Genomic DNA, 57,062 nt, shown 5'->3' on the forward strand with positions numbered 1-57,062 from the left:
GCGGCCTCGGGCACCTTCACGAGCCGACCCTTCGACCACTGCTCGGCGACGTCCGGGTCGGCGAGCACACCGTGGAGGGTCTGCTCGATCTCGTACAGCACCGTGTCGCTCACCGACTGTCCGGCTTCGCTGGCCAGGGCAGCGGCCGTGCGGGCGAGCGCGGTGATGAGTTGCTGCTGCTGCCGGCTCGCCGCCCGCAGCTGATCGGCATCGAGCGTCCGGTGGGCTTCCCGCAGCGTCTCCCCCAGCGTCAGGAACTGAGCGGCCTCCTGCCGTCGCTCATGGGCCAGAAGGTTCGCCGCCCACGCCGCGAGCACCGGCCGGCGCAGCGCGGCGATCGCCTTCGCCGCCGCAGTGTCCTTTGTCTTCCGCGCCTGCGCGGCGTATGCGTCCCGCGCAGCAACGAACTCGGACGGCTTCAGCCCGTACAGTTCCTCGGCCACCTCCTCGACATTCACGTCACCCACTGTGCGACGCGCTCGGCGATCGGTGGGGACGAACCTCCGCCGAAGACCCGCCCGTCACCTGCTCGGAGCGATACAGGCGCTCACGCTGGGCCGTTTCTCCGGTGAAAGGCACCACCCGCCCGGGTGATCCGGGCCGCGGTCGCCTCCCGGCACGGGTGCTGCGGCAGCTAGAACGCCGGGGCGCGATCACCAATCTGATGCGACACGGCCTGCCCGCGCTCCTCCTCGCGGACGTCCTTTCCCTGCTCGGCGAACGCCTTGAAGTCCTGCATGTGCTGTTGCGACTGCTTGCGGAAGGCGCCGGGCATCAGAAGTCCCACCAGCTTCATCAGAAAGCCGCTGAACCGGTATTCGTTCTCGCTCTCCCAGAGCGTCGTTTCCGGGCTGGCTTCGGTCAGCCGGTCGCGCACGGCGTTCCACATTCCCTCGCCGACGATCTCGCGGTCGAAGTGAACGACGCTCGTTTTCGGGATCTCGCGCAGGTCTGCCGGTTCCCGGCGTGTGATGGTCTCGGTGCACTCGATCTTCCGCTGGCCCATCTGCATCATGACCCGCGACTTGGTGCCGAGCTGCCCGTGCTCCCCACTCAGCGGCTCGTGCAGCACCAGGCCCCGCAGCCATTTCGGCAGATGTGCCGGGTCGGCGAGCAGCTGGACCACCTTCTCCCGCGGCAGGGCGATCTCGATGGAGACGGTGTATTTCATGGGGTGCATCATTCCTTTCCTTTGGGACAACGTGCTTTTGCGCTGCTCGTCGTGTTCCTCGGCTGAGGGCACTGCATTCTGTGTCCGTAAAGTACAGGTAGCGAGGTACGGGGCGAGTATCTCCAGCGCCTCTGCCTGTCGGCCCTGTTCGCCGAGCAGCCGTGCCCACTCCCGTCAGCCCGTGGCCGGCCAACTACCTGATCCGCGTTCCGTGCTCGAGGGCACCGACTGGGCTGCGCTGGAGCATGCCTACGGAGCAGCCCAGGACACGCCACTTCGCCTGCTCCAGCTCTCTTGGACGAGGACGCGGAGGTTCAAGCGGGAGCGCTGGGGCAGTTGGACATATCCGTCCTGCACCAGGACTCCTTGTACAGTGCGACGGCGCCGGCCACCCTGTTCGTAGCCGCGGCGTTGAACGCCCCTTCCACGCTGTCCCCCATGAGAACTACACCACCTGGGACGACCGCCTTCGGCCACTGCGCGCCGCCTTGCTCGAATGGCTGGGCCGGATCGCGGATGCGGCAGCCTACGGCGAGACGACCGACGAGGACGACGGCAACGATCCGGGCGTCACCGAGGCAGTACGCGATGTCCGCGGCCTGATCTACGACGGCGTCCTCCCGCACCTCCTGGCCCCGGACCCCACCGTCCGGGAGGCCGCCCTCAGCGCCACCGCCGCGCTCCTCCAGTCTCCCGAGCTGACTGGTCGAGTCTCCGGAACCACCCAGATCCTCCGGCAGCTGCTTGCCGAGAGCACCGACCGGCGTGAACGCGCTGCCACCATCCTGGCCATCGGCGCCTGGGCGAGGACACCACCAGATGGCTCGCCGACCCCGACCCCGCCATCCGGTCTTGCGCCGCTCTGTCACCGGGATGCGCCGGCAACACCGAGGCGACGCGGACGATCCTCCGCGCCCTGCTCGACCCCGCGGCCATCGACTCCTGGTTCCGCGAACCCACCGCTGCCGACCCTTGGGCTACAGACCCGCTGCCGCACATTGAAGGTCGCCTGCGGCATGCCCTTCCGGCTATGAGCAGGGTGCCAAGCTCACTCCGGCCCAGCACCGTTACCTGGACTCTCTCGCCGACCGCGACGTGTACTGGCGATACACCCACCTCGTCACCTCGTGGTTCGACGACGTCGGCCTCCCCGCGGACCGCAACGCCATCAGGGCACTCTTGGCCGGGCAACGGCCGCACCAGTAAGGGACACCGGCTCGGACCGCCAGCCACCATCGCCAGGGAGGAATACCGCACCGCTCGAATGACGCTCCCTGCCAGCTGGTGCGAGCGCCTGGACCCCGGCGCGGCGGGAGGCGTACGCGAACGACCAGGACGCCGCCACCTCCCTCGTCGCCGTCACCGCCCGCACGAACCGCTCGAAGGCCGACCAGAACCCGCGCGAGTGGATGCCGCCCGCTGCCGGACGCGCACTGCCGGTACGTATCCGAGTGGGTCGCCACCAAGCTCCGCTGGGGACTGACGGCCGACCAGGGCGAGGCCGACGCACTCGCGTTGTACGCCGAAGGCCCCTGCGAAACCGCCGTCGTCCACTACACCCCCGCCCCCTGACCTGCTCGCCCTACACATCAGCTCCGTACGAGCCCTCCGCCTGACAAGGAGAGAACTTGTACAGGATCACCAAGCCACTGGCCTCAGCCGCCATCAGCTGCGTGCTCGCCGCAGGAGTCGTCGTCGCGACCGGCGCGACGGCGAGCGCGGACCGGTGCCCGTCGAGCAGGTCCCCGCGAATCGACGGCGCCCAGGCTCAATGGACCACCGCCTGTGACATGGGCGACGTGAAGGTCTACGGCTGGGTCGACGCCACCCGCAAGGACGGCAAGTGCGCCGTCGTACGCATTGACCCGGCCGCGGGCAGGACCCGGGAGTTCCAGGCATGCGGGTCCGGCACCCGCGAGACGTTCAGCGTCACCTACGACGACCAGAACGTCGCCGAGGTGACACTCCGCCTGCGCTGACCTTTCCGGCGCAACCACCGTTCAGTGGCGGCTCGTAGCGTCGTCAGCGGGCGAAGGCGGTGTCGCTGACCCCTGCCGCATACGCCGGTGGCCGTCCCGCGCAACGCCTCTGACGTACCCGCCCGGCCACAGGACGATGCCCCGTCTTCCGCCGTGGACGTGGCGGAAGACGGGGCATCAACGGGAGGGGTCAGCGGCGGTGGTGGTGGCGACCCCAGGACTCGGTGTCGACGGTGCGGCCGCGGTCGTCGCGCAGGGTCGCGGTGTCGGAGTGGTTGTCCCAGACGTAGCTGTGGCGGTCCTGGAACAGGTCGGTGCGGGTGTCGCGGCCCTCACCGGTGTGGATACGGACGGTGGAGCGGCCGGCGAGACGGACGTCGTTGAAGCGGTAGCGGTGGCCGTCCTCGTCCTTCAGGGTCCAGCCGTCGAGGTTGACCGCGTGGCGGGTGTTGTTGGTGATTTCGACCCACTCGGCGTTCAGCGACCGGTTGGTGCGGTTGTCGCGTCCGGGGCTGTCGGCCTGGACACGGCTGATCTCCACCTTCGGCGTCCGGTGACGGTCGCCGTCGTGGGCGGAGGCCGGCAGGGCGACGACGGACACCATGGCGCCGGCCGCGAGGACGGTCGCGGCGATACGACGGGCGGTCGAAGAAGCAGACATGGGTGATGTCTCCTCAAAGAACGGTGCCTCACCAGCCGATACGACTGGTGAGAGCGGTGCGGGTCCCGGTCCGGTGCGGGCCGAGGACCCGAACTCTGCAGCCCCGCCGGCCCCGCCGGAATGCCAACCGGAGCCCGTTACCAGATACGGACATATCCGTAACTGTCACCTTCACAAGGCACGCATATGCAACAGACGTGGCCCTGACATTCACTGACGGCTACACCCACCCGTTCAGCGATCAACCACAAGCCCTTGCCCACACCGGCCCACAACCGATCGCACCACTCGGCCCACTCCGCCAACCGCGTGACCAAGCCGAGTAACAGCCGTTCTGCACGTTTCTTCGCACAACCATGCCGCCTCTCGCACACGAAGACGACGAGACCGCCGCAGAAGCACGCTCCGCCCACGTCAGTTGTCAGTGACGACTGGCCCTCGAGGTGACGGCGATCTCGCCCATCGCCGCTCGCTCGCCGCGTGTCCACGGGCACCGCGGCGTGCAACGACCAGCGGATTACCGGTAGGCGGTAGGGCCGCCGTTCGTCAGGCGCAACGGTTCTCCCGCTCCTGGGAACGGGGCGTTGCATGACGAAGCCCCGCCCACACGGTCGGGCCGTGTGGGCGGGGCGACGAGGTGCCGGCTACGCCTGCCGGCGGATCAACCAGACAGTGCCGGTCACCATGACAGTCCAGACCGGCCAGACGACCCACAGCGCCGGCACAAGCCAGTCGGCGTCGTCACGGCGGACGGTCGCCACGATGAGCGCCAGGGCGCAGATCGCGAGCGCGCCAACCGACGTGCGGAGCGCATTCGTCATCGGTTCCTCCTCCTTGATTGCGGTGCGGTGAGGTGTTGCGAGATCCTGGAAGGCGGGGCCCGGAGTTGTCACTACCATCTCCGGGCCCCTGTCACCAGCGCTTGCGGTGTCGTCCGTGAACAGGCGCAAGACCTGCCCGACGTCCCTGCCTCGGCCGAAAGGGAAGCAGCGCGTCGAGTACCCCTACGCCTCGACGACGGAGGGCGGAGGGATCATCGGGAAGACCCAGAGCCGAAAGATGATCGACGCCGGCCACAACCGGCAGGGCGGAACGCAGCTCGCCAAGTTCTACGACGCCCACCGGATCATCCCGGGCGACACGTTCTACGCACGCACCAACTGAGCGCGCGTGCCCGACCTCACCGGGAGTGACCGGATGCTGAAAGGCCCCTACCGATTCTCCGTCGCGGAGAACCAGTTCTATCTCCTCGACGATGACGACCTCGACTACGTGAAGAACCGCACAGTCGTGGCGGCGGGTAAGAACGGCCTGGTCGCCGGCGGGGAGAACCATGCCGTCGCCCTCGCGGGAATCAGCGCCGGAACGGCGATGATCTCCTACGACCTGTCGCCCGAGCAGCTTGCGGCGGACGACTCGCAGCAGTGGGAAGAGGCTGTCGAATTCGACTACACCTCCACCGTCGGAGTGACGCACCTTGCCGCCAGCATGGGGCCCGACGAGGAGTCCGACGACATGGAGGCCTACGAGGTCAACCTGGCTTTCACCGGTCCGGGCGGCTATCGCATGCGCCTCCACGCCCGAGGCCGGGGACTCCACCCCGACGGCGTCCAGGAGGAGGACGAGCCCATCGCCGAGCATTACCTGCTCCAGGTCTGGCCGACGACGGGCTGACCGGCGCGGCCCCTGCACCGGGCCAGCACCGTTCGCCACCCAGGCGAAGATCGGCGGAGGCACTGCAACCGCCGAAGCCCTCTCCTTCTGCCCCCGAACAGGATCGTCCGGGCAAGTCCCCATGCTGAGGTGGCGGGCGGAGAGCGACCTCCTCCCGCCACCGGGTGTCAGGCGCCGATCGCCTCCATCAGCATGGGGATGCCGCAGGACGTACGAGCCGGTCGAGCCCACCTCCCCCATCAGGAGCGGGATCTTCTCCGGCGGGTGCAACCAGATCCGCCACCCCCGCCGAGTGTGCATCTCCAAGTGGACCGTGTGACGGCCGTCGGCGGGGACCGGGACGACCGCCCGCGTTAGCGAGGAGCCGTGCGTGAGGATCTGCTGGGGCAGCTCGTCGTCGCCGCGCGGGCTGGTCAGCTCGACCCATGAGTCGGCCGCCCGCTCCAGGTGGACCACGAGCAGCGCGGGCTCGCGCGGGTCGGTACGGCTCAGCTGGACCCCCGTGTCGCCACTGTTCTCCCGGCGCTGCCGCGTTCCCGTGTTCGCGGGCCATGTCCCGTACGGGTCCGCGGAGGTGGGCGGGGAAAGAGTCGGGGCCGCCTCGGCCGATCCGTGCCCGGGGCGTCCCTTCGTACGGGACACGGGCCGTGGGTCCGGTGCCCGCTCCCGCAGGCCGCGCTCGATCGGCGGCCGTCCCTCAGCCAGGCGTACGGCATCGGCGGCGCAGACGGCGACCGCCCTCGCGGCGCCCCCGGCGGAGGTCCAGCGGACCTTCTCGGCCGACCACCCATGGCGGGAATCGAAGAAGCAGAGGGGAAGCCGATGGGGGCGCGGCAGGCCCGCGACGGCGGCGTCCACGCAGGCCAGCGCGTGGCGCCCCTCGTCGAGGGCCCGCAGCACGCCGGCGGCGTCCCGCAGGTTCCGGTCGCCGACGAAGTCCCGCTTGGCCCGCTCATACGCGTCCAGCACCCGTTGGTAGTCGGCGAGGAGCCGGGAGCTGTGCACATGGTGGTCCGGCAGGAAGGGATGCCCGGCAAGCGCCTCCCCGAACGCGGCGATCTCCGCCTCGACCCGGGCTAGTTCGTCCACGCGCTCGCCCGCGCGCCCGCGTCCCCGGAACAGACCGGTGATCGCTCCCACCATGCCGCCAGTCACGCGGGCGATCGTAATCGCCGCCGCACGTCCCGGACAGTGTGTCCGTCGGGAGCGGTGCGCGGGCCTCCGACGAGGCCCCGCCCGGCGCTGGCCCGCGGCGCCCTCAAGGCGTCCAGGGCGGGTCGAGTCGCTGAGGTTGCCGGGCGGGACGACGACGGGGGTGGGGCATCCGAGCGGTGGTCCCTGAACGGTGGACTAGAAGGCCAACAGCGTGGGCGAGGGAAGGCCGGCGGCAGGCCGCCGGCCTTCGACCGCGAGCTCTACAGGGCCCGCAACGTGGTGGATCGCTGCTTCGGCCGTCTGAAGCAGTTCCGCGCGATCGCCACCCGCTTCGACAAGCTCGCCGACCGCTACAAATCCGGAGTCCACCTTGCCGCACTCATCCTCTGGCTCCGCGAACCCACCCAAGATCATTTGCCAGACAGCGCCTAGAGGTCCCGGATCATTCGGCTCTATCACCGCCTGGACGACCTTGCCGACCGGGCCTCCGGTCTCGAAGCTGGACCGGCTGCGGCGCGGGCCGGTGCGGATCTCGGGGTCGCAGATGAAGCGGGCGTGGGAGCGGGCGGAGGAGATCGCCGTACTCGGGATGGGAGCCCTGGGCGTGTCGGGGATACCGTCGCGGCGCCGTGCGGAGCTGTCGCGGTACGGGGTGGACGGCAAGGCGTCGCTGCTGCGCCGGCACTCGGACGCGCGGCGGCCGGCCACACTGCCGGCCACCACGGCGAGTCGGACGATGCTGCGAAGCCGGCGGTCGCCCGCTTTCCGGCAGACCGAAGCCACTGAGTACCGAAGGCGCTCAGCGCAGCACGGCCGACAGCAGGTTCGTGCCCAGCGTCGTCATCGCGGACAGGTCGAGGGTGTAGTGGACGTAGCGACCGCGCCGCCGGGCCGTGAGCAGCCCGGCGTGGCGTAGGACTGCGAGGTGGCGGGATACCTCCGGGGGTGAAAGTTCCCAGGCGTGGGCCAGCTCGCCGGTGGTGTGCGGGCCGCGGGCCAAGGTACGCAGCAACCGCAGCCGTACCGGATGGGCGAGCGCCTCCAGCCGAAGCGTGACGGTTTCCAGCGACACCGGCTCTGGCGGATTCGGCTCGGCCACGGGGTACTGCACCACCGGCTGCCATCCGGGCGCGTGGACCACCACCAGGTGCGGGCGGCCGAAGACGCTGGGGATGAAGGTGACCCCGGTGCCGTGGGCGGCGGTCGCCCTGTCCTGCAGCTTGTCCACGACGATGCAGTCGCCGTCCGGCGCCAGGGTGACCGCGCCGGAGACCGAGGCGAGTGCCGCCCCGATGCCCTGGCGCTTCAGCAGGTCGTTCTTCAGACGCAGATCGGTGGCCAGTTGCACGGCGACGCTCGTCCAGGCGGCGTCGAAGAAGGCGTCGGCGCATTGTTCGAGGGTGCGGCGCACCCGTGCCCGTACGGCGGCCGGGTCCGCGAGCAGCCGTTCCGCGAAGGCCTCTTGCAGCGGGCCGCGGGCCTGGGCCAGGTCCAGGGCCCGTTCGCGCGCCGTCGCGTCGGTGAGCGGCGACGGCGCGGCGAAGTGGACCCGGTTGCTGCCGCACGTGGTAACGAGCGCGGAACTCACATATGTTTCGTCGTCGATCCGGTCCACGTCGTCCAACTCATCGGCGAGGGTGGGCCGGGGACGAGCGGGGACCAGGAAGTCGGCTCGTGAGGAACGCCAGAGGAACTCCGCCTCCCGCAACCGCTCGGCCAGCTCCGGCCGCAGCCCCGCCCGGACGTCCCCGGCCCAGTCGGCGAGTCGCGGATGGTGCCCGGGTTCGGCCAGTACGTGCAGCATCGCGGTCAGCTCGGCCAGGGGGGAGGCGGCGAACCGCAATCGCTCGGACGGCAGGCCGCTGATGTCGATCCTCAACGTCACCCCCTCATCATCACCGACCGGATGGCCGGCGACGGCGTCGGTTGACGATGTCAGTCAACCGACGTGGCCGGCCCGGCGGTTGAACGCACCGTTGGCGCCATGCCCACCACCAGAATCCAGCCCCGCGCCCTCGTCCGTGCCTCCGGAGGCCCCCGCTATGCCGTCGCCCTGACCGTGGACGCGCTCGGCACCGGTCTGCTCCGGCCCTTTCTGCTGCTCTACGGGGTGACGGTGCTGGGTCTGTCCGCGCCCGCCACCGGCATCGCCATGACGGTCGGCGTCGTCGTCGGTCTGGTGTGCATGCCCGCGGTCGGCCGATGGCTGGACCGGGGCGCACGCAGCACGGTCGTGGCAGCGTCGATGCTGGTGCGGGTGCTGGGCGTGGCGCTGCTGCTGGCCGCCCCGGCGGGACACGTCTGGCTGTTCGCGACGGCGGCGCTCTTCCTCGGCATCGGCAACCAGGCATGGCCGGCCGCCCACGCAGCTCTCGTGGCCACGGTCGCCCACGGCCGGGAACGCGACACCGCTCTCGCGGCAGGCCGCGCCCTGCGCAACGCCGGCATGGGCGCGGGCGCGCTCCTCGCCACCGCATGCCTGGCGGGCGGCACCACCGCATTGCAGGCGCTGGCAGCCGTCACCGGGCTCGCCTACCTCACTGCGGCGGCCTTGGCGTGGTCGGTCCACCTGCGTGCCCGTCCGGCCGCTGCCCCGGCCAAGGACAGAAACGACGGGCCGCCACCCCGGATGCGCGCGCTGCTCGCCGCCAACGTGGTCTACGCCTTCTGCCTCAACGTCCCCGAAATCGCTCTCCCTCTGGTCCTGGTGACCCAGTTGCACGCATCCCCGGTGTGGTCGGCGGCCATCTTCGTGGCCAACACGGTGCTGGTGGTCACCCTGCAGGTTCCACTCACCGTCCTGATGTCCCGCTTCTCCCGGCGGACCGTGCTGGCTCTCGCCGGCGTGGTACTCACCACGTCCTACCTCGGCTTCCTGGTGGCCACCTCACTGGGACACGGCTGGGGCGCCCCGGCCGTCGCCACGGTGTCCGTCGTCTGCACCCTCGGCGAAATCCTCTACGCCGGCAGCGCCACCGCTCTCATCACCGCCCTCGCCCCGGCCCATGTCCTGGGACGCACCCTCGCGCGCTTCCAGCTCTCCACGGGCTTCGGCCTCGCCGTCTCCCCGGCCGTCATCACCGCTCTCGCACCCCACGGCCCGGCCGCCCTCTGGGGCGGCCTCGCCGCTACGACGCTCCTCTCCGCCTCCGCCGTCGCCACCGAGAAGGATCAAGACGCGGCCCAGCGGTTGATTCCGCCGGGCGCGAGGAGGCTCGTAAGGTCGGCAATCGCCTCCGGCGACGGTGTGAAGTAGCAGCGGACGTTCTCCGGCTTCTTTTGCCGGGACTTCGCCATCAGCATCAACAGGGACGCGCCTGCTCGCCGAGGTGGGTCAGCGAGGAGTGGCGGTACTCGTGCAGATCCCAGCCTGTGCCCGGCCCCCGAAGGACCGTGTGCTCACCCGGCAGAGCGCGTGCCTGGCCGGAGGAGCCGGGCCGGCCCGGTGTCCGGGCATACGTCGCGCGGGCTGACCACCTTGCCGGGCCCCGGCGGCGGTGAGTGACGAACACCGGGCCGCAGGTGCGGCCCTTGAGCAGCCGCGGCAGCAGCCGGGCAGTACCGCCGTCCTCGAGTGCGCAGGGGACTCGGAGTCCGGCACCGCCAGCCGCTTCGCCCAGGCCGGGACCGCCGGGCCCTCGCAGCCGCGGTCCCGGCACCAGCCGAGCCAGGACAGCACTGCCGCCCGGCGGGAGTTCCGGGTGTTCACTGCCGCGGTGCCCCACAGCAGTTCCAGAGCCTCACCGATCTCGTCGTCCGTCACCGTCCCCGGCGGCCGGGCCTCACCGAGCCGCTCGGCGGTCCTGCCCACTATCGAGGGTGGTGGCCACGATGGCGCCGGATGCTGCCGGTCTGACCAAAGGCGTCCAGCCGGGCGTAGCTAGGGCATCCGCCCGGCGCCCACGTGACCGCCACCACTCGCACCAGACCGCGCACCGATCTACGTTGAGGCCTCCGTGGGGCCCGGCTGCACCTGGATGTCACGGTCTGGTACTCGAACGCTCCGAGAAGCACCCGCTCCTGCAGAACGCTCATAACCACGGACCAGGCCGTGTCTCCCCGATCATGAGCTGCTCCAGATGGTGCCGACTGCGAGGGTGACTGCTGCCCAGGAGGGGCGAGCGAGGTGTGGGCAGCCGTTAGCTGCTTTGATTGCTGGTGGCGAGTTCGGGTTGTGGGCTGTGCCGCTGGAGGCGGTCGCCGATGGCGTGGGCGACGGCGAGGCCGATGACGAGGATGGCGATGCCTGCGAGGATTTCGAAGCCGCGGTGTTCGGCTTCGACGGCGACCTGGCCGGGGGAGGCGAGGGCGAGGACGACGGCGAAGGTGTAGAGGCCGTACATGAGCCAGTACCTGTTGGCCTGGGTGAGAGCGGCGATGAACGCGACGGTGGCGATGGCCGAGGTGACCCAGACGGACGGGGCGAGGATCGCCACGGGCAGGGCGGCGGCGGCGCCGGCGGCGGTGCCGATGGCCTTGCCCCGGATGCGGTCGCGTTTTCCTGTGACGATGTACAGCGCGAGGATGATGATCGGCTCCGGTACCCAGTAGGGCTCGGTCCACCCGAGCGCCACCCCGAGTGCGGCCGCGGCACCGAGGGCGGCGCCGAACACGAGCGCCACCACGGCGGCCACCTTGACGGGCAGGCGGTCGCCTTCGGTGACAGGGGCGGTGCCGAAGCGGTGGGCGATCACGATGCCGTAGCCCACACCGAGGGCCGCCATGATCCCGGAGATCAGCGCGTCGGTGCCGGACTGCGTCGGTGCCGCGAACGTGGCGGCGAAGGCGAGCGTCAGCAGCGGCGGGAGCCAGCCGAAGCCGATCCCGGCCCCCACGACGGCGCCGGTCACCGCGAGGAGCGCCACCCACCACCAGTCGTAGGCGGTGAGGGCGCCCAGGCCGACCGCAACCCCCGCCGCGGGGGCGAGGTACAGCATGCGGCGGGTTCCGCCGAGCTTCGCCCCGAGGACGCCGAGGAGCAGGCCGAGGAACACGGCGTGGGCACCCAGCTGCCCGGCGACGATCCCGGCCACCGCGACCGGCAGCACGATTGCCACCACGACAGCGCCGAGAATGTGCAGCCACCGATGGGCGCCCGACTGCTTGGCCGGAACCGCTGCCGCGTCCGGCTTCCCGCCGTTCGGAACGTCCCCGTGCTCAGCCTCGCCCACCGCACGACCCTTCCCACGTCCGGGGCCAGGGGCTGGCTCACTCGCCTGCCCGGCTCTGCGGTCACCCTACGCAACCGGGCATCCCAGGCCGGCGAACGCCACTGACGCATTCGGGTGCTGGCAGGTCGCGCACGGCGTGGTCGCCGCGGGCGCAGATTTTTTATCAAGAACTCCTTTTCTGCGCAGCCCCTGTCGTTTTGGGGTGCCACTGACCCTGCCCCGAACCATGCCTCTCCGATCATCTGACTCGTTGGCTCGATATGACTGGCCGCGGGGATCTGACCGACAGTGAGTGGGAGCGGCTGGCGCCGCTCCTGCCGGTGAGCAACGGACGCTGTGGCAGATGGCGGGACCACCGGCAGGTGATCAACGGGGTCCTGCATCAGGTGCGGACCGGCGTGCAGTGGCGTGATCTGCCTGAGCGGTTCGGTCCGTGGAAGACCGTGCACAAGAGGCATGTGCAGTGGTCGGCCGACGGGACCTGGGAGCGGCTTCTCCAGCAGGTTCAGGCTGTCGCGGACGCCGAGGGCGCCATCGACTGGGACATCTCGGTCGATTCCACGGTGATGCGCGCCCATCAGCACGCCGCCGGGGCTCGCACAGCGCCTCCGCCCGTGTCCTTAAAGGGGGGCAGCGGTGGTGGAACACCAGATCGATCCGGCGTGGAAGGGCCTGGCCGGCCGCCTGGCGGAGGTGGTGCGGCAGGTGAGGGCCTGGGCCGCTCACGGGGCGGGTTCACCACCAAAGTCCACCTGAGTGCCGATGGCCGGTGTCGGCCGCTGTCCCTGCTGGTCACGTCCGGGCAGCGGGCGGACTGCACGCAGTTCGAGCCGGTCATGGAGAAGATCCGCGTTCCGAGGACCGGCTCCGGGCGGCCCCGCAGGCGACCGGACAGCGTCAGTGCCGATAAGGCGTACAGCAACCGCCGGTCCCGGGCCTACCTGCGCAAGCGGGGTATCCGGCACGTGATCCCGGAGAAGGCCGACCAGGCGGCGAACCGCGTCAAGCGCGGCTCGCACGGCGGTCGGCCTCCCGGCTTCGACAAGGAGCGGTACAAGAAGCGCAACGTCGTGGAGCGAGCGATCAACAAGCTCAAGGGCTTTCGAGGTGTGGCAACGCGATACGACAAGCGCGGCCATGTCTTCCTCGGCACCGTCACGTTCGCAGCCATCACCATCTGGCTCCGCTCATGATCGAAGAGACAGACCCTAGGTGAGTATGTGGGCTCAGGCGGAGCCGCGTACGGAGGGAGCACGAGGCCCGCCCCCTGCCGACGGGCAGTAGAAGGCCGTCAGGAGGGGGCGTTCCTCGAGCACCCGGCCCGCCCCGGACCTCTTCGGGGGAGAGGGCGTGAAAAGCGCGGGCGTTGTCGGCGGTTTCTGACAGAGTCGAGGCGTTCGTCCCGTGGTGGTCGACAACCACGGCCCGTGTGCGACCGACAGGAGCCGAGTCCGCGCAGGTACTGGAGCGGCTGCGGAGCGCGCTGTGACAGACGTCGACCGCACCCGCTACGTCCTGTCCGAGGAGGAGAACGAGCAGATCTTCCGCGCGCGGATCGTGCCGCAGCAGCTGGCCGGTACGTGACAGGCGCAGCCGATCGCCGTCATCGTGTCGGGGCAGATCGGGGCGGGCAAGACTTCGATCACCTCACTGGTGACCCGGGCCCCGGCGGTGCGGGGCGAGTCCGTCAACATCAGCCTGGACCCGTCGGCTCCATGTGGCTCGCCTCGCACTCGGAGGCCAACGCCACCTGGGTGATGAAGGAACTCCGCGCGGCCGTCACCGACTGCCCCAAGGGCTTCAAGACCCTCGGCCTTCCTACGGCAAGGTCGAGGGCCTCCCGGCGCCGAAGCTCGGCGACGAGGCCGTGGGGTACCGGATCACCGGCGACATCGGCAAGCAGAAGGTGTCGATGACGTACACGGTGGTGCGCGGCGGGGGCGTGATCGCGGCGTTCTACGGCGTGACCATGCTGGACGCGAAGAAGGCGGCGATCCCGGAGCCGGTCGTCAAGGCCCAGCTGGAGCGGATCGCGAGCGCGAAGGGCTGACAGTCGAAGGGCTGACGCCGCTTCCGTGCGTACGAGAAGGGGGCCTCCCCGGTGCTCGGTGCACCGGGGGCGCCCCCTTCCTCTTCCTCGCGCCTCCCGTTAGGAGCCGTTGAGATACCCCTCAAGGGCCGGGCCGGTCATGGCGACGACGATGGCTCCCTCCCCCGCTTCCGCAGGAAAGTGCGCCCGGTCCTCCTCCTCGCGGAGAATCAGCGGCCGGTCGGTTGGGGTCACACTCGCCCCGAGCCGGTCCACCAACTCGGCCAGGACATCGAAGAACTGGCCGGGCGGGAAACGGTTGACGGCCACGCAGACCTCGTTGACGTCCACGTCGACCTTGTGGCCGTCGGAGGTCCGGATCCGCACGCCGTTCATGAGGTCCTCGTCAGCGGCGACGATGTACGGCGCCAGGACTTCCCGTACGAGCTCCGGGTCGAGGGGCTCCGGGTCGAGGGGCTCCGGTTCATCGTTCCGATAACGAGCACGAACAGCATGCGACTCATTGTTGGATCCTCACCGGAAGTCTTTCTGAAGGGGACCCCAGGGGCACTCCCGTGGAGGACGCCCTCGGTATCGCCACTGCCCGCGCCTTCCCCCGCACGTGTCGATGCTCGCCGCAGCGGACCCGTCTCGCATGGCGTGATGTCCCTGCGGAGACGGTGGGCTGCTCCGGGGTGACGGCCTGGCGCCGCTGCGGGACGACCGCACCCCCACGGCCCACAGAACCTCTGACGGGGATTCTTGAAATCGGTTCTGGCCGGACTTCCATGAAGTCCCGGTTCGCCAAGGCCCTGGCCACAGCTGATGCCCGGTTTGGCTCACTGGGTGCGCCTATCCAGGTCACCTCAGGCCGTTCCCCGAGCAAGAGACTCTCGGTGGGGGTATGTCGTTTCGCGCAAGGCGACCTTGGGATCCATGAGGAGATCAGCTATGTACGCAGTAATCCGGCGCTACGAAGGAGTGACCGACTCCGCCGAGGCCGGACGCCGAGTGGACGAGGGATTTGTGCCCCTCCTCCGCCGAGTCCCCGGTTTCGTGGCTTACTACTGGGTGGATGCTGGAGACGGAGTGATGATCTCCACCAGCGTCTTCGAAGACCAATCCGGGGCCGAAGAATCGATCAAGCGCGCCGCCGAGTTCGTAAGGGACAACCTCGCGCCGCTGCTCCCCAACAGTCCTCAGGTCACAGCCGGCCCGGTTGTGGCTGCTGGGTACTGAAGCTGAACTCGTGATGTCGGTGCAGGCTGGCGGAGGTGTCCGGCTGGCAGGCTGCGGTCCCGGCTTGGTGCGCGGGCCGGGCACCTTCATTCAGGAGCCAGCCGGCCGCTGAGTAGTCTTCGGATCATGTGGAGAGAAGCGGCCCTTGAGGTCTTTCCTGGGGCAAGGTTCCGGAGTCCTGCGCAGGTGGCGGCCCTCGCTGACGCAGAGCGCCGTCTCGGATGCGGGCTGCCTGACAAGCTGAGGCAGCTGCTCCTGGACAGTGACGGGATCATCGGGCATACCGCAGTGGACACCGTGTGGCCCATCGAACGGATTGTCGACCAGAACCTCTTCTTCCGATCCGACAGGTCCTTCGCCCAGCTGTATATGCCCTTCGACGCTCTTCTCTTTTTCGGGGACAACGGGGGCGGCGACCAGTTCGCGTTCGTTCAGACACCCCAGCGCCCGGACATCTTCGTCTGGGAGCACGAGACCGACAGCCGCCGATGGGTGGCAGGAGACCTGAGGGACTACCTGGACCGTTCACTCTCCGAGGGAGGCGACGACTGGTACCAGTAAGTCGTCGGTGTCGTCCCGAGACGCTGACCGGACGGCTCGCGATCCGGACCTCGCAGACGAGAAGGATTACGACGAAGGCGTTCGGGGATCGGATTGAGCTGTCACGTTCACTCCGCCGGGGCGTTTCGATCACCTTCGCGGCCCACGTTGTCCATGATCAGGCCGGTGCCGGTGTGGCACCCGTCGACGAGGTGGGGGCGGTACTGGATCTGTTTGAGCTTGCGCTTGACAGCTCGGGCCAGTTGGCCGAGGTCAGCGGCGGCGAGGTTGCCGATGTCGCGCTTGACCAGCGACCAAACGCCCTCCTGGGGGTTAAGGTCGGGCGCGTAGGTGGGCAGTTGGAAGACCGTCAACCAGTGGGCATTGGCCTCGAAGAACGCCTTCAGCGGCGGCACGAGGTGGATCCGGGCGTTGTCGCAGACGAGCACGATCGGGCCGCCGAGCTGGATGCGGGCGCGGACGACCAGGTCCCGGAAGTCGCGCCAGGAGAAACCCTTTGGCTCGTCCTTGCGGCCCCGGTACTCGCGGATGGCGTGTATCAGCCGGGACCGTTCGCCCGGTCTGTAGCAGGCCATGCCGGCCATCGAGACCCGTCCGGAGCCCCGGCCGCGCACACGGACAACCGGCGTGCGCCCGATGCGGCCCCAGGTTCTGGCACGCGGCGGCGTCATCGGCTGTCCGGCCTCGCCCTCGAAGACGATCCAGGCACCTCGAACCGCCGCGGTGCTTTTACCTGCGGCGGCCACACCTCCTTCTTCCACAGCTCGACGGCCGTGTCGTCGCGTTCGATCGCGCGGCGGGCCGGCTGCTGCCACGACCAGCCGGTGCCGCTTGAGCAGCCGCCACGTCCCCTCAGCTGTGTAGCTCACGTGGAACAGCCGACCGATCAGCGGCTTCACCCGCGCCAGCGTCCACCGCTGGTCCGCCCAGCCATGGGCCAGCGGACCGCGCTCTAACTCCCGCTCCAGCCTGGCGATCTGCCTCTCGCTGAGCCTCGGACGCCGGCAGCGATCTCCCGGTTTCCCCCGCCCTCGAAGCGTTCCACGGCCTGCAGCCGGATCCGCTCCCGCACGGCACTCCCGGCGTCGGTCAACCCGCCGCCCTGTGCGTATCTCACGGCCCAGGACTACCGAAGCCGAGTGCCCGCCGTCAGGCGAAGGGCTCCGACATCACCCAATCAAGTTCAGTAGCGTCGTTGGCAGGAAGGCTGGGAACCCGCCCCGGCCCAAGCGACGCACGCAGCGGTCATGAGTGAGATCACGGTCAGCGCGCGGCACATCGACACCTCCTGCCGGACCCCAACAGCTCGTACGGCGTCCCATACCAGCGGGCCTACGCCGGGCTCGCCGTCTCGCACCGCGGTCGGTCGGTCGGTCGGTCGGTCGGTCGGTCGGTCGGTCGGTCGGTCGGTCGACGAGATCGTGCCCCGTGCTCCGTGCGGCCGCCGACGCCGCACTCCTCGGCTTCACCGGCACCGACCTCGTCGAGCAGGCGCAGGCGATCAACAGCGGTGCCCCGTACGAGCTTCGGTCCGGGGCACCGGGTAGCCACAAGGGCGTGCGATCACGGGTTGGGGCTACATAGGCTGGGATGTAGGGTCTCGCCGCTCGTGGCCAAGCGCGTGCCCGTGACCTGCTGGTCTTGAGGCCGTCTCACGCTGTGGCCAAGCTGATCGGTCTCAGAACGGCGGCAGATCCCTGCTTCAGGTGTCCCCTGACTCCTACCTCGGACACCAGGCGCAAAGTAGGTACGTCTTCGCTGGTCAGCGGTTCGGCCGACGGTGAGGGAAGAACACTGTCACCAGCTTCGATGAGCCGGCGCACCGCCTCGACGGCGGCCCGCTCACCCCAGTCAAGATCGGCGAGCGCCTTCTCGGCCACGTCACTGCAGAAGGCGTGGGTGCGTACTCATGACTTCGTTGCATGCCGGCCGGGCCGGGCCGAAGCCCGTGCGCGTCCGACTAGACGGGCGGTGACGGCGGAGGGTTGCCCGGAAGGGCCGAATTCTCCGGGTGACGTACGTCGCCGCTGCCGAGCATGACGCGGGCCCGGACCCGCATCGGCTCGTCGCCGCGCCGGGAGAGCAGGACCAGCTCGTCGACCCGGGCCGTCATGGGGCCGAGGAGGGCGTCCGCCTTGCGGGCGAGGGAGTGCGGGTCCGGGGTACGGCCGAGGGACAGGTGCGGGGTGAAGCCGTGCGAGTGCGATCCGCAGAGCGGGAAGCGGAGCTCCAGGGACTCCCGCAGCCGCGCCCAGGGCTCGTGGTCGGCGGCGGCCGGGTCGAGCCAGACGGTGGCGTCCTCGCGGTGTCCGAACCAGTGGACGCCCGCCAGGCGGGCGGTGAACGGCGGCGTCTCGGCGAGCGCCGCGGCGACCAGCGGCAGGGCCCGGGCGAACTCTGCCTCGGGGACGAACCCGAAGAGCACGTTGACGTGCGGCGGCCAGCGGCGGATCTGCCGGTCGTGTTCGCGGCGAATGTGCTGGATCGGCGGCCACAACTCCGCCGGCGGCAGCCAGGCGACGGCGGTGCGGTTCGTCGACGGGACGGCGAGGACGTCGCCGGGTGCCGGGGCCGGCACGGGGCCGACCTGCCCGACGAGGGTCTCGTCGAGCCGGTCGACGCCGGAGGCGCGGTCCCAGACGACCTGACCGTCCGCCTCGAAGAACACCACACGGTGCCAGGGGATCTCCCCGCCCGGCACGAAGTCGCCGAGCAGGACCCGCTTCGGCGGGGCCCCGCGCTCGGCGATCCCCATCACGAACCGCTCGGGGTCGAAGCGAGGGTCCCAGAGCACCCGGTGGTAGATCTCGTCGCTGGTGTGCACGTCAGCACCTCCCCTCGACTATCAGGGTGACTCGCGCCCGGTCGACCCTGCAAATGTCTGCCGACGACCCACGTCGCTTCCGGCGGCCCAGCACTTGATCAGTTGTTGATCACCCGCTGAAAGACCTCGGAGAACTCGCCGTTCTCGATCAGTCCGGCGATCACGTCGGTCATGTTGTCGATGCCGGGATCCCTGACGATCAGGCCGTCCGAGACCCAGAAGTACCGGCCCCCGAGGGCCTCGTCGGTCCCTACCCAGAGTTTCATCAGGCGCTCGACTTCCGCGACGGTGAACACGGTCGCGGTCCAACGAGATCCATCCTTCAGAGTCACGAAGACATCGACGTTGCAGACCTCGTCCAAGTCCTCGCCGTCGCTGGGCAGGAACGACGCGTGGAAGCCCTCCATGCGGACCCGATACCAGGGCTCGTCCCACCCTCGCTCGATCGGTTCAGACGATGTGCGGTGGCTCATCGCGCGAGTGTCCCTGGTCGGGGCATCGATCTCAACCGAGATCCTCTGCCGTGCTGCCGCTGCCCGCGGTCAGATCTGCGGACGTTCGTCCGTACGGCAGGACCGGGAAGCAGTAGACCCCCCGCGCGCTGCCCTGTCCGTGGCGGGCCGCCCGGATCCCGGACCGCCGGATGCGCGGCGCGTTCGCTGCTGAGGTCAAGTGCACGAGCATCGCCATGACACGGGATATCAGGTGACCGATTCCACGGCATCGGCTGCCCGTATGGGACGAGGGCGTCCAACGTCAGTGATCTCCGACCGTATGTTCGGCGCCCGCCGGGACCGGCCGATCATCCTCTTCATGATCATCGGTGCGGTGATGGCGATGACCATGTACACCGCTCCGCTGAGCACCACGACGGGCATCGTCGTCCTGTTCCTCACCGGCTTCTTCGTCTACGGTCCCCAGTCGTCCTTCTGGGCCCTGTGCCCCGACATCGCGGGCAAGCGGATGGCGGGCACGGCGACCGGCGCGGTCAACTGCTTCGCGTACGTGTTCGCCGGCGCGGCCGAGCCGCTGATCGGCGGCCTCATGGACAGCACCGGCAACACCGGCCTCATCTTCCCCATCGTCGCCGGAGCCTGTGCGTGCAGCGCTCTGGTCGCTCTGACGATCCGACGTTAGGCGGAGAACGACATGACAGATCCGAGCACGCTCCCCCTCGCGGCAGTCTGGTCCGGTCCCGGCAGCGGTTTCTCGCTCGTCTCCCAGCCCCGTCCCGAGCTGGCCCCCGGCGAGGTCCTGGTCCGCATCGAGCTGGCCACCATCTGCGGCAGCGACGTGCACACCATCTCCGGCGACCGGCCGACCCCGCTGCCCACGGTCCTCGGACACGAGGCGGTCGGGATCGTCGAGGACGTCGCCGGAACCGTGCACACCGTCGACGGTCGGCCCGTCGAGCCGGGGCAGCGCGTCACCTGGACGATCGGCACCTCCTGCGGCTCCTGCCGACGGTGCCTGCGCGGTGTGCCGCAGAAGTGCACCGGCGTCCGCAAGTACGGTCATGAGGCCATCACCGACCACTGGCGGCTCAACGGCGGCTTCGCCACCCACTGCCATCTCGTCGAAGGAACCGGCCTCGTGACGGTACCCGAGTCACTGCCCGCCTCGGTGGCGGCGCCCGCGAACTGCGCGACCGCCACCGTGGTCTGCGCCGCGCGGCGGGCGGAGCTCTCGGCCGGCGACTCCGTGATCGTCATCGGCTGCGGCATGCTCGGCCTCACCACCGTCGCCTACGCCCGCGAGTTCGGCGCGGAACACGTCGTCGCCTGCGACGTGGACGAGAACCGGCGAGAACTGGCCCGGGCCTTCGGAGCGACCGCCGTCTGCGGCCCCGCCGACCTCGCCGAGTACGCCGCGAAGTACGGCGCCGACGTCGTCATCGAACTCTCCGGCAACAGCCGCGCCGTGCAGTCGGCGCTGGACGTCGCCGGACTGGACGGGCGCGTCGCCCTGGTCGGCTCGGTCTCCCCCGGCCCTCAGGTGAGCTTCGAGCCCAACACCTTCGTCCGCAACCTCTCCCACGTGGTCGGCAGCCACAACTACACCGTCGACGACCTGGCCGAAGCGGTCCTGTTTCTGGCGGAGACCCCGGCGCAGAGCCTCATCGCGAACCTCGTCCCAGAGCCGCGCCCTGAACACCTCCTCAACCACATCGACGGCAGCTGGGCGCCGTCCTCGACCGGCACGGTACGCGCCGACCTGAACCCGGCCGACACCGACGACGTCATCGGCGCGTTCGCGGAGTCCGGCGCCAAGGACGCCGCCGCCGCGGTCGACGCGGCCGCGGCCGCCCAGGGCGCGGGGGACGCGCTCGGCCCGATCGAACGGGCGACGTTCCTGACCAGGGCGGCCCGGCTGATCGAGGAGCGCCGCGAGGTGTTGGCCCAGGCGATCACCCGCGAGCAGGGCAAGCGACTGGCCGAGGGCAGGGGCGAGGTGACGCGCTCGCTGGCGATCCTCGACTTCACCATCGGCGAGGCCCGCCGGATCAACGGCGTCACCACACCCGCGGAGGAGCTGCGGACCGTCGCGATGACGTTCCGCCGCCCCCTCCGAGTCGTCGGCCTCATCACGCCGTGGAACTTCCCGGTCGCGATCCCCATGTGGAAGGTCGCCCCGGCCCTCGCCGCCGGCTGCACCGCCGTACTGAAGCCCTCGCCGCTGACGCCGTGGACGTCCGCCCTGCTCGTCGAGGCGTTCGCAGACGCCGCCGGGCGTCCTCAACCTGCTCCAGGGCGACCACGAACCCGGCGAAGCCTCGTCGCCGACCCCCGCGTGGCCGGCATCTCCTTCACCGGCTCGCTGCCGGTGGGCCAGGCGATCAACAAGGCGGGCGCCGGCCGGCTCATGCGCACCCAGCTGGAACTCGGCGGCAAGAACGCCCTCGTCGTCCTCGCCGACGCGGCCCTCGACGCCGCTGTCGACGCCGTCGAGTCGGCCGTCGCCGCAGGCGCCACGATCGCCTGCGAGGGCGGGGCGGCGGAGCGGGACACCCCGGGTTACTTCGTGAACCCCACGATCCTGACGGACGTGGCCTGGGACAGCGAGATCGCCCAGGAGGAGGTCTTCGGCCCCGTCCTCTCGGTGATCGACTGCGACGGCTACGAGGACGCCATGCGCATCTCGAACTCCGTGAAGTACGGGATGTCCGGGACGATCTTCACCCAGAACCCGTCCCTGATGTTCCAGGCGCTGCAGGACTTCCAGGCCGGCATGCTGCACGTCAACCGGCCGGGCGTCGGCGCGTACTCCCACCTGCCGCACATGGGAGCCAAGGCCTCCCAGCTGGGCGCGCCCGAATGCTCGTCCGGCGTCTGGGACTTCTACACCGACCTGCGGTCCGCCTGCATCCGGTACTGAAGCACGGGTGCCCCTCGCCGTCCCACGGGACCGTTTCGCCCGGTCCCGCCGCTCAGCCCACGCCTTCGAGCTGGCGAGTCCGCTCTTCCTGTCTGCCGGTGATCGAATCGTTTTCGAAGAGGGCAGGCTTGTCGTCGTGCAGGCAAGCGGAGTGCGGCTGTCGCCAGCCAGCTCGTTTCGCTCCGAAGCCGGTGTGTCGGAGTCGGCCGACACCAGGAACCAGGCGAAATCCATCAACCACGGCGCCGGCCTGAGCATCGGCTTCAACGTCGTCCGCCGCGACTCACATCAGAAGGTCTTCAGAGTCATCCCCAACCCCTGCCCTTTTCTACCTGCTCGACGTCGAACAAGTCTCGTTCCACCTGGGTCAAGGCAAGTCTCGCCGCGCCCAAGGCGACCGCGTCAGGACCCAGGGTCGAGGCCTTGACGTCGATGGGGAACAGGCAGCGTTGAGCCAGGTGAGTGCGCAGCGGTGCGAGCAGGTGCTCGCCCGCCTCCGCGAGCGGCCCGGAGACGACCACGCAATCGGGGTCAACCGTCAGGACGATCGCGGCGATGCCGACGGACAGATCTGCGGCGAACTGATCGACGGTCGCGATCGCCGCGTCTTCGCCCGCTCCCGCTGCCGCGAACAGCGCCATCGGATCGCCCTGGGACTCGATGAGTTCGAGGGCGGCACGCCACCCGGCCTCGGGAAGGACCGCGATCTCGCCCGCCGCGCCGTGCCTGCCCAGTCGGACGGCTCCATCGAGCATGACGCCCGCGGTGAGGTGCCGGCCGGTGACGACGTTGACGACGTCGCCGATTCCGCGAGCGGCTCCGAGCCATGATTCGGCGAGTGTGCCGAGACGGGCGTCGTTGCCGACGAGCACCGGCGCCGTCCCGAACACGCGCAGCGCCTCGGACAGGTCCGTACCAGCCAGATCGGGTATCCGGAAGCTGAGGATCACCTGGCCGTTGTTGTCGATGATCCCGGTCGAGGCGACACCGACGCCGAAGACGCCGGTGTCCTCGACCCGGGCGGCCTTCGCGCAGCGGCGCATCACCGACCGGGCTTGGGTGAGTCGTTCGTCGGTGGAGCTGTTCGCGGCGATCAGAGCGGATTCGTGCGCGACCACGGTGCCTCGGAGGTCCACCGTGACGGCTCTGATCTCGCTGACCCCCACGTCCACGCCGACCACGTGGCCCGCCCGCGCGTTGAATTCGAAGCGTCTGGCCGGACGGCCGACCGGTCGCGCCGCGGTGGGCTCCGGCCGGACATCGGCGGCGAGCCCCGCTCCCGCACTGCCACGGTTCGTTCGAAAGTGATCGGCAGCGGCCCAGCGTGCGCACAACAGCGCACTTCTCATGTTCTCGGCTGCGTGCTTCCTTTCCTCACCACGCTCCTGGCGGGGCGGCCTACCCAGCCGCACCCGCAGCCGTGCGTCCCCTCCACCGAAGGAGTCACCCATGCGCTCAACGCGCCCACGGGGCAGAAGAATCGCCGCTCTCGCCGCGCTCACCCTGACTCTCGCCTCGCTCGTGCCGACAACGGCCACCGCCGCCCCGAAGCCGACCGTCAAGGCTCCCGCCCCGGCCGTCGTGCCCCAGCCCGTGTCCCAGACCAGCCTGAGCGGCAGCGGCTTCACCCTCACCGCGCAGACGCCGGTGAACGTCATCGCTTCCAGTGACCCCGACGCGGCGGGAGTGGGCACCTACCTCGCGGGGCTGCTGGCCCCCGCGACCGGCTACACCCTGCCGGTCACCACCACCTCCCAGCCCGTGAGCCAGGCCATCGTCCTCAACCCCAACGGTGCGAGCACCCTCGGTGCTGAGGGCTACTCCCTGTCGTCGACCGGCACCGGCGTGACGGTGACCGCGCACGGGGCGCAGGGCCTGTTCCGCGGGGTGCAGACCCTGCGTCAGCTGCTGCCGGCCGCGATCGAGTCCACGTCGGTCAAGCCGGGCCCTTGGACCGTCGCCCCCGTGCAGATCTCGGACAACGCCCGGTACTCCTACCGCGGCGTCATGGTGGACGTCGCCCGGCGCTTCTTCCCGATGGACCAGCTCAAGCGGTACATCGACCAGGCCGCCATGTACAAGATCAACACCCTGCACCTGCACCTCACGGACGACCAGGGCTGGCGTATCGCGATCGGCGCGATACCGAGCCTGACGACGATCGGCGCGAGTACCCAGAGCGGCTTCACCGGCGGGACGAACTGGTACTACACCGCGGCCGAGTACCAGGAGATCGTGGCCTACGCCAAGTCCCGCTTCATGACCGTCGTCCCGGAGATCGACGGCCCCGGCCACATCAACTCCGCGCTGGCCTCAGTCCCCAACCTCAACTGTGACGACCAGCCCAGCCCCCTGTACTCGGGCTTCGCTGTGGGCATCAGCCTCTACTGTCTGAGCGACCCGCAGCACGTCTCCAACGTCAGTGACTTCCTCACCACCGTGATCGACACGGTGGCGTCGATGACACCCGGACCGTACGTCCACCTCGGCGGTGACGAGACCCCGGCGGCCACCCCGTCCCAGTACGCCGCCTACGTCTCCGCCGCCAGCTCGGCCGTGACCTCGCAGGGCAAGACCGTGATGGGCTGGCACCAGCTCGGCCAGTCGACGATCCCCGCGAACAGCATCATGCAGTGGTGGGGCAGCGACGGCGACCGGTCCACGATCGGCACGAGCTACGAGAACGAGAACGTCCACTTCGTCCGCGACGCCGTCCAGCAGAACGCCAAGTTCGTCATGTCCCCCTCGGACCACGCGTACCTCGACATGCTGTACGACTCCTCGACGCCGTACGGGCAGGACTGGCAGGGCCACGTCCCGCTGAGCAGGGCCTATGACTGGGACCCCACCACCTCGACCGCCAAGCTCGACGGCACCGGCTCTCTCGTTCCGGCCGACAGGATCGCCGGCGTCGAGGCCGCCCTGTGGACCGACCGCGCCTACGCCGGCTGGCACCGCCCGGCCACGTCCACGAGCCAGTTCCCCGAGCCGTACGTGTACGCCGAGCACATGAGCTTCCCGCGTCTGCCCGCCATCGCCGAGATCGGCTGGTCGCCGCGGTCCACCCATAACTACACCGACTTCAGCCGCCGTCTGGGCACCCACGGAGCACGCTGGTCCGCCGCGGGGATCGAGTACTACGCCGCCCCCGACGTCCCCTGGTCCACTCCCCCTTCCAGCAGCAGCCTGATCGGTGTCCACACCCTCACCACCGGCGGCAAGGCCCTGGACGTGCCCGGCAGCTCCGGCGCACTGGACACACAGCTCGACACCTGGGCCCTGCACGGCGGCAACAACCAGAAGTGGACCTTCGTCAAGCAGTCGGACGGCTCCTACATCCTGGTCAACGTCGCCTCCGGACTCTGTGCCGACGTCAGCCACGGTTCCCTGTCCGCAGGCGCCCCCATCGTCCAGTGGACCTGCAGCGGAACCACCAACCAGCAGTGGCAGGTCACCCCGGCCGCCGGCGGCGGCCACACCGTGACCTCGGTCAAGAGCGGCCTCCTGCTGACTACCGCATCGACCGCCGACGGCGCCCTCGTCACCCAGGAACCCGCCAACGGCTCGGCACTGCAGCGCTGGACCATCGGATGACACACCGGGCCTGACGGCCCGACGGCATGGTGGAGCGCTGGGCCACGTGCCAGGCGTCCAGGCGTCGTGTCCCGGACGGGAGAGAGTCCGAGAAGCTGACGTGACGGCGTCAGGCGGGGGCCGCGGACTCCCTTCTCCGGCTCCCGCACACGGGCACGAACAGAGCCTTCTGGACCGTCGAGTGGGCAAGCCGTACGGCTGAGCCGCGAGGAGAGAACAGCACCACAGAGCGGAGGGTCCGGCTGCGACCGCAGCCGGACCCTCCTCGCGTCGCCACTCGGGTCAGCGGTATTCGGTTCGGACGTCTCAGAGGTAGGAAGGCTGCGGCACATGTTCAAGCAGGAGCGGTGGAGCAGGTTGCTCGAGTTGCTGGCGGTCGAGGGCAAGTTGGACGTGGATGGGGCCGCTGCCGCCGTCGATGCGTCGCCCGCCACCATTCGCCGGGACCTCGATGAGCTCGCGGAGCAGCGGCTCCTCGTCCGCACGCGCGGAGGGGCGATCGCGCACGGTGTGTCGTACGAGCTCCCCTTGCGCTACAAGTCCTCCCGCCGGGCCTCCGAGAAGCAACGGATCGCCGGGGCGGTGGCGGACCTGCTGACCGTGGGGGACGTCATCGGTCTCAACGGAGGCACGACGACCACTGAGGTGGCCCGCGCGCTGGCCTTGCGGACGGGCGGAGGCCTGGGCGAGTCGGGTGAGGGGCAGAACGGCCCCATGTGCACCGTCGTGACCAACGCGCTGAACATCGTCGGTGAGCTGGCGGTCCGTCCGCAGTTCAAGATCGTGGTGACCGGTGGTGTGGCCCGACCGCAGACCACCGAGCTGCTGGGGCCGCTGACGGCGGGAGTGCTGAACAAGGTGGTGCTGGACGTCGCCGTCCTGGGTGTCAACGGCGTGGACCCGCAGCTCGGGGTCATGACGCACCAGGAGGACGGGGCCGGTATCAGCCGGCTCTTCGCCCAGTGCGCCCGCAAGGTCATCCTGGTGACCGACTCCTCCAAGATGGGCAAGCGCGCCTTCGCCAGGATCTGCGGCCTCGACCGTATCGACTCCATCGTCACCGACTCCGACATCGCCCCGGACATGGTGGACAGGCTCACCGAGGCCGGCATCGAAGTGATCACCGTCTGAGAGCACTCACCACAGCCCGCCGCCGCGAGCGCCCTACGGCGCACGGGGCGGCAGGCACCCAACACCCGCGCGATTCGGCATCGTTCACGTAACGGCCCTTGGTGCCGAAGCACGTCATCGTGTTTACTTTCATCACGGCAATTGCTCGTTACTGAGCGAATACCTGGAGCTGTACCCAGGTTCATTCACGCTCCGAGATTGCCTTCCTTCACTCCACCAGCCGCATCGTCCCGACGGTTGGCAGAAACAAAGGCGGTACTGACGATGAACAAGCGGATGATCGTGGCGGCCTGCACCATCGGCGTGCTCACCCTCACGGCCTGTGGTGCCGGCAAGGACGGCGGCGACTCGGCGAACGGTGAGGTGACCCTGAAGCTGGTGGCGGCCGACTACGGCGACAAGGCGTCGAACAGTTCGACGGCGTACTGGAAGGACGTTGCGCAGCGCTTCACCGCCGCCAACCCGAAGATCAAGGTCGATGTCCAGGTGATCAACTGGAATGACATCGACTCCCAGGTCAAGACGATGATCCAGAGCGGTAACGTGCCGGACGTCCTGCAGACGGGTGGGTACGCCGACAAGGTCGCGGACGATCTGCTGTACAAGGCCGATGAGGTGCTGTCGGAGAAGACGCGTGCCAATCTGATCGGCAGCTTCGCCAAGGCCGGTGAGGTCGAGGGCACGCAGTACGGCATCCCGTTCGTGTCCTCGGCGCGGGCGTTCTTCTACAACAAGGCGATCTTCGCCAAGGCGGGTGTCACCGAGGCGCCGAAGAGCTGGGACGAGCTGAAGGCGGCGGCGGAGAAGGTCAAGGCGAAGGTGCCGGGCGTGACCCCGTACGCGCTGCCGCTGGGTCCGGAGGAGGCCCAGGGCGAGTCGCTGATCTGGGAGCTGGGCAACGGTGGTGGTTTCACGGATGCCAAGGGCGCGTACACGCTGAACAGCAAGGCCAACGTCGAGTCGTTCGCGTGGCTGAAGGCGAACCTCGTCGGTCCGAAGCTGACCTATGCCAACCCGGCGACGACGGACCGCAAGACCGCGTTCGCGGACTTCGCGGCCGGCAAGACCGCGATGCTCAACGGTCACCCGTCGCTGATCCAGATGTCCAAGGACGGCAAGGTCGACTACGGGGTCGCGCCGATCCCCGGGAAGAGCGGGGCGCTGGCCTCGACGCTGGGTGTGGCCGACTGGATGATGGCGTTCAAGGACAACGGGCACAAGGAAGAGGTCCGGGCGTTCCTCGACTTCGCGTACTCCAAGGAGAACACGCTGAAGTTCGACGAGATGTACAACCTGATGCCGGTCACCAAGGACACGCTGAAGGAGATGACCACCAACGGCAAGCACAAGGACCTCGAGCCCTTCTTCTCTCTGCTGCCGAACGCGGTGTTCTACCCGCTGGGTGACACCACCTGGGACGCCGTCTCGGCCGAGATCAAGAAGAGCGGCGGCACGGCCGTGAACGACCCCGCGAAGGTGCTGGGCGAGCTGCAGAAGAAGGCGGAGGCAGCGGCCGCCGACCAGTAGGCCCCACGCACCGTCGCGCATCGGGGTCCTGGCCACGGCCAACCGCAGCACTCCGCTCGGCCCACGTGCGGGCTTGGTGTACGAACAAACTCGCCACCCTTACCGAGGCCGTCTCATTCGTCGGCCTCACCGCTCCACACGCGTGGCTACCCAACGCGTCGCCAAGGCCCAGGGAAGAACCGTCGAAGGCATCGCATCGCGGTCGTCGGACTGGGCCAACCCCGCCGCGAAGGCATCGCGCGAAATCCGGGGCATCGGGCGCGCCCGCATCAGGCCCGTGGCGGACGGCGTCGTCGCCGGAGCCCCGTGACCGCCCGCCCCCGGCGCACCGTGCTCTCGGTGCGCCGGGGGCTGCACATCGTTCCCAAGCAGCTCTACGACTTGTCCGTCGACGAGATGGCCGAGTTGCCGTGGTTCACCGCCATGTCCCTGCCCGAGCATATCGACTTCGCAGAGAAGTCCCTGCAGGTCGTGCGGGCAAGCTGCCTGGACGGCGTGGCCGAGGATGTCCCCAAGTCTGGGAACTCTTCGAGTCCATGGGCACGAGACGGCTCTGTCCGAACTCGCCGCCGGTCCCACCACCGAGGCGGTACGTCGCGGCATCGACCAGTGGACGGCCGCCGTCGACTTCGACGAGGAGGACATGGTGGTCCTCCGCTGAGCTCTCGGAGCAGCGTGGTCAGTCCGTCGTGGCGTGCTCCAGGCAGGAGAGCAGGAACTCCTTGACCTCGGTGGCGTGGATGCGCTCCCGGGCGCCCGCGGGGCTGGAGCACAGCAGGACGGGGCCCTCGTCGGGGTCCTCCGGCAGACGGCCGTGGCTCCCCCGGACGCAGGACGGGTCGGTCGGCACGACGGACATGGCGGTCCGTACGCCCAGCTTGAACTTGGCCACGGTCATGGCCGCCTTCGCCATGACCAGGGGGTCGGCCGGGTCGAAGAACAGCTCGGCCGGGTCGTAGCCCGGCTTGCGGTGGATCTCCACGCCGCGGGCGAAGTCCGGGGCCCGTTCGTCGTCCAGCCAGTAGTAGTAGGTGAACCAGCTGTCGGAGGAGGCGACGGCGACGAGTTCGCCGGCCCGCGCGTGGTGCAGCCCGGCCTTCTCCTGGTCCTCGCGGTCCAGGACCTGGTCGATTCCCTCGGTCTTCAGCAGCAGCTCCCGTACGCGCGTCAGGTCCTCGGGGTCGGCCACGTACACGTGGGACAGCTGGTGGTCGGGGGTCGCGAAGGCGCGGGAGGTCCAGGGGTCGAGGTACTCCATTCCCTGCTGGGTGTAGACGTTCAGCAGGCCCTCGCGGCGCAGGGCCCGGTTGATGTCGACGGGGCGCCGTACCTCGGTGATGCCGTACTCGCTCAGCACCACGACCGTGCTCCCCCGTGCCGACAGGTCGTCCAGGAGAGGGGCCAGGACGGTGTCGAGGTCGCCGGCGGCGGACCGTGCCTGCGGGGAGTTCGGGCCGTGCCGCTGGAGGTCGTAGTCCAGGTGCGGGAGGTACACGAAGGTGAGATCCGGGTCGTGGTCGGCGAGGACGCGCCGGGTGACGTCGGTGATCCACCGGGAGGAGGCGATGCCGGCCTTCGGACCCCAGTAGTCGAACAGCGGGAACGGTCCGAGCTCGGCGGTGAGGCTGTCTCGCAGCCCGGCCGGGACCGTGTAGCAGTCGGGGGACTTGCGTCCGTCGTAGTGGTAGACGGGGCGCGGGGTGATGGTGATGTCGACGTCCGCCCCCATGGCGTACCACCAGCAGATGTTGGCGACCTTCAGGTCGGGGCGGGTGCGTCGGGCGGTCTGCCAGACCTTCTCGCCCTGTACGAGGGCGTTGTGCTGGCGCCAGAAGGCGACCTCGCCCATGTCGCGGTCGTACCAGCCGTTTCCGACGATGCCGTGTTCGGCGGGCGTCCGCCCGGTCAGGAAGGTGGACTGGACCGAGCAGGTGACCGCGGGCAGGACCGTGTCCAGCGCAGCGGTGAAACCCGGGTCTGCGACGGACCGCAGGTGGGGCATGTGGGCGAGCATGCGCGGGGTGAGCCCCACGACGTCCAGGACGACGACACTCATCGGGCACTCCTGTTCGGTTCGGGCGAGCGGTCCCGCTCGGACTCGGGTTCCGTACCGGACAGGCCGAGTGCAAGCAGTTCGCGGCGCGTCCAGTCGAGTTCGGCGGCGATCCCGTCGGCGAGACCGGCGCTGTCGCGCGGGGGCTCAGGCAGTACCGACCAGGTGTAGGTCTCGGTCTCGAAGTGCCGGGTGACGGGGTGGTCGGTGCGCAGCAGCGCGGCCAGCGCACCGCGCAGGACGTGCCGGGTCGAGGTCAGTGGGGGTACCGGGTCGGCGTGTACGGGGATGTGGAAGTGGGTGCGCCAGGGGTTTCCGTCGCCGAGTGCCGCCGGTCCTGTGAGCGCCTCGGGCAGGTCGTCCGTTCCGGTGGCGGGCCGTCCCGCTCGGCGGGTCTGGTGGAGGAACCGGGGTTCGGCGAAGGCCGCGAGCGCGGCGCGTGTGGCGGGGTCGGCCGGGTCCTCCGCGTGCAGGGCGCAGGAGACCTGCGCCTTGACCACGGGGATGCCTGCTCCGGCCAGCCGGCTCAGCGCCTCCTCCGGTGTCTCGAAGGCCACGGCGAGGTGGCAGACGTCCAGGCAGAGGCCGAAGTGGCGCGGATCGAGGTCCGACAGGTGCCGTACCGCGTCCCCGGTCGTCTCCACGAGGCATCCCGGTTCCGGCTCGAACGCGACCCTGACGGTCCGTCCGGTCCGCCGGTGGATCTCACCGAGTTCGTCGCCGAGGAGCCGGATCTGATGGCCCGCCTGGTCGGTGTGGCACGGCCGCCAGTCGGAGCGCCATCCGAACGGGAGGGTGGAGATACTGCCCTCCGCCACGTCGTCGGGCAGGAGCCGGGCGAGCACGTGGGCGAGGTTCGCGGTGTAGCGGCGCCGTTCCGGCGAGGTCCAGTCCGGCCGGTACACGGCATGCTTGACGACGGGTCGGTGGAAGCCTCCGTAGGGGAAGCCGTTGAGGGTGACGACCTCCAGGCCCCGCGCGGTGAGTTCGGCCCGCAGCCTCAGCGTCAGGCCGGCGTCGGCGGCCAGGGCGGCGGCCACCTGGTGGGCGAGCCACAGCCCGACGCCCAGGACCGGCTCGTCCAGGCGTTCGCGGACGGGCAGGGCGTAGGTGTCGAGCTGGGCGAGGATGCCGTCCAGGTCCTCGGCCGGATGCACGTTGGTGCAGTAGCCGAGGTGAACGAGCTCGCCGCCGGGGTGGCGCAGGCGCATCAGCTGCCTCCCCTGCGGATCGAGTTTCCGGCGAACAGGGCCTCGTCCGAAGGGCGTTCGGCGTCGCCCAGGACCAGCTTGCCGCTCTGGCCGTAGAACTCCACCGGGTTGCGCCACAGCACCTGGTCCACGTCGTCCTGGGTGAACCCGGCGTCGAGCATGGCGAGCGCGGTCGCGTGCGTGCGCAGCGGGTCGCTGTGGCCCCAGTCGGCGGCCGAGTTGACCAGGACGCGACGGGTGCCGTGCTCCTTCAGGATGGCCACCATCCGGTCCGGGTCCATCTTGGTGTCCGGGTAGATGGAGAAGCCCATCCAGCACCCCGATGCGGCGACGACGGGGGCGGTGACCTCGTTGAGGTGGTCGATCGCGACCAGGGTGGGGTCGATGCCGTCGGCGCGGACGATCTCCAGCGTACGGGCGGTGCCGGCGGCCTTGTCGCGGTGCGGGGTGTGCACGAGGGCGGGCAGGTTGTGTTCGCGGGCGAGGGCCAGCTGCACGGTGAAGGCGTGCTCCTCGGCATCGGTCATCGAGTCGAAGCCGATCTCGCCGACGGCGACGACGTTGTCCTTCACCAGGTACCGGGGCAGGTCGTCGAGGACCGGCAGGCACCGGGGGTCGTTGGCCTCCTTGGGGTTGAGCGCGATCGCGCAGAAGTGGCGGATGCCGTACTGGGCGGCTCGGTAGGGCTCCCAGCCCAGGAGCGTGTCGAAATAGTCGCGGAAGCTGCCGGGAGAGGTGCGCGGCTGACCCAGCCAGAACGCGGGCTCGACGAGGGCGCGGACTCCGGCGTCGTGCATGGCCCGGTAGTCGTCGGTGGTGCGCGAGGTCATGTGGATGTGGGGGTCAAAGATGCGCATGGTGCTCTCCGGTGTCGTGGAGGTCGAGCTGGGTCAGCAGGTCGTCGGGGACCGGCCGGCCGGCGGCGGTGCGCTCGGCGGCGAAGGCCGCGAACATGCGGACGAGTTCGGGGTCCGTACGCCGCGCGAGACCCGCGACCGCGTACAGCGGGATGTTCATGAAGACGCATTTCAGGACGGCCTGGCGCCAGGCGGGCTGGTCGAGGTACCGGGCCGCGTAGGGGCCGACGGCGGCCGTCACCAGGCGGGCGTCGTTGGTGCGCAGGGCGTCCGCGATCAGCGGCAGCGCCGCAGGGCCGACGGCCCCTTCCTGGTCGAGGAGCGGAAGGGCACGCAGCACCGCGAGCCGCTCGGCCGTGTCCCCGTGCCGGTACAGCTCTTCCAGGGCCGCCGCCCGCTCCGGCGCGGAACCGGGCAGGGCCCCGAGCAGCTGGGCGCGCACGGCCTCCCCGGCCTCTGCGCCCGTGTGGCGGGCCGCGACGGGGAACAGCGTGGTCAGGGATCGCGGGTCGGCGCGCACGCGCTGGACCGCGTCGGCCGTCCAGGGGTGTGCCGAGGCGGCGCGCAGGGCATCGAGCGAGCGGGCGGCGGTCCGCGGACCGCTGTGCCCGTGGCGGGGCAGCTCGACGGAGACCAGCCCCCGGTATCCGATCTCGGTGAGCGCGGCCAGGACCGGGGGGAAGTCGATCTCGCCCTGCCCGAACTCCAGGTGCTCGTGGACACCTCGGCGCATGTCCTCGATCTGTACGTTGACCAGCCAGGGTGCGGCCCGTCGTACGCACTCGGCCGGCGGGAAGGGTTCCAGGCACTGGCAGTGTCCGATGTCGAGGGTCAGGCCGAAGGCCTCCGGGTTCCCGAGGGTCTCGCGCAGGCGCTCGTAGCCGTCCAGGTCCGCCACCAGCATCCCCGGCTCCGGTTCGAACCCGAGCCGGACGCCGACGAGGCCGGCGGTCTCCACGACCGCCGCGCACCCCTCCGCCAGGTGCCGGAACGCCTCGTCGTGGCTCATCCCGGGCTCGGGGGTGCCGCTCCAGAAGGACAGCGCCTCGGCCTCCAGGTCGGCGGCGATCCCCGCGGCCCTCCGCAGGAATCCGAGCCTGCGGGCGCGTCCCTCCGGCTCGCGGTCGACGAGGGTGGGCGAGTGCTTGCGCCAGGGGTCGAGCACATAGCGGCCGCCGGTCTCCACCACGACGCCGAGCCCGAGGGCGGTGAGCCTGCGGCGGGTCCTGGCGAGCCGGCGGCTCAGGTCCGGGGTGTACGGGTCCAGGTGGCCGCGGTCCAGGGTGAGGGCCACCCCGGTGTAGCCCAGGCCGGCGATCACCTCCAGCGCCTCGTCGAGACGGTGGTCGCCGAGGCCGTTGGTTCCGTAGCCGAAACGCAGTGCGGTCATGTCGGGGACACCTTCCGTGACAGGCTCCTGGCCACGGGGTAGGCGGCCAGGAGGGAGAACGCGGCGCGGAGGGAGCCGCCGCGTGCGGTCAGTGCCGCCTGGAGCGGGATCATGGCGTGGATCCCTGCGCCCACCGCGCGCTTCAGGTGGGTGGCGTCGGGGCGGACGATCGCGGCCAGTTGAGCGGATCCTGCCGCGAGGGCGTAGCCGCCGAGGAGGGCGGTCGAGGCGGTCCTATGGGAGGGGGCGGCGGTCTGCGGGGTGAGCGCGGCGGCGACCAGGCCGACCGCTCCGGTGGCGGCGAGGGCTCCGGCCGGCAGTGAGGCGCTCGCGCCGAGGGTCTCCTTGCGGCTCACCATCGTGACCGCGTAGGTGTGGGCGGCGAGGAGGGCCGCCGGAGCGAGGGCATGTCGGGTCCGCCGGGCTCCCGCGCCCATGAGGACGTCGAGGCCCCGGGCCGCGGCCATCGCGGCGGGCCCGTACGGGGTGTTCTTCAGGGCCAGGTCGTAGGCCCAGACGGTGGCCGCGAGCGGCACGGCGACCGCCAGGGTGTCCCGGCCCGCGGCCGCCGCCGACGCCAGGCCCGCACCGGTGAGCGCGGCGGCGGTGGCGAGGGCGGCGCCGGGACTGATCCGGCCGGAAGGCACGGGGCGGCCGGGGCGTTCCTCGGCGTCCACCTCCCGGTCCGCGTAGTCGTTGAGCGCCATGCCCGCCCAGTACAGGCAGGTGGAGGCGAGCGCGAGCCGCGCCGTCCGCCCCGCCGTGACCGGCCGGCCGCTCGCGGCGGCGCCCGCGAGCGTGTCCCCCAGGACGGTGAGCGCGGCCGGGGCCCGTACGAGCTCCAGCACGGCCCGGGCGCCGGCCACGGCCCCGGTCACCGTCCGTCTCCGGCGTACCAGGCCCGCAGGGCCTCGAACTGGGTGACCAGACGGTGCTCGGCCGGTGAGCCGTCCGCGTGGAGGGGGTCCTTGAAGAAGAAGGCGAGCTGTTCCTGCGGCCCGACGGCCCCGCGCTCCCGGGCCCGGGCCAGGAAGCGGGCCAGGTCGAGGACGAGTGGCGCGGCGAGCGCCGAGTCGACGCCCTGCCAGGTGAACTGGAGGGTCATGGCGGTGCCGAGGAACCCGTCGAACGCGATGTGGTCCCACGCCGTCTTCAGCTCGCCCATGCTCGGCACGTAGTCGATGTGGGTGAGGCCCTCGACCTGGTCACCGAGCATGGCGGTCAGTCCGCTGCGCTTGGAGGTGTTCTTGCTGAGGGCGGCCTCGGGGTCGGCGAGGGTCGCGCCGTCTCCTCCGCCGAGCAGGTTCGTGCCCGACCAGGAGCGCACCCGCAGCCCGCGGTGGGCGAACATCGGCCCCAGCGCGGTGCGGACCAGGGTCTCGCCGGTCTTCCCGTCGCTGCCCGCGTACGGCAGTCCTCGCAGCTCGGCGAGTTCCCGCAGCGCGGGGAGGCGGATGCTCGGGGAGGGCGTGAACTCCACGAATCCGCAGTCGGCCCGCAGGGCCGCGTACGCGTACAGCGAGCTGGCGGGCAGGACGTCGGGGGCGTGGTCCAGGGCCTCCTCCAGGGCGGAGAGGCTGTCGTGGGCGGGGTGCGGGACGACCGGGGGTTCGGTGGAGGAGACGCCGACGACCACGACCTGGTCGAGACCGTGACGGTCGCGGAACGAGACGATGTCCGCGGTGAGGGCCTCGGCCGCCTCCCGCTGGGGTCGGTCCGAGTCCGTACGGGCTCCCGGCCGGATCTCCCGGTCGGCCGCCCGGAGCGCCGGCCCGACGGCGGGGAGGAGCGAGGCCGGGAACACTCCGCCGGCGGCCAGCTGCTCGGCGCGCTTGGGCAGCGGGGTGTCGGTCACGTCGTGGCCACCGAAGACCAGCCCGTCGACGGCGGGCAGCCCGGTGTCCGTGAAGTCGTCCAGCTCGGACACCATGCCGACGGGCGGGACGAGTGCGGCTCCGACGGCGGCGGCGCCGACGACGGCCGTGGTCGCCACCGAGCCTCGGGCGCCGACGAACCAGACGCCGGTCCGACCGGCTTCACGCGCGGGATTGTCATTCATGGTCGGTCCCTTCCTTCGGGGCGGGGGTGGAGAACGCGGCGTCGAAGGACGCGGCGGGGGGTCTCGTCTCGGCGAGGCGGCGGATGAACCCGACCGCTTCGGCGGCACCGTCCAGGCGGTCCATCCCGGCGTCCTCCCACTCGATGGACACCGGGCCCTCGTAGCCGATGGAGTTCAGCGCCCGGAAACAGTCCTCCCAGGGCACGTCACCACGGCCGGTGGAGACGAAGTCCCAGCCGCGACGGAGGTCGCCCCAGGGCAGGTGGGAGGAGAGCCGGCCGCGTCGGCCGTCGCCGACCCGCACGCGAGTGTCCTTGCAGTCGACGTGGTAGATCCGGTCCGCGAACTCCAGGATGAAGTTCGCGGGGTCGATGTCCTGCCAGACCATGTGGGACGGGTCCCAGTTCAGGCCGAAGGAGGGCCGGTTTCCGATGGCGTCGAGGGTCCGCCGGGTGGTCCAGTAGTCGTAGGCGATCTCGCTCGGGTGGACCTCCAGCGCGAAGCGGACGCCCTGCTCCTCGAAGACGTCGAGGACGGGGTTCCAGCGGTCGGCGAAGTCGCGGTAGCCGGCGTCGATCATCCCGGGAGTGGCGGGCGGGAACATCGCGACGGTGTGCCAGATCGCGGAGCCGGTGAAGCCGACGACGGTGTCGGCGCCGAGCAGCGCCGCGGCCCTGGCGGTGTCCGCCATCTCGCGCGCCGCGTTGCGGCGCACCGTCTCCGGGTCGTCGGACCACAGGCGCGCCGGCAGGATGGCGCGGTGCCGCTCGTCGATCGGGTTGTCGCAGACGGCCTGGCCGACGAGGTGGTTGGAGATCGCCCACACCGACAGTCCGTGCCGGTCGAGGACTTCTCGTTTCCGGCGTACGTAGTCGGGATCGGAGAGCGCGCGGTCGACTTCGAAGTGGTCGCCCCAGCAGGCGATCTCCAGGCCGTCGTAGCCCCATCGGGCGGCCAGTCTGCAGACCTCGTCGAACGGCAGGTCGGCCCACTGACCGGTGAAGAGGGTGATCGGACGTGTCATGGCGTATCCACCTCTGACGTCGAGAGCGGGTGCGGGGACAAAGGGTTCAAGGAGTATGAAATATAAGGAATATGAGAAAAATAAGAAATAACGGGAATGCAACGGATGCAGGGATGTTGTGGGGCCCGGTGCCCGCCCGCGGTCAGGGGCGGGCGGGCACCGGGTGTCAGAGGGGCTAGACCTGGCCGAACCTCCACTTCTGGTTGGCCGCGTTGGTGTTGCAGGTCGCGTGGGTCAGCTGGATGTCGTCAGCGGTGGAGGCCTGGGGAATGGTCAGGCACTTGTTGCTGAGGACCGAGACGATCCGGTAGGCGCCGAGCCCGGCCGACTGGAGCTTCCACTTCTGGTCCGACGCACCCGCCACGCACGTCCACTGCTGGACGTTGGCGTTGTTCTTGGAGAGCAGGTCCAGGCACTTGGAGCTGTGCTGCGCGGTGAGGGTGAAGTTGCCGCTGCCCGCATCGGTCAGTCGCCACTTCTGGTTGCTGCCGCCGGTGTCCCCGTACTGGATGACGGCCGCTCCGTCGGCGGTCGAGGCGTACCGCACGTCCATCCGCTTGCCGCTGTGCTCGCTGGTCACGGTGTAGGTGTTGCCGCTCGTCGGGGCGGGCGTTCCGGTCCCGGGCGCGTTGAAGGTGATCGCGTCCAGGTCGAAGGAGTCTGCCGACGGTGCCCGGAAGACCGCGTACACGGTCTGGGTGGTGGCGGTGTCGGTGACCGGGACGGGGGTGAGGTTGACGTAGTTGTCCCAGCCGCCGGTGGACGGGACGGGACTGGTGGCGATGAGCGCGCCGGTCGGCGAGCCGGACCGGAGTTCGATCGAGGCGCCGGTGCTGGAGGGGGCCGAGACCCGGAAGGTGGCCGACTCGACTCCGGTCAGGTTCAGAGGCTTGAAGGAGATCCAGTCGCCGTCCGAGATGTCACCGATGCGCTTGCCGTTCTGGGCACCGCTCTGGTCGATGATCCGGATGCCGGACTGGCCGGTGAAGTACTCGGCCTGCTTGAGGCGCGGCTGGAGGGTCGCGCTCGTGGTGCCCTTCAGGCCGCCGTTGTCGGTGTAGTCGGCCGACAGCACGAGGTAGGTGTTGGCGGTGGCGTCGTGGCCGGAGGCGCCGGTGGTGATGGACCCGCTGCACCCGGTGTACTGGCCGGTGTCGTGGCTGTGGGTGTCGTGGCCGAGCGCGGCGGTCACCACGACCTTGGAGCAGTCGATGGCGCCGTCTTCCGGATCGGTCACGCTGATCTGGTAGTTGACGGTGTCGCCGTAGGAGAAGACGCGGCCGTTGCCCGGGGTGGTGAAGGTGACCTTGGGCCGGGTGTTGCCGACGACGATGGGCATGTTGGTGGTGCCCGTCTTGCCGGCGGCGTCGGTGACCGTCAGGCGGGCGGTGTAGTTGCCGTTGGCGGTGTAGGTGTGTGCCGGGTTCGGGCCCGTGCCGGTGGATCCGTCACCGAAGTCCCACGTGTAGGTGAGCACGTCGCCGGCGTCCGGGTCGGCCGAGCCGGTGGAGGAGAAGGTGACCTCCAGCGGAGCCTGTCCGCTGTCGGGAGTGGCGCTCGCCTTGGCCAGCGGAGCGCGGTTGCCTGCGACGTAGTCGATCCGGTAGATGCCGTCGTCGGTGTTGGCGTGACCGTAGCCGTTGCCCCATTCGGCGATGTACATCGCGCCGTCAGGGCCGAACTTCATGTCGATCGGCGCGCGCAGGCCGAGCTCGGCGACGAGGGGGTTGATCTTCAGGAGGTCGCCCGCGGAGTCGAGGCGGAACTCCTTCACGAAGTTGCGGCTCCACTCGTAGAAGAAGGGAGTCTTGTCGTAGTACGCGGGGAACTTGCGCTCGGAGGTGCTGGCCGCGTCGTAGTGGTAGAACGGGCCGCCCATCGGGGCCGCGCCGCCGGCGAGGTCGATCTCGGGGAACTCGGCGGAGGCGTGGTAGTCGTACCAGACCTGCGCGGGCTTGGCCGCGGGCAGGTTGAGCAGACCGGTGTTGTTCGGCGAGTTGTTGACCGGTGCCGCGCAGTTGAACTTGGCGCCGGAGGCCCCGGTGGCGAAGTTGTAGTCGTTGAAGGGGGTGTTGTTACCGACGCAGTAGGGCCAGCCGTAGAAGCCGGGCTGCTTGATCAGGTTCCACTCGACGGTGCCCTCGGGACCGCGGTTCGCGTTCTCCTCCCCCGCGTCGGGCCCGTAGTCGGCGGCGGAGATCCAGCCGGTCTCCGGGTCGACCGCGAAGCGGAAGGAGTTGCGGAAGCCCATCGCGTAGATCTCGGGCCGCGTCTTGACGGTGCCCGGTGCGAACAGGTTGCCCGCGGGGATCGTGTAGCCGCCGGCCGCCTCGGGGTGCACGCGCAGGATCTTGCCGCGCAGGTCGTTGGTGTTGGCGGACGAGCGCTGGGCGTCGAACTTCTCGCGGCCCGCCCGCTCGTCGATCGGCGCGTAGCCGTCGGACTCGAACGGGTTGGTGTCGTCGCCGACACCGATGTAGAGGTTGCCGCCGGGGCCGAAGGCCAGGCTGCCGCCGGTGTGACCGGGCTCGTCCGACCCCCGGTAGGCCGGGACCTCGATCACGGTCTTGGCGCTGGCCATGTCGAGCGTGTCGTCGGCGTTGACGGTGAACCGGGTGACCCGGTTGATCTCGGCGGTGCCGGTGGGCGAGTGGTTGATGTAGATCCACCGGTTGGTGGCGAAGTCCGGGTCGAGGGCCAGGCCGATGCCGCCGTCCTCACCACCGTCGTAGACGCTGAGCTGACCCGCCACGTGCGTCTCGGACGCGCCGTCATGCGTGTGGATGACGTTGACCTTGCCCGAGCGGGAGATGTAGAAGACCTTGCCGTCCGCGGCCACGTCGAGCTGCATGGGCTGGTCGGGGGCGCCGTCCAGGGTCACCTTCTGGTAGCGGTCGGCGACCGTGCCGCCGCAGTCGCCCGGGGCCGCGCCCGCGGCCCACTTGAGACCGCCGAGCAGGTGCTTCAGGAAATTCGGCTCCGAGTAGGCGGCCGTCTCGTGGCCCATCGCGGTGGCCCACACCTTGCCGCCCTCGGCGTTGCGGCACCAGGAGATCGGGTGGTCGGCACCCATCCTGGAGCCGCCGGCGTCATAGGTGGTCTCGTCCGCCGTGACCAGCACGTGCACGTCACCGCGGGCGTTCTTGTCGAAGTTGTACCACTCCTCGGACCGCACCCAGCGGTCCGGCAGCCCGGCGGTGGACGGGTGCACCTTGTCCGCCACCTTGGCCGTGCCCTGCACGATGCTGGAGTGCGCCGTCATGTGAGCGCCGGCCATGACGACGTCGTCCCACCAGGGGAACTGGCCCTCGATGTTCATGTCCGTGGCGTTGTGGACCGCCACGATCCCGTGACCGCTGCGCACGTACGCCTGGGCGGCGGCGCGCTGGGCGTCGTTGTCCCAGACCATGCCCGAGGACTGGAGCATGACCACGGCGTCGTACGTGTTCAGGGTGGTGGTGTTGAAGACGTTCGCGTCCTCACTTTGGTCCACCTGGATGCCGTTGTCGGCACCCATCTGGTTGAAGGCCGCGATCGCCGCGTCCATGGAGGAGTGCCGGTAGGCGCCGGCCGCCGTCTTCGTGAACAGAAGGACCTTGTGCTCGGGTTCCTCGGCCGCCTGGGCGAAGGCCCCGGGAACGAGGAACGCGGTGAGCGCGCTGACGGTGAGAGCCGCCAACGCGCGGCTCGCTCTGGATATGTGCACTGGAATCTCCGTGATGAGGAGGGAAAGGTGCGGTACTTCAGAGGGTGCGGAGGAACGCGAGACCGTTCGTGGCGAGTTCGTCCTGACTCGCCGCGAGCGGGCGCCAGATGGAGGCCGCCGTCGCGATGGTGGTGTTGTCCGGTGTGAAGGACTCGATGACCAGCGGACCGGTGTAGTCCGCGTCCTTGACCGCCGCGGCGAACGCGGTCCAGTCGAAGTGGTCGGATCCGGGGGCGCCGCGGTCCGTGCCGCACACCTGGATGAGCGCGATCCGGGATCCCGCGTCCCGGATCGCCTGGGCGGGACTCCTCTCTTCGATGTTCAGGTGGTAGGTGTCGAGTGCGAGGCCGCACTCGACAGGGAGGGCATCGAGGGCCTGCTCAACGGTGTTGATCAGGCTGGTCTCGTACCGGTTGAGGGGTTCGACGCCGACACGTACGCCGCGCTCCCCCGCGTAGGCGAGGACGGGTCGCAGGTTCTCCCGCAGCTCGGCGAGGACGGAGCGCCGCTCGTCCGCGTCGAGCTTCCAGGTGCGTCCCACGGAGGCGTAGGCGGGGCCGCTGATCGTCGGCGAGCCGACGGCTACCGCGACGTCCACGCAGTGCCGCAGGTAGTCCTGGGTGTCCCGGACGGTCTCGGGCGATGCCGCCACCAGTTCCCGGCCGGGGGCCATGACGAGGACCACCGAGGCGCCCAGTCCGTGCTGGTGCAGGAGTTCGGCCGTGCGTTCGGGGGACCAGTCGCCCGGCTGCTCGACCGGGAGCTCGACCGTGTCGAAGCCCCATCCGGCGATCCTCGGGACGAGCCGGGCGAGCGAGCTGTCGGTCGACGGCGAGTCCCAGACCCAGGTGTTGACGCCGATCGAGGCCATCTACTTACCGCCCCAGTTCTGCGGGTAGCCCGTCATCTTCTCGCAGCCGCAGAGCGCGTAGTGCAGCGGCGGCATACCGGGCTTGAGGTAGGAGTCCAGGTTGTCCTGGGTGATGACCGGCTGCGGCAGGTTCCAGACCTTCGGCACGCTCTCGCCCTTGAGGATCTTCAGCGCGGCGATGACCGGGGTGCGCCACTGGTAGGTGGGGTAGGTCGGGGCGATCGCCGTGAGCTTCGAGTCCTTCCACTTCTGCAGGAAGTCCTGCTGGTCCTCGCCGTTGAGGGGCGGCACGGGCAGGCCGGCGTCCTCGAACGCCTCGACGGCGGCGACGGAGGTGGCGCCGGCGTCCAGCCAGAGGCCATCGAGCTTGCCGTGGCGCTGGATGTAGTTGGTGACGATGCTCTTGGTCTTGGCGGCGTCACCGTCGGTGAACTCCACGCCGACGACGTCGAGTTCGCTCTTGTCGAACTCCTGCTTCGCGGCGGACCACCGCGTCTCCAGGACGTCGACGCCGGGCAGGATGCGCAGCGCGAGGATCTTTCCGCCGGGCTTGACCTTCTGGGTGAGGAACTCCGCGCCGTCCGCGCCGAAGGCGTAGCCGCCGATCGGCTTGATGAAGGTGACCGGGCAGTCCGTCCCGACACCGCGGTCGAAGACGATGACCGGGACCTTCGGGCAGGCGCCCTTGACGGCCGGGGTGAGGGTGGCGGTGGTGTTGGGCGAGACGATGAGCGCGTCGCAGCCCTTGGCCGTGAGCTCGGCGATGTCGGATATCTGCTTGTCGTCCTTGCCCTCGGCGTCCAGGACGGTGAAGTCGGAGATCTCCTTGTGTGCGGCGACCTCGGCCTGCATGGTCTTCCAGCCCACCTGGCGCCAGGGGTTGTTGGTGGCGGCGTTGGAGAAGCAGAGGTGGTACGGGCCGGCCTTCTTGTACTTGGCCGTGTCGACCGGCTTGGGGTCGATGGCCTGCTCCCACGGCTTGTCGGCGGGACCGGTCGGCTGCTTGGTCCGCATGGCGAGCTGGGCCTCGTAGTCGGCCTGGTTGAAGAAGGACGACTGGTCGCCCGTCTTCTTCTTCCCGTCGGCGCTCTGGCCGGCGGACGCGGTGCCGGAAGGTGCGTCTCCGGGCAGGTCGCTGGAACAGCCGGTCAGCGCGACGAGGGCGGCCACTGCTGCGGTGGCGAGAAGGCGTCTCTGAATGTGCGGCATGATGCTTCCTCTATGCGGTGGTGGAGGCGGACTTGGCGCGCCGGGGGAACTGGACGGACCCGAGGGCCACGGCGACGATGAGGATGACTCCCTGCACGGTGAATTCGAGGGCGCCGGAGATCCCGTACAGGTTGAGCAGGGTGAAGAGGGCTTGCAGGGTGAACGCCCCGGCGATGGCGGCCACGGCGGATCCGCGGCCTCCGCCGAGGACGACACCGCCCAGCACGACCGCGGTGATCGCCTGGAACTCCAGGCCCTCACCGACCTTGGCGGACACGCCGGCGAATCCGCCGAGCAGGATGGCGCAGACCGCGGCCGACAGTCCGGACAGGACGAAGGCCATGGTCTTCACGCGCCGCACGCGCACCCCGGACAGTCCGGCGGCGACCGGGTTGTCGCCCGCGGCCATCAGGGTGCGGCCGAAGTCGGAGCGCATGAGCGCGATGACGCCGGCGACGGCGGCGGCGAGGACGAGCACCGACCACGGCACGGGCCCCAGGGTGCCGCGGCCGAACTGGCGGAACTCCTCGGACAGCGCGCCGCGCGGGGAGCCGCCGGTCCACAGGAAGACGGCTCCGGACAGGATCAGGAGCGAGCCCAGGGTCACGATGAAGGACGGCACCTTCAGCAGGGTGGTCACCAGCCCGTTGACGGCCCCGATGAGGGCTCCGAAGGCGAGCAGAAGCAGGATGACCGGCCAGGTGGCGCCGGAGTCCCCGTCGATCAGCCGGGCGGCGATCACCACTTCGGCGGTGACGAGCGAGCCGACGGAGAGGTCGAACTCGCCGGACACGATGACGAAGTACTGGCCGGCCGCGAGGATGGCCAGCGGGGCGGCCCGCTTGACGAAGGCCAGGAAGCCTTCGGGTTCGAGGAAGAAGGGGTTGGCGATCGCGATCGCCACGAGGAGGACGGCCAGCACACCGAAGATGGGAAGATTTCGTTTCATCGTGCTCGCCTCCGGCGGGCGTAGATCGCCAGGGCGGCGACGAGGACGAGACCCCGCACCACGTCCTTGGCGAAGGAATCGATCTCCAGCTGGTTGAAGACGCTGTCCAGGACGGCGAGGAGGAGCACACCGCCGACCGTGCCGGCGACGCCGCCCTTGCCGCCGGCGAGGGCGGTGCCGCCGAGGACGACGGCCGCGATGGACTCCAGGTCGTAGCCGCCGTCGGTGCCGACGGTGGGTGCGCCTGCGCCGAGCCTGGCCGCCAGCAGCAGACCGGCGATGCCCGCGGTCAGGGAGCAGAGGACGTGTGTGGCGACGATGACGCGGTTGGTCCGCACGCCGGAGAGGCGGGCCACCTCGGGGCCGCCGCCGACGGCGTAGATGCGGTAGCCGAGCGAGGTGCGGCGCAGCAGGAACCATGCCGCCGCCGCGATCGCCAGCCAGAGCAGGGCCGCGACGGGCACGGGTCCGACGCGGTCGTAGCCGAGGTGCTGGAAGGACTCGGGCACGCGGCCGGCGGGTCCGTCGTAGCGGTACTCGAGGATGCCCTTGATGATGAGCGACACGCCGAGTGTGGCGATGAAAGCGTGCACCTTCAGCGCGGTGATGGCAACCCCGTTGACGAGCCCCGTCAGCGCGCTGACGACGAGAACGGCGCCGACTGCCGGCAGCACGCCGTACTCGGCCATGGTCTCGGCGGCGACGAGTGAGCTCAGGCTCATCAGGAAGGCCACGGACAGGTCCAGCGAGCCGGCGAGGATCGCGAGCGTCTGGCCGATGGCGACGATGCCGAGAGCGGCGGACCGCTGCTGGATCCCGACGATGTTGCTCTGGCTGAAGAACTGTCCTCCGTCGAAGGAGAACAGGGCCCATGCCACGATGAGGATGACGCCCAGGGCCACGAAGACGGGCCTGGCAGGGCTGTCCGCGGCGAAGCCCCGCGAGGAGAACGCCTTCGCAGGAAGGGTCTGGAGCTGCTGGGTCATGATCCGGCCGCCAGGTGCATCACGGCTTCCTCCGAGGAGTCTGCGGGCAGGTGACCGGCGATGCGCCCGTCTCTCAGGACGACGACGCGGTCACTCATACCGATGAGTTCGGGGAGCTCGGAGGAGATCATCAGGACGGCCATGCCGTCCTCGGCGAGTTCCCGTACGAGCTCGTGGATGGCGGCCTTCGCCCCGACGTCGACGCCACGGGTGGGCTCGTCGAACAGGAGCACCTTCGGAGCCACTGTCAGCCACTTGGCGAGGACGACCTTCTGCTGATTGCCGCCGGAGAGGTACCGGACCTCCTTCTCGGGACTGGGCGGGGCCAGCCGTACCCGCTTGAGGAGGTCCAGGACCGAGGCCCCGGCACGTCCCCGGCGGGTCCGGGCCACGAGGAGCGCGTTGTCGCGGACCGACTGGTGCAGGGCGAGCCCCTCGGCCTTGCGGTCCTCGGTGACGAGTCCGATGCCCGCGGCGATCCCGTCCCGGACGGAGCCGGGGCGACGGGGTGTCATCTCGCCGCGGGTGAAGGGTTCGGCCCCGAAGAGGGCCTTGGCGAGTTCGGTACGGCCGGCTCCCTGGAGTCCGGCCAGGCCGACGATCTCCCCCGCACGCAGTTCCAGGTCGATCCCGTCGAGGGCGGCGTTGCCGCCGCCCCGCACCGACAGGAGGACGTCCCCGGGGGGACGCGTCGCGCGCGCCGGGTAGTACTCGGTGAGCTCGCGGCCGACCATCAGCCGGACGAGTCCGGCGGTGGTGAGCTCCTGGATCGGCAGCGTGGTGACCTTGGCCCCGTCCTTGAGGACGGTGACGCGGTCGGCGAGTTCGAAGATCTCCCGCAACCGGTGCGAGATGTAGAGGACGGCGACACCGCGCTCGCTCAGCCGACGGACCAGCCGGTAGAGGAGTTCGACCTCGCTCTCGGCCAGGGCGGCCGTCGGCTCGTCCATGACGACGATGCGGGCGTCCACCGAGAGCGCCTTGACGATCTCGACCACCTGCTGCTGGGCCACGGAGAGACGGCGCACCAGATCGCGGGGGCCGAAGTTGCTCTCGCCGAGCTCTTCCAGGAGTTCGGCGGTGGCCGTCTCCATCGCCGCCCTGTCGACCAGACCGAGACGCTTCGGCTCGCGGCCGAGGAAGACGTTCTCGGCGACGGTCCGCTCGGGGAGGAGGGTGAGCTCCTGGTAGATGATCGCCACGCCCGCGCGCTGGGCGTCCGTCGGGTGCTTGAAGGAGACGGTCCGGCCGTCGAGTGCGATCGTTCCCTCGTCCGGCGTGTGCACGCCGGCGAGGATCTTCATCAGCGTCGACTTTCCGGCGCCGTTCTCGCCGATGAGGGCGTGCACCTCGCCGCGCTCCACGTCGAGATCGACGTCCGTCAGTACGCGCGCACCGGGGAAACTCTTGCCGATGCCTTTCATGGTCAACATTCGACCCACCTCCCTTCCTGTGCCGACCGGAGGGCGGCGTCCGTGAGCTGAGCGGCGCGGGCGCCGTCCTCGAAGGTCGGCAGCCCTTCGCGGGCGTCCCCGCCGATCGCGGCGTAGGCGTCCGCCACGAAGGCGTTGAAGCAGTCGTGGAAGCCCTGCGGATGCCCGGCCGGCAGCGGCGAGTACCGTCTGGCGGCCTCCGACAGGCTCAGCGGGTCGCGTACGAGCGCCTGGGAGCCGCTCCGGCCGCCGAGCCACAGCTGCTCGGGGTTCTCCTGGTCGAAGGCGAGGCTTCCGGTGGCGGCGGACACCTCCAGGAAGAGGCGGTTCTTGCGACCGGGGGCGACCTGGCTGACGGCGACCGAGCCGAGGGCCCCGGAGGCGGTGGCGAACTGCACGGTGGCGAGGTCCTCGGTGAGGACCGGCCCGCCGCCCGCGCGCTCGGGAACGACCACCGAGGTCTGGGCGCAGAGCTTGGTGATCCGGTCCCCGGTCACGAACTCGACGAGGTCGAACCAGTGGGAGCCGATGTCGCCGATCGTGCGTCCGGGGCCGCCCTGCCGGGGATCCACCCGCCAGTTGTCGTCGGTCGATTCAAGGAGCCAGTCCTGGAGGTAACTGCCCTGGATCAGGCTGACGCGACCGAGTGCGGTCAGGCGCTCCCTGGCCTCCCTGACCATCGGATGGAAGCGGTATACGAAGGGGACGGCGGCCACCACCCCCGCGTCCTTGGCCTTTTCGGCCATCCGCTGTGCCGTCGGGGCCTCGGTCGCCAGCGGCTTCTCGCAGATCACGGCCAGACCGGCGTCCATCGCCTCGAGCGCGATGGGGGCGTGCAGATGGTTGGGGGTGCAGACGTGGAGGACGTCGATCAGGCCGGACGTGATCAGTTCCGTGACCGTCTCGAAGGCCTTCTCGGCGCCGAGCGCCTCGGCGCCCTCCGTGGCATTGGCAAGGTCCGCGCCCGCGATGCCCACCAAGCGGGCGCCGGCCTGTCGGGCGGCTCGGGCGTGGATCCGGCCAATGAAGCCAGTTCCTACGATACCTACCCGGACTTCCGTCGACTGTCGTCGTATATCGAGCATGTTTCGGATCCTAGAGATGACTTATTCCGAACGTCAACCATAAGTGCGACGATAGTTATGATTAGTTTTTGGTATCGACCAGCTGCAGCACCGACATAGATGGAGGCAGCACTTGACCACCGAACCGGCAGGCGCAGGCGCCCTTCTGGCGATCCTGCGCGACGGCCGCGCACGCACCCGCACCGAGCTGGTGCAGCTCACCGGCCTCGCCAGATCAACCGTGACCCAACGGCTCGACGTACTGGCGGACCAGCAGTGGATCCAGCCGACGGAGGACGCGATCTTCTCCGGCGGCAGGCCCGCCACGGCCTTCTCCTTCAACTCCGGGGCACGGACGGTCCTCGCCGCCGACCTCGGCGCCACGCACGCGCGGATCGCCGTCACCGACCTGTCCACCCACGTGCTCGCCGAACGCAGCCGCGACCTGCGCATCACCGAGGGCCCCGAGCGCGTCCTGGGCTGGCTCGTCGACGAGTTCACGGAGCTGCTGGCCGAGGCCGGGCGCACCCTCGCGGATGTGTGCGGCGTCGGTATCGGTCTCCCCGGCCCCGTCGAGCACACGTCGGGCCGGCCCGTGAATCCACCGATCATGCCGGGCTGGGACGGCTTCGACGTGCCCGGCTGGCTCGCACCCCGCCTCGGCGCCCCCGTCCTGGTCGACAATGACGTCAACATCATGGCCCTCGGCGAACACTGGGCAGCCAGCCCCGAGGTCGAGCACCTCCTCTTCGTGAAGGTCGGCACCGGTATCGGTTGCGGCATCATCACGGAGCACCGACTCCACCGCGGTGCCCAGGGCTCGGCCGGCGACATCGGCCACATCCGCGTGGCGGAAGCCGAGGACGAACCCTGCCGCTGTGGAAACACCGGCTGCCTCGAAGCGGTGGCCGGGGGCGGCGCCCTCGCCGCACGCCTCCGGGACTCGGGACTGGACGCTGCGGACGGCCGGGACGTGGTGGCCCTGGTCCGGGCCGGCAACCCGACCGCGATCCAGTTGATCCGTCAGGCGGGCCGGGACATCGGCGACGTCCTGGCCGCGCTCGTGAACTTCTTCAACCCGGGGGTGATCGTCATCGGCGGCGACATCTCGGAGGCCGGAGAGCACCTGCTCGCCGGGGTGCGCGAGGTCGTCTACAGCCGCTCCCTCCCGCTGGCCACCCAGCACCTCTCCATCCGAGGACGACAACTCGACGACCGCGCCGGCGTCATCGGAGCCGCCGTCATGGTCATCGAGCACACCCTCAGCCCCGCGGCGGTCGACCGGGCCATCGCGACCTCGGACCTGCGGGAGCCCGTGTCTCCGTGAGCCGGTCCCGAACGGGCTCGTCCACGATCCCACCCGGTCAGCGCGGCCTCCGTGCGGGACGGGACGAGCCTTCCCGAGGGCCGCGGTGGCGACCGGGCCGACGGCGGCCGCCACCACGGCGAAACCCACGGGTGTGCCCATGGCGGGTGTTCCATACCGATTCAGCATGGCTGTTCCTCGGTGAAGGAGCGGGAGGGAGGCGTGCGGCGGCTACGGCCCGGTCAGAGGCTGACGATCGTCCATTCCTGACCGGCCGAGCCGTCGGCAGACAGCTGGAGGATCCTGGCGCCGTCGTCCGCCGAGGCGTTCTCCACGCCCGCGTACAGGCCGCTGGCGACGTTGACCAGGTGGTAGTGGCCGCTGGTCCCGGAAGGCACCAGCTTCCACCACTGGTTGGGACTGTCGGTGTCCGTCCACTGGTCCAGCGCATGGCCGGAGGTCATGGACGTGCCGGGGTTGTCGAGGACCTTGCCGCTGTGGACGTTTGCCAGACGGAAGCTTCCGTCGTAGTCCGGCCGCAGCCGCCACTGCTGGTTGGCCCCGCCCGTCCAGGGCCACTGGATGACCGCAGCGCCGTTGCCCGTCGACTCGTTCGCCACGTCGAGCACCTTGCCGCTGGCTCGGTTCACCACGCGATAGGAACCGCTGAGCATGCCGACGGTGATCTGGGTGCGGGTACCCGCGGTGAGCGTCAGTTTCCGGGCGTGGTCGCCGAGCGGGGAGGCAGCCACCGGCGCCGCGGTGGACAGCGAGGCGATGCCACGGCGACAGACGAAGTCGAGGCTCTGGCTGATGTCGGAGACGAGGGTGACGGTGGCGGTGCGGGCCACGGAGTCCCAGGTGACGGGCTCGGTGGCGAGTGTCTGCAAGGCGTCGACCTCGATCTGGGCGGCGCCAAGGCTCCAGCGGAGCTTGGTCGCGGTCCAGTCCGTGGCATATCGACAGCGGGCTACCTCCCTCCCAGAACGTCGGCGCAATCGCGCGCGCGGTGCCGTCGGAAGCGATGAGGACGACCAGGGCTTCACCGAGATCACCGTCGACGACGTTGTTCCGGGGGCGCTCCAGGTCCTCCACGTCGAAGGCTCCGCGACGACCCGCAGGTGCTCCGCCAGCGCGGCCCCGACCAGCTCCCGCTGGGCCTGACGGTTGGTGAACGCCTCGGCCGTCGCCACCGAGCGGCCGTTCGTACTGAACAGCGTCCTGGGATCCCTGCCTGCCACGCCAACCCCCCCCCGATGTCGTTGATCCCGAACCATGTGCGGCTCGCACGCTTTGGGGCAGCATCCCGTCGATTGGGTCGACCCTCGGGCGGGGGTGGAACGTCGGGGTCTTCTTCGGCAGGCAAGATCATCTGCTGCAGTTATCGGGAGAGGTCAGTCGCATCGACACCCGAGTGCAGCATGGCTGATGACCGCAGCCCCCGCGCCGCGTCCCGTCAAAGAAGCATGCGCAGGGGCTACCGACGTCGCCTTGGGAGGCCCGTCATGTCCAACCGTACGCACAACCCGCTGGTTCCGTCACGACGCTCGTTCCGCAAGCCCTCTCGCTTCCGCTCCGTAGCTCGGACGGCTGCCCACAGCCTAGTCCGAGGGGTGTTCACTGCGGCCGGTGGTGCACTGTTCGCCGGAGCTCTCTGGTGGATCCAATACCGGTAGGGACCAACGGCGGAGGGAGGAGTCACACCGCCTCCTCCCTCCGCACCGTCACAAGCTGACCGAGGGGGAGTCGACATGCGTGTCATCGGTTTGACGGTCACGGGCGCTCGGGTCGAGGCCCACCTGGGCAAGCCAGCCGAGGAAGAGGATCAAGCCCACGTCATCCGTCGTTGGGCGCGGGCACAGGGACATGTGGTCCAGGCCGTTCTTGACCTCAGGAGTTCCGAATGGCCAGTCTTCAACGCCTTCACGACGGGTGCCATCCAGGCTGTCGTCCTCTACACCGACGCGCTCGCGGACCATGCCGAACCGCCACCTCTTTGGGTCACGTGGCTGTCGCGCGGCTTCAGATACAGCATTGACGGCCACATCCCAACCTGGGGCATGCCCACCGTCATTGCTGCTGATACCGGCAAGACCATCGACCGCATCAGAGGGCGGCAGCTGGAGGCACTTGCAGCCTTCGAGGCGCCACCGGCACTTTCCGGCGAGCAGCTCCAGAGGATGCGACAAGCCCGTCAGAAGAAGCACGAGGAGGGTGGCTATGCCTATGGGGCGCCGCCCTTCGGCTGGGCTGCGGTGGGAGGTCGGCTGGCTCCGGAGAGCGGAGAACAGCGAACGCTGCTCCGCGCTCTTGAGCTGCGAGCCGCAGGCATGACGTTGAGAGCCATCTGCCAGGTCCTGGACGACGAAGGTCGTTCCTCGCGTGGTGGTACTCCATGGAGTTCCGGAGCGCTCAGCCGGATCCTGGAGCGACCTGCGCCGCCTGCAGAGCACATCTGGCATGAGGTGGGGACGATCGTTCGGCTGCCTCATTGCAACGGGCATCGCCCGGCCTTCTGTTCCTTCAGCAAACGCTGTGACGTGATGCCCGTCGTGGGATGCGCGAAGGAGAGGTGATCACTCGGGCTTGATCTGCCGGTACTCATCGCGGTGATGACCGGCTCGGTACGCGAAAGGGCAACGCCTTCCAAAGCTTCGATGTCGCGACTTCTCCGCACTGAACCTGGGCGGCAACACACGGGGACCGAGCGGCGACTTCGGGACACACCTCGGGCCCGAACTTTCGACCGGGGCGTAGAGGCACGGCTGCGCTTGACGGCAGGATGTGGCACCTGGACCCGGGACCCCCGCCAGTACCTGGTTCGTCCTGCCCAACGATCAGTGTCCCGGCTTGCTGCTTGGACGTTGAGCCAGCAGCCAGCCGGGAGTCACATCCGACGGCCGCACGCCGCTCATGTGCGGCATGGTGGCCCGGCCCGATAGCGAGCCCGCCGTCCTCCTGCAGGCGGGGCTTTCCCAAGTAGAGCCGGCATCCGGCGAGCATCGCCAGGGCGCCACCGAGGCTGTGCCCCGTGAACCACACGTTCTGGTCGTGGCCGCGGAGCTCGGCGAGGGGTTCGCGGACGGAGAGGAAGACGGAGTCCAGGGCTTCCCCGAAGCCGTAGTGGATGTAGCCAGTCTTGGCGGGGCCCGGCCAGGGCAGGGTGGTGGCGCCGGAGAGCAAGGCGCGGATCTGGGCCGGTTCCGTGCCCCGGAAGCCGGTGATGATCAAGCGGTCGCCGGCGATGGTGTACGCCTGGGTGTCCTGGAGCGGAAAGGGCGGCGTGAACCCGGGTGTGATGGTGGCGCACCCGGTCGAACCCCACTCTCGGGCCTTCCGCTCGATGACGACCTCGTCCTTGTAGGCCAACTCGGCGGCCTGGACCATCCCATAGGCAAGCCGCAGTTCGACAGAGTCGCGGACGGCATTCGACGGCCATCAGCCCGCTGTGTCGTCTTCGCCGCCTTGCAGCCCGGACAGAACCTCAAGAAGCTCATCGATCAGGTCTTGGAATCGGGGACGAGTGAGGCCCAGCTGCCGGTAGGTGTGGAGGCTCATCTTGATCGCAGCCAAGGCCTCTTCCCCCCGCCCCAACTCGACCAGCAGGTTCCCGAGGTCGTACAGGCTCTCCGCCAAACGGGGCCGATAGGTGGCGGGATCGGAGACCGACAACTCCCGGCATGCAGTGGACTGTTCCCTCAGGGTGTCGACAAGAGGGTCGAGAAAGATGTCGGGCGCCTCCGAGGCGAAGTCCTCCCAGATGGCGACCGCTTCGGAAATGGCGGCCAGTGCCGCATCTTGCCGCCCAAGGCGCGTACCTCGGCCCCCAGTGCCATGAGTGCCCGGGCAAGCCGAGGACGATGGGAGTCGGGATCCACACGGGCGAGCTGACGGAATTTGATGACGTCGTCGACGGCGGCGTCGAGCACGCTCGACGGCTGTCCGGGATCGGTCCGTCAGGTGAGCCCTTGCGGTGGGTCGATCAACGCGCGTCCCAGAGCGCTCGGATTCCCCGAGTACACCAAGGCTCCCGTCTGCGACAGGACCGGATCACCACCAGCGATCGGCCTGAAGTCCCCGGTCAACTCGGCCCCGACCCGGCTGATGAGGCTGTCGAGAACCGGCTGGGAGACGACAAGCACCACTTCCCGGCTGCGGCTCTTGGAGCTGACTCCGTCCTGCACACGTCTTCGGATGGTGCGCGTCGTGAGCATCCGAACGGCTTCATCCAGGGCGCTCCCGCGCAGGTCGCCATCCCATTCCGGACCGGTCCTCGAGGTGATGGCCACCCCCAGGTGAATGCGCACACGCCCGGTTCGGCTGCTGTTGAGGACCGCGAGCCCGTCGGACAGGCCCAGGACGATCTGCCCCACGGCTTCGGCAAGGGCAGGGGTGGTGAGACCTGCCAAGAGATCAGCACCGCCCCCGTCCGTCCCCTGGGCCACTGCGGCGTCGATGCCGGCAGCGCTCAGGATGTCTTCGAGCATGTGCCGGACCCGGAGTTCCGCGTCGAGTACGGCGTCCTGGGGAAGGTGACGGCTTGAACCCTTCGGCCCCGTCGACCGCACATCGATGGCCAGACACAGCCAGTCACGGTCGGTCCCGGCCTCTGGCCCACCGAGGATCGCATCCTGGTGAGCCGGGACTGGCAAGCCGGTGAGTACGGGTTCCAGTTCGGGCGGCGAGCCGAGGTGTCGCGTGACGATCCGTACGAAGTCCGGATCCCGGAGAAGCACGCTGACGGGAAGCACCTCCAGCTGGTCGGCTTCCCTCAACGAGGAAGACACCACCACGCCCACGAGTTCGCCCTGAGCGGTCACGGGCGAACCCGACATCCCAGCCCAGTGTCCGGCAGCCGGGGCATGTGACGGCTCAGGTTCTCTCGAAGGGACCACGACGTACCTCTCTCGGATGCCGTCGCCACCCAGACGCAAGCTGCCAGCCACCCGGCTCCGGCCTCCACTTCGCCCAAGGAACCCGAGAACGCTGCATGGGACGGGGAGATCGGTGCTGCTCACGATCTCACCCCACCGGAGGGGCGCGAACGCATCGGCGTCGGCGGCATCGCCGATGTCCTCCTCCGCCAGCAGGAGCGCGGTCGTGTGGGGGGCGTCGTGCCCCGGCCACTCGGTGCGGCAGCTGATCCGCCTGCCCCCGCTCACCAGGGTGAGGGTGGCGGGTGCCCCGACGCCGTTCACGAGATGTGCCGGGACGAGGATCAGCCGACGCGTCAGCAGGAGACCGATCCCTGCTGCTCTCTGCTGTCCGGTCGAAGCCTCGACCATCACGACGCGATCGCCTACCGGCTCCGCCGCGTACGAATCGCGTGGCTCCTTGACACTCGCCGGTTGAGGCGCGCTCGCGGCTTGAGCAAACGCAAAGGCATCGGGGGCAACGGTGCGGTCGCCGAAATCGCCTGACGTGACTTCGGTTGCCGGGAAGTCGCTCGCCGGCCCTGTGTGCTGGTTGAGGTAGCGCCAGACGCTGCGTGTGACGATTTCTCTTACGGCAGTGATCTCCTCGCGCAGCTGTGAACCGATGAGGGCTTCACGAACGCCGGGCAGGAACTGGAACTCCAACTGGGAGGAGTCCCTGTCGCCAGGACCTGTATGCCACGGCTGGAACAGGCCCCCAAGCACTACTTCCGCCAGGTGCGCGTTCTTCGAGTGGGGCATCATCGCCCGTCGCACCAGGGTCATCACGGGCAAGGTGAGGGGAACGGCGGACAGATAGCCGGCCAGCTCCTGGGCCGTGGGAGACGCCCCTTCCCTGAAACGTGCCAGTACGTGCTTGGCGTCGGCCGGGGCGGCGTGGTTCGTTGAGGTGTCGGCTTCAGCCACCGGGGTGGTGAGGACGCCCGGCTCTCCGTAGGTGTCGAGCCCCAGGCACGACATTCGGGTCCATCGGCTGTTGCCCACCACGAGATGCGCCAGGGAAGAGAGTGATTCCGGAGTCGCCTCGACCACGGGTACGGCGATACGGGAACGTAGAAGTCCGCAACGACGCAGAGACCGGCGTCCGCTGATGGGCGCGAGTTGCCAGGAGGCGTTGGGCGCGGCAGCCGGGGGAACACGAAGCAGTAGGGGTGAGGGTCGCACCGCCCCCCGCGTCCAAAGCCGTTCTGGCAGGACGTTCAGGATCGCGAGCAAGTTGTGGCTGGACCAGTGCCGGAGAATGTCTTCCAGGGCGGAAGTGCCCCAGCCGTGTCCGACGGTGTCGGTCACCACAAGGATCACGCGGCGTCCCGACGGGTCGGAGATTTCCTGAGGACTACGCGGTGGCCCGTCCACCGAATGGGCCACCGCGGGCGTACCGTCGGAATCGGTACCGCGCAGGAACCACACCCTGACATCGCGGAACACTCCGGTCTGAGAGATGACTCGGCACAGCTCGTCCACCAAGTCCTGCCAGAGCAGCATCGAGCGGTGCGTGTCCACGACGAGGGCAAGGTCGAGCCAGTGGCCTCGGGATGGTCGCAGCACCGGGAGCAACATGTGCTCCTCGATGCTGCGAACGACGGTCAGCTCTTCGTCCACTTCGGTGTGGCTGCCGCCGACCCTGCGGCGACCCACCGGCCGTAGGGCTCTCATCATGGCCGGCGCGTCGTCCAACGCCGCCGCACGGCGGACTTTCACCAAGCTGCCCCGTCGGCCTTCAGCCCCGCCCTCATGGCTCGCGGTGAACAGCCGCGTCCCGGTCGATGGGGTGGATCCGCCTCCCTGCAGCGGCTCTTCGGCGGATGGTGCCTGCGGCTCGGGCTCATCCGCGTCTCCGGCTGCCGTGTCTCCTGTCATCGTTTCAGCAGGCCGAGGGGAGGATGTGAGGTGCGCGCTCAACCACAGGATGTCCGCCAGTTCGTCCGTGCCGGCGTCCACGCGCGCGTCGGCGATGGCTCGCAGCAATTCCTCGATCACGCTGGGCACCTCATCAGGTGGACGGTCCGGTCAGCGGTTGCATGACGGTCTTCAGGAACTGATCGCAGTCGCCGGGATGTGACCAGGCATTGCTCAGCCGGAGCTGAACCGCGTTGAGGAGCTGGTCGGTGGCGAGATCACCGGCGGAGCCCCGGTCGAGGAAGGCGTCGATGAGGTCCTCGTACGCGTCGCCTCCGTCGGGTGTCAAGGCGAGCCGCTGCCGGATGATCTCTTCCAGCGTCGCTTTGTCCGGCTGTTCGACATGCAGCCGGATGCAGCGACGCAGGAAGGGCGGCGGGAAGTCGCGCTCTCCGTTGCTGGTGAGGATCACGACAGGGAAGGCCCGGCAGCTGACCCGGCCACGTTCGATGAGTGCGTCGTGCTCCGGGCCGTCCTCGGTGCCGAGGCGGACACGAGGTTGCCGGGCAGCGATCCTCGCCAGCTCCGTGATCTCGAAGCTGCCTTCCTCGAAGATGGTGAGCAGGTCACCGGGTAGGTCGATGTCGCTCTTGTCGATCTCGTCCACGAGCAGGACCCTGGGCCTGTCCTGGGGAAGCAGTGCTGTGCCGAGCGGGCCGAGTCGCAGGTAGGGGGCGATGGAAAGTTCAGGGGTCACGGATCGGCGGCTGCGATGGCGCCCTCCGCGTGTCCCGACCGCATGACGGTTCTGGAAGAGGTTGGCGTCCTGGAGTCTGCTGATGGCGTCGTAGTGGTAGAGGCCGTCGCGGAGTGTGGTCCGGCTGGTGACCGGCCAGTGCAGCACCGGCCCCAGTGCCAGGTCGGCCGCGATGCTGTGGGCCAGCGTCGACTTCCCGACTCCGGGTTTACCGGTGACCAGAAGCGGGCGCCGCAGGTACAGGGCGGTGTTGACCGCGTCCTTCTCGGCCTCGCCTGGCACGTAGCCCGAACCCCGGCTCTTGCTCTTCGCCCAGGCGGTGCCTTCCGTACCTGGAGGCTTGTAGGCCGGGTCGGGGGTTCCGGTGAATTCTCGCCACGGTGGCGGCTCAATTTCCGCCAGCCGGCCGAGCTTTTCCTCAGGGCTACCTTTGCCGTAGTAGATCCACCAATCTTTCACCACATTGCCCGTTCTGTTCGTTGGCTCTCTTCACATACCACCGACCATGACCACATTCTTCAGGACAATGACTGCGGCCCGGGCCTGCGATTCGGATCGTCCCATAGCAGGGCCAGTGGATGCCGCCAACTCGGCGGCTCTTCAGAGGTCGAGCGGGAGTTGCGCATCCTCTTCAATTTCTCAGGCAGGCTACCGACATCGATCCCGGCTTCCTCTGTCAACGCGTGGGCCAGTCCCCCACCGGGTCCATCGGGCACGGGCGGCCCGCCTCGACGCCAGACCGCGATGGGGACACCCGCGTCCAGCACACCGTCCAGGAATTCCCCGAGCCACGGATCGGATACTTCTCCCAGTACGCAGACCGGAGGGGCATCGTCTTGCAACATGTATCCCAGGTCTTTCGTGACGTCGGCGTCGGTCAGCTTACGCACGGCGTGCGGATGCAGTCCGCCGTGAGCCATGAACCATCGCCACTTCTGGAGCCATGCCTCATGGCTCACGCCCGTGCGCTCCCCGGAGCAGCGCACGACCACCTCGTAGAGGCGTCCCAGTTCACGGTGCTTGCTCATTCGGCCGATCGGCAGTGTCCAGCTCTCGAACTCCGTATCGATCAGTTCGAGGGGGACGTCGAACTCGATGCGATCCACGCCCCGGAAGGGCCGGCTTTCAGCATTGCCTCCGGGAATGGTGTCGCCGCCGGCGAGATCGAGAAGTTGCACCGTGAGCTCACGCCGAACGGCGTCCAGGTCCAGCGGATCCTCTGGCTCGAAGAGGTTCCTGAAGTCCTCATGGTGAAGCAGCATTCTCGTCAGGTAGGTACCTTCGGACGCTCCGTCCTTCAGGCGCACATACAGCTCCGGACGG

Annotated in this window: 51 protein-coding genes and 5 pseudogenes (2 of these 56 running past the window's edge); 22 read left to right on the forward strand and 34 right to left on the reverse strand. The window is 69.5% G+C overall.

All coding sequences use genetic code 11. The annotated features are described in order from the left end of the window. Both OG361_RS04070 and OG361_RS04075 read right to left on the reverse strand, forming a co-directional pair. On the reverse strand, positions 1–458 hold the 5' portion of the coding sequence (locus tag OG361_RS04070) for a hypothetical protein (protein WP_405851882.1). The gene continues 415 nt to the left of window position 1, outside the view; the window shows 458 of its 873 coding nt (coding positions 1–458); the start codon lies at positions 456–458; its stop codon lies beyond the left edge, outside the window. 176 nt (positions 459–634) lie between these two features. Then, positions 635–1,171, reverse strand: coding sequence for an SRPBCC family protein (locus OG361_RS04075; RefSeq protein ID WP_405851884.1), 537 nt, complete (start codon positions 1,169–1,171; stop codon positions 635–637). Between the two features lie 488 nt (positions 1,172–1,659). Between OG361_RS04075 and OG361_RS04080 the strand changes: the two genes are divergently transcribed. The 3 genes and pseudogenes from OG361_RS04080 to OG361_RS04090 all read left to right on the forward strand — a co-directional run bounded on the left by OG361_RS04080 (position 1,660) and on the right by OG361_RS04090 (position 3,150). Beyond that, a complete protein-coding gene (locus OG361_RS04080) occupies positions 1,660–2,205 on the forward strand; it encodes a hypothetical protein (protein WP_405851885.1) in 546 nt (181 codons plus the stop codon). A 246-nt stretch (positions 2,206–2,451) separates the two neighbouring features. After that, positions 2,452–2,743: pseudogene (locus OG361_RS04085) on the forward strand (HNH endonuclease); the annotation flags it as partial. Between the two features lie 56 nt (positions 2,744–2,799). Continuing rightward, on the forward strand, positions 2,800–3,150 hold the full coding sequence (locus OG361_RS04090; RefSeq protein ID WP_405851886.1) for a hypothetical protein: 351 nt from the start codon (positions 2,800–2,802) through the stop codon (positions 3,148–3,150). A gap of 190 nt (positions 3,151–3,340) precedes the next feature. Here the strand turns inward: OG361_RS04090 and OG361_RS04095 are convergent, their stop codons facing one another. Together OG361_RS04095 and OG361_RS04100 are read right to left on the reverse strand one after the other, a co-directional pair. After that, complete coding sequence (locus OG361_RS04095; RefSeq protein WP_405851887.1) at positions 3,341–3,811, reverse strand: lamin tail domain-containing protein; 471 nt, start codon at positions 3,809–3,811, stop codon at positions 3,341–3,343. A 644-nt stretch (positions 3,812–4,455) separates the two neighbouring features. Further along, positions 4,456–4,632, reverse strand: coding sequence for a hypothetical protein (locus OG361_RS04100; RefSeq protein ID WP_405851888.1), 177 nt, complete (start codon positions 4,630–4,632; stop codon positions 4,456–4,458). A 115-nt stretch (positions 4,633–4,747) separates the two neighbouring features. On the opposite strand from OG361_RS04100, the gene OG361_RS04105 reads away from it, so the two are divergent. From OG361_RS04105 to OG361_RS04125, 5 genes and pseudogenes are all read left to right on the forward strand, one after another. Continuing rightward, positions 4,748–4,975 (forward strand): NucA/NucB deoxyribonuclease domain-containing protein, encoded by a 228-nt coding sequence (locus tag OG361_RS04105; protein WP_405851889.1) that lies wholly within the window; start codon positions 4,748–4,750, stop codon positions 4,973–4,975. A 33-nt stretch (positions 4,976–5,008) separates the two neighbouring features. After that, entirely contained in the window at positions 5,009–5,485 is a 477-nt protein-coding gene (locus OG361_RS04110) for a hypothetical protein (protein ID WP_405851890.1), read from the forward strand. Between the two features lie 822 nt (positions 5,486–6,307). Then, positions 6,308–6,565: a hypothetical protein gene (locus tag OG361_RS04115; protein ID WP_405851891.1), complete on the forward strand. Its 258-nt coding sequence runs from the start codon at positions 6,308–6,310 to the stop codon at positions 6,563–6,565. A gap of 215 nt (positions 6,566–6,780) precedes the next feature. Beyond that, positions 6,781–7,072: pseudogene (locus OG361_RS04120) on the forward strand (transposase); the annotation flags it as partial. Between the two features lie 37 nt (positions 7,073–7,109). Then, a pseudogene (locus OG361_RS04125) lies at positions 7,110–7,376 on the forward strand (hypothetical protein); the annotation flags it as partial. Between the two features lie 63 nt (positions 7,377–7,439). On the opposite strand, the gene OG361_RS04130 reads toward OG361_RS04125, so the two are convergent. After that, the gene (locus tag OG361_RS04130; protein WP_405851892.1) at positions 7,440–8,525 is read right to left on the reverse strand and encodes a DUF5937 family protein; all 1,086 of its coding nucleotides are present in this window, start codon (positions 8,523–8,525) and stop codon (positions 7,440–7,442) included. A gap of 99 nt (positions 8,526–8,624) precedes the next feature. On the opposite strand from OG361_RS04130, the gene OG361_RS04135 reads away from it, so the two are divergent. After that, positions 8,625–9,896, forward strand: coding sequence for an MFS transporter (locus OG361_RS04135; RefSeq protein ID WP_405851893.1), 1,272 nt, complete (start codon positions 8,625–8,627; stop codon positions 9,894–9,896). On the opposite strand, the pseudogene OG361_RS04140 reads toward OG361_RS04135, so the two are convergent. Both OG361_RS04140 and OG361_RS04145 read right to left on the reverse strand, forming a co-directional pair. Next, a pseudogene (locus OG361_RS04140) lies at positions 9,812–10,454 on the reverse strand (hypothetical protein). The gene OG361_RS04135 and the pseudogene OG361_RS04140 overlap by 85 nt on opposite strands. A gap of 325 nt (positions 10,455–10,779) precedes the next feature. Beyond that, complete coding sequence (locus OG361_RS04145; RefSeq protein WP_405851894.1) at positions 10,780–11,811, reverse strand: FUSC family protein; 1,032 nt, start codon at positions 11,809–11,811, stop codon at positions 10,780–10,782. Between the two features lie 260 nt (positions 11,812–12,071). On the opposite strand from OG361_RS04145, the gene OG361_RS04150 reads away from it, so the two are divergent. The 3 genes from OG361_RS04150 (at position 12,072) to OG361_RS04160 (ending at position 13,861) form a co-directional block, all read left to right on the forward strand. Further along, positions 12,072–13,004 carry an IS5 family transposase gene (locus tag OG361_RS04150; protein ID WP_405851895.1) on the forward strand — a complete coding sequence of 311 codons (933 nt, stop codon included), beginning with the start codon at positions 12,072–12,074 and terminating at the stop codon, positions 13,002–13,004. 415 nt (positions 13,005–13,419) lie between these two features. Further along, positions 13,420–13,569, forward strand: a complete 150-nt coding sequence (locus OG361_RS04155; RefSeq protein ID WP_405851896.1) for a hypothetical protein — start codon at positions 13,420–13,422, stop codon at positions 13,567–13,569. 109 nt (positions 13,570–13,678) lie between these two features. Beyond that, a complete protein-coding gene (locus OG361_RS04160) occupies positions 13,679–13,861 on the forward strand; it encodes a hypothetical protein (RefSeq protein WP_405851897.1) in 183 nt (60 codons plus the stop codon). 99 nt (positions 13,862–13,960) lie between these two features. Here the strand turns inward: OG361_RS04160 and OG361_RS04165 are convergent, their stop codons facing one another. Then, positions 13,961–14,236, reverse strand: coding sequence for a hypothetical protein (locus tag OG361_RS04165; RefSeq protein ID WP_405851899.1), 276 nt, complete (start codon positions 14,234–14,236; stop codon positions 13,961–13,963). Positions 14,237–14,791: 555 nt separating this feature from the next. Between OG361_RS04165 and OG361_RS04170 the strand changes: the two genes are divergently transcribed. Then, positions 14,792–15,079: a hypothetical protein gene (locus OG361_RS04170; protein ID WP_405851900.1), complete on the forward strand. Its 288-nt coding sequence runs from the start codon at positions 14,792–14,794 to the stop codon at positions 15,077–15,079. 126 nt (positions 15,080–15,205) lie between these two features. Next, entirely contained in the window at positions 15,206–15,640 is a 435-nt protein-coding gene (locus OG361_RS04175; protein WP_405851901.1) for an SMI1/KNR4 family protein, read from the forward strand. Positions 15,641–15,747: 107 nt separating this feature from the next. Here the strand turns inward: OG361_RS04175 and OG361_RS04180 are convergent, their stop codons facing one another. The 5 genes and pseudogenes from OG361_RS04180 to OG361_RS04200 all read right to left on the reverse strand — a co-directional run. Continuing rightward, a complete protein-coding gene (locus tag OG361_RS04180; RefSeq protein ID WP_405862059.1) occupies positions 15,748–16,311 on the reverse strand; it encodes a transposase in 564 nt (187 codons plus the stop codon). Then, positions 16,308–16,496, reverse strand: a complete 189-nt coding sequence (locus OG361_RS04185; RefSeq protein ID WP_405862061.1) for a winged helix-turn-helix domain-containing protein — start codon at positions 16,494–16,496, stop codon at positions 16,308–16,310. Before OG361_RS04185 ends, OG361_RS04180 begins: the two co-directional genes overlap by 4 nt. Before the next feature lie 1,104 nt (positions 16,497–17,600). Then, on the reverse strand, positions 17,601–18,464 hold the full coding sequence (locus OG361_RS04190) for an RNA repair domain-containing protein (RefSeq protein WP_405851902.1): 864 nt from the start codon (positions 18,462–18,464) through the stop codon (positions 17,601–17,603). Positions 18,465–18,562: 98 nt separating this feature from the next. Beyond that, positions 18,563–18,937 (reverse strand): hypothetical protein, encoded by a 375-nt coding sequence (locus OG361_RS04195; RefSeq protein ID WP_405851903.1) that lies wholly within the window; start codon positions 18,935–18,937, stop codon positions 18,563–18,565. Positions 18,938–19,031: 94 nt separating this feature from the next. Then, positions 19,032–19,154 (reverse strand): annotated as a pseudogene (locus tag OG361_RS04200) (HEAT repeat domain-containing protein); the annotation flags it as partial. A gap of 69 nt (positions 19,155–19,223) precedes the next feature. On the opposite strand from OG361_RS04200, the gene OG361_RS04205 reads away from it, so the two are divergent. Both OG361_RS04205 and OG361_RS04210 read left to right on the forward strand, forming a co-directional pair. Further along, positions 19,224–19,601 (forward strand): hypothetical protein, encoded by a 378-nt coding sequence (locus OG361_RS04205; RefSeq protein WP_405851904.1) that lies wholly within the window; start codon positions 19,224–19,226, stop codon positions 19,599–19,601. 12 nt (positions 19,602–19,613) lie between these two features. Then, the gene (locus OG361_RS04210) at positions 19,614–21,839 is read left to right on the forward strand and encodes an aldehyde dehydrogenase family protein (RefSeq protein WP_405851905.1); all 2,226 of its coding nucleotides are present in this window, start codon (positions 19,614–19,616) and stop codon (positions 21,837–21,839) included. Positions 21,840–22,144: 305 nt separating this feature from the next. On the opposite strand, the gene OG361_RS04215 is transcribed toward OG361_RS04210, so the two are convergent. After that, positions 22,145–23,188 carry an ROK family protein gene (locus OG361_RS04215; protein WP_405851906.1) on the reverse strand — a complete coding sequence of 348 codons (1,044 nt, stop codon included), beginning with the start codon at positions 23,186–23,188 and terminating at the stop codon, positions 22,145–22,147. A gap of 100 nt (positions 23,189–23,288) precedes the next feature. Here OG361_RS04215 and OG361_RS04220 point away from each other — a divergent pair, with 100 nt between their 5' ends. The 4 genes from OG361_RS04220 to OG361_RS04235 all read left to right on the forward strand — a co-directional run bounded on the left by OG361_RS04220 (position 23,289) and on the right by OG361_RS04235 (position 28,752). After that, positions 23,289–25,433: a family 20 glycosylhydrolase gene (locus OG361_RS04220; RefSeq protein WP_405851907.1), complete on the forward strand. Its 2,145-nt coding sequence runs from the start codon at positions 23,289–23,291 to the stop codon at positions 25,431–25,433. A 330-nt stretch (positions 25,434–25,763) separates the two neighbouring features. Then, entirely contained in the window at positions 25,764–26,564 is an 801-nt protein-coding gene (locus OG361_RS04225) for a DeoR/GlpR family DNA-binding transcription regulator (protein ID WP_405851908.1), read from the forward strand. A gap of 264 nt (positions 26,565–26,828) precedes the next feature. After that, the gene (locus OG361_RS04230) at positions 26,829–28,091 is read left to right on the forward strand and encodes an extracellular solute-binding protein (protein WP_405862063.1); all 1,263 of its coding nucleotides are present in this window, start codon (positions 26,829–26,831) and stop codon (positions 28,089–28,091) included. 505 nt (positions 28,092–28,596) lie between these two features. After that, positions 28,597–28,752, forward strand: coding sequence for a hypothetical protein (locus OG361_RS04235; protein ID WP_405851909.1), 156 nt, complete (start codon positions 28,597–28,599; stop codon positions 28,750–28,752). 18 nt (positions 28,753–28,770) lie between these two features. Here OG361_RS04235 and OG361_RS04240 read toward each other — a convergent pair whose 3' ends face one another. The 14 genes from OG361_RS04240 to OG361_RS04305 form a co-directional block, all read right to left on the reverse strand. Next, entirely contained in the window at positions 28,771–30,147 is a 1,377-nt protein-coding gene (locus OG361_RS04240) for a nucleotide pyrophosphatase/phosphodiesterase family protein (RefSeq protein WP_405851910.1), read from the reverse strand. Then, positions 30,144–31,355, reverse strand: a complete 1,212-nt coding sequence (gene eboE, locus OG361_RS04245) for a metabolite traffic protein EboE (protein WP_405851911.1) — start codon at positions 31,353–31,355, stop codon at positions 30,144–30,146. The genes OG361_RS04240 and eboE overlap by 4 nt, the downstream gene beginning before the upstream one ends. After that, on the reverse strand, positions 31,355–32,212 hold the full coding sequence (locus OG361_RS04250) for a TatD family hydrolase (protein ID WP_405851912.1): 858 nt from the start codon (positions 32,210–32,212) through the stop codon (positions 31,355–31,357). The genes eboE and OG361_RS04250 overlap by 1 nt, the downstream gene beginning before the upstream one ends. Beyond that, positions 32,199–33,602 (reverse strand): EboA domain-containing protein, encoded by a 1,404-nt coding sequence (locus tag OG361_RS04255; RefSeq protein WP_405851914.1) that lies wholly within the window; start codon positions 33,600–33,602, stop codon positions 32,199–32,201. The genes OG361_RS04250 and OG361_RS04255 overlap by 14 nt, the downstream gene beginning before the upstream one ends. Further along, positions 33,599–34,480: an SCO3242 family prenyltransferase gene (locus tag OG361_RS04260; protein WP_405851915.1), complete on the reverse strand. Its 882-nt coding sequence runs from the start codon at positions 34,478–34,480 to the stop codon at positions 33,599–33,601. Before OG361_RS04260 ends, OG361_RS04255 begins: the two co-directional genes overlap by 4 nt. Further along, a complete protein-coding gene (locus tag OG361_RS04265) occupies positions 34,477–35,661 on the reverse strand; it encodes an inositol-3-phosphate synthase (protein WP_405851916.1) in 1,185 nt (394 codons plus the stop codon). The genes OG361_RS04260 and OG361_RS04265 overlap by 4 nt, the downstream gene beginning before the upstream one ends. Next, entirely contained in the window at positions 35,654–36,685 is a 1,032-nt protein-coding gene (locus OG361_RS04270) for a sugar phosphate isomerase/epimerase family protein (RefSeq protein ID WP_405851917.1), read from the reverse strand. The genes OG361_RS04265 and OG361_RS04270 overlap by 8 nt, the downstream gene beginning before the upstream one ends. Positions 36,686–36,860: 175 nt before the next feature. Continuing rightward, positions 36,861–40,391, reverse strand: a complete 3,531-nt coding sequence (locus OG361_RS04275) for a ThuA domain-containing protein (protein WP_405851918.1) — start codon at positions 40,389–40,391, stop codon at positions 36,861–36,863. A gap of 37 nt (positions 40,392–40,428) precedes the next feature. Next, positions 40,429–41,262, reverse strand: a complete 834-nt coding sequence (locus OG361_RS04280) for a sugar phosphate isomerase/epimerase family protein (RefSeq protein ID WP_405851919.1) — start codon at positions 41,260–41,262, stop codon at positions 40,429–40,431. Next, positions 41,263–42,471: a substrate-binding domain-containing protein gene (locus OG361_RS04285; protein ID WP_405851921.1), complete on the reverse strand. Its 1,209-nt coding sequence runs from the start codon at positions 42,469–42,471 to the stop codon at positions 41,263–41,265. It abuts the gene before it with no gap. Positions 42,472–42,481: 10 nt separating this feature from the next. After that, complete coding sequence (locus OG361_RS04290) at positions 42,482–43,420, reverse strand: ABC transporter permease (protein WP_405851922.1); 939 nt, start codon at positions 43,418–43,420, stop codon at positions 42,482–42,484. After that, positions 43,417–44,406: an ABC transporter permease gene (locus OG361_RS04295; RefSeq protein WP_405851923.1), complete on the reverse strand. Its 990-nt coding sequence runs from the start codon at positions 44,404–44,406 to the stop codon at positions 43,417–43,419. The genes OG361_RS04290 and OG361_RS04295 overlap by 4 nt, the downstream gene beginning before the upstream one ends. Beyond that, a complete protein-coding gene (locus tag OG361_RS04300; protein ID WP_405851924.1) occupies positions 44,403–45,839 on the reverse strand; it encodes a sugar ABC transporter ATP-binding protein in 1,437 nt (478 codons plus the stop codon). Before OG361_RS04300 ends, OG361_RS04295 begins: the two co-directional genes overlap by 4 nt. Next, positions 45,833–46,924 carry a Gfo/Idh/MocA family protein gene (locus tag OG361_RS04305; protein WP_405851925.1) on the reverse strand — a complete coding sequence of 364 codons (1,092 nt, stop codon included), beginning with the start codon at positions 46,922–46,924 and terminating at the stop codon, positions 45,833–45,835. Before OG361_RS04305 ends, OG361_RS04300 begins: the two co-directional genes overlap by 7 nt. 112 nt (positions 46,925–47,036) lie before the next feature. On the opposite strand from OG361_RS04305, the gene OG361_RS04310 reads away from it, so the two are divergent. After that, entirely contained in the window at positions 47,037–48,230 is a 1,194-nt protein-coding gene (locus OG361_RS04310) for an ROK family protein (RefSeq protein ID WP_405851926.1), read from the forward strand. Between the two features lie 221 nt (positions 48,231–48,451). Here the strand turns inward: OG361_RS04310 and OG361_RS04315 are convergent, their stop codons facing one another. Then, on the reverse strand, positions 48,452–49,450 hold the full coding sequence (locus OG361_RS04315; RefSeq protein WP_405851927.1) for an RICIN domain-containing protein: 999 nt from the start codon (positions 49,448–49,450) through the stop codon (positions 48,452–48,454). 510 nt (positions 49,451–49,960) lie between these two features. On the opposite strand from OG361_RS04315, the gene OG361_RS04320 reads away from it, so the two are divergent. Continuing rightward, entirely contained in the window at positions 49,961–50,785 is an 825-nt protein-coding gene (locus tag OG361_RS04320) for a recombinase family protein (protein ID WP_405851928.1), read from the forward strand. Positions 50,786–50,810: 25 nt separating this feature from the next. On the opposite strand, the gene OG361_RS04325 is transcribed toward OG361_RS04320, so the two are convergent. From OG361_RS04325 to OG361_RS04345, 5 genes are all read right to left on the reverse strand, one after another. Then, positions 50,811–51,596, reverse strand: coding sequence for a lipase family protein (locus tag OG361_RS04325; protein WP_405851929.1), 786 nt, complete (start codon positions 51,594–51,596; stop codon positions 50,811–50,813). A gap of 51 nt (positions 51,597–51,647) precedes the next feature. Continuing rightward, positions 51,648–51,845 carry a hypothetical protein gene (locus OG361_RS04330; RefSeq protein ID WP_405851930.1) on the reverse strand — a complete coding sequence of 66 codons (198 nt, stop codon included), beginning with the start codon at positions 51,843–51,845 and terminating at the stop codon, positions 51,648–51,650. Between the two features lie 320 nt (positions 51,846–52,165). Then, complete coding sequence (locus tag OG361_RS04335) at positions 52,166–55,123, reverse strand: SAV_2336 N-terminal domain-related protein (RefSeq protein WP_405851931.1); 2,958 nt, start codon at positions 55,121–55,123, stop codon at positions 52,166–52,168. A gap of 13 nt (positions 55,124–55,136) precedes the next feature. After that, the gene (locus OG361_RS04340) at positions 55,137–56,198 is read right to left on the reverse strand and encodes an AAA family ATPase (RefSeq protein WP_405862065.1); all 1,062 of its coding nucleotides are present in this window, start codon (positions 56,196–56,198) and stop codon (positions 55,137–55,139) included. A 59-nt stretch (positions 56,199–56,257) separates the two neighbouring features. Continuing rightward, positions 56,258–57,062, reverse strand: the 3' end of a protein-coding gene (locus OG361_RS04345; RefSeq protein ID WP_405851932.1) for a hypothetical protein. It continues 1,199 nt past the right edge of the window; 805 of the gene's 2,004 nt are visible here — the last part of the coding sequence; the start codon falls outside the window, past its right edge; its stop codon occupies positions 56,258–56,260.

It is taken from the genome of Streptomyces sp. NBC_00090, from assembly GCF_045160815.1.
Lineage (GTDB): Bacteria > Actinomycetota > Actinomycetes > Streptomycetales > Streptomycetaceae > Streptomyces.

What these genes read in the sequence shown, in the direction of transcription:
- OG361_RS04280 (WP_405851919.1), bottom strand. Translation starts at nt 41,262, where the DNA reads ATGGCCTCGATCGGCGTCAACACCTGGGTCTGGGACTCGCCGTCGACC.
- OG361_RS04230 (WP_405862063.1), top strand. Translation starts at nt 26,829, where the DNA reads ATGAACAAGCGGATGATCGTGGCGGCCTGCACCATCGGCGTGCTCACC.
- OG361_RS04095 (WP_405851887.1), bottom strand. Translation starts at nt 3,811, where the DNA reads ATGTCTGCTTCTTCGACCGCCCGTCGTATCGCCGCGACCGTCCTCGCG.
- OG361_RS04320 (WP_405851928.1), top strand. Translation starts at nt 49,961, where the DNA reads ATGCGTGTCATCGGTTTGACGGTCACGGGCGCTCGGGTCGAGGCCCAC.
- OG361_RS04290 (WP_405851922.1), bottom strand. Translation starts at nt 43,420, where the DNA reads ATGAAACGAAATCTTCCCATCTTCGGTGTGCTGGCCGTCCTCCTCGTG.
- OG361_RS04135 (WP_405851893.1), top strand. Translation starts at nt 8,625, where the DNA reads ATGCCCACCACCAGAATCCAGCCCCGCGCCCTCGTCCGTGCCTCCGGA.
- OG361_RS04255 (WP_405851914.1), bottom strand. Translation starts at nt 33,602, where the DNA reads ATGACCGCACTGCGTTTCGGCTACGGAACCAACGGCCTCGGCGACCAC.
- eboE (WP_405851911.1), bottom strand. Translation starts at nt 31,355, where the DNA reads ATGCGCCTGCGCCACCCCGGCGGCGAGCTCGTTCACCTCGGCTACTGC.
- OG361_RS04165 (WP_405851899.1), bottom strand. Translation starts at nt 14,236, where the DNA reads ATGAACGGCGTGCGGATCCGGACCTCCGACGGCCACAAGGTCGACGTG.
- OG361_RS04305 (WP_405851925.1), bottom strand. Translation starts at nt 46,924, where the DNA reads ATGCTCGATATACGACGACAGTCGACGGAAGTCCGGGTAGGTATCGTA.
- OG361_RS04325 (WP_405851929.1), bottom strand. Translation starts at nt 51,596, where the DNA reads ATGGTCCAGGCCGCCGAGTTGGCCTACAAGGACGAGGTCGTCATCGAG.
- OG361_RS04215 (WP_405851906.1), bottom strand. Translation starts at nt 23,188, where the DNA reads ATGAGAAGTGCGCTGTTGTGCGCACGCTGGGCCGCTGCCGATCACTTT.
- OG361_RS04250 (WP_405851912.1), bottom strand. Translation starts at nt 32,212, where the DNA reads ATGCGCATCTTTGACCCCCACATCCACATGACCTCGCGCACCACCGAC.
- OG361_RS04075 (WP_405851884.1), bottom strand. Translation starts at nt 1,171, where the DNA reads ATGAAATACACCGTCTCCATCGAGATCGCCCTGCCGCGGGAGAAGGTG.
- OG361_RS04110 (WP_405851890.1), top strand. Translation starts at nt 5,009, where the DNA reads ATGCTGAAAGGCCCCTACCGATTCTCCGTCGCGGAGAACCAGTTCTAT.
- OG361_RS04285 (WP_405851921.1), bottom strand. Translation starts at nt 42,471, where the DNA reads ATGCCGCACATTCAGAGACGCCTTCTCGCCACCGCAGCAGTGGCCGCC.
- OG361_RS04150 (WP_405851895.1), top strand. Translation starts at nt 12,072, where the DNA reads ATGACTGGCCGCGGGGATCTGACCGACAGTGAGTGGGAGCGGCTGGCG.
- OG361_RS04175 (WP_405851901.1), top strand. Translation starts at nt 15,206, where the DNA reads ATGTGGAGAGAAGCGGCCCTTGAGGTCTTTCCTGGGGCAAGGTTCCGG.
- OG361_RS04170 (WP_405851900.1), top strand. Translation starts at nt 14,792, where the DNA reads ATGTACGCAGTAATCCGGCGCTACGAAGGAGTGACCGACTCCGCCGAG.
- OG361_RS04195 (WP_405851903.1), bottom strand. Translation starts at nt 18,937, where the DNA reads ATGAGCCACCGCACATCGTCTGAACCGATCGAGCGAGGGTGGGACGAG.
- OG361_RS04270 (WP_405851917.1), bottom strand. Translation starts at nt 36,685, where the DNA reads ATGACACGTCCGATCACCCTCTTCACCGGTCAGTGGGCCGACCTGCCG.
- OG361_RS04235 (WP_405851909.1), top strand. Translation starts at nt 28,597, where the DNA reads ATGTCCCCAAGTCTGGGAACTCTTCGAGTCCATGGGCACGAGACGGCT.
- OG361_RS04220 (WP_405851907.1), top strand. Translation starts at nt 23,289, where the DNA reads ATGCGCTCAACGCGCCCACGGGGCAGAAGAATCGCCGCTCTCGCCGCG.
- OG361_RS04225 (WP_405851908.1), top strand. Translation starts at nt 25,764, where the DNA reads ATGTTCAAGCAGGAGCGGTGGAGCAGGTTGCTCGAGTTGCTGGCGGTC.
- OG361_RS04300 (WP_405851924.1), bottom strand. Translation starts at nt 45,839, where the DNA reads ATGTTGACCATGAAAGGCATCGGCAAGAGTTTCCCCGGTGCGCGCGTA.
- OG361_RS04115 (WP_405851891.1), top strand. Translation starts at nt 6,308, where the DNA reads ATGGGGGCGCGGCAGGCCCGCGACGGCGGCGTCCACGCAGGCCAGCGC.
- OG361_RS04295 (WP_405851923.1), bottom strand. Translation starts at nt 44,406, where the DNA reads ATGACCCAGCAGCTCCAGACCCTTCCTGCGAAGGCGTTCTCCTCGCGG.
- OG361_RS04265 (WP_405851916.1), bottom strand. Translation starts at nt 35,661, where the DNA reads ATGAATGACAATCCCGCGCGTGAAGCCGGTCGGACCGGCGTCTGGTTC.
- OG361_RS04100 (WP_405851888.1), bottom strand. Translation starts at nt 4,632, where the DNA reads ATGACGAATGCGCTCCGCACGTCGGTTGGCGCGCTCGCGATCTGCGCC.
- OG361_RS04240 (WP_405851910.1), bottom strand. Translation starts at nt 30,147, where the DNA reads ATGAGTGTCGTCGTCCTGGACGTCGTGGGGCTCACCCCGCGCATGCTC.
- OG361_RS04210 (WP_405851905.1), top strand. Translation starts at nt 19,614, where the DNA reads ATGACAGATCCGAGCACGCTCCCCCTCGCGGCAGTCTGGTCCGGTCCC.
- OG361_RS04180 (WP_405862059.1), bottom strand. Translation starts at nt 16,311, where the DNA reads ATGACGCCGCCGCGTGCCAGAACCTGGGGCCGCATCGGGCGCACGCCG.